The following is a 57671-nucleotide window of genomic DNA, read 5'->3' as shown; positions in this document are numbered from 1 at the left end:
TCGCCGCCGGCGCGCTGTGGATCGCCGAGACCGACGCGCACGCCGTATTGCGCTACGACCTTTCCAGCGGCGACCTGGGCCGGGTTGCGATCGACGAGTGACGGTTCCTGGCGTGGCTGGTAATTTCAATGGCAAGGAATTCGCGGCCGCGCTGAGCACGGCGCCCGGCGTGTACCGCATGTACGCCGCCGACGACAGTCTGCTTTATGTAGGCAAGGCCGGCGCGCTGCGCAAGCGCGTGTCCAGCTATTTCAGCAATACGCCCAAGAGTCCGCGCACGCACGCCATGCTGGCGCAGGTGGCGCGCATGGACGTCACCGTCACCCGTACCGAGGGCGAGGCGCTGCTGCTGGAGAACCAGCTGATCAAGTCGCTTGCGCCGCGCTACAACGTGTCCCTGCGCGACGACAAGAGCTATCCCTACGTGCTGCTCACCACCGAGCAGTGGCCGCGCATCGCCATGCACCGTGGGCCGCGGGCGGTGCCCGGGCGCTATTTCGGCCCTTATCCCGGCGTCGGCGCGGTGCGCGACACCCTCAACCTGATGCAGAAGCTGTTCAAGATCCGCAATTGCGAGGACAGCGTGTTCCGCAACCGCACCCGGCCGTGCCTGCAGCACCAGATCGGCCGTTGCAGCGCGCCCTGCGTAGGCCTGGTGGACGCGCTGGACTATTCGGAATCGGTACGCCGCGCGTCGCTGTTCCTGGACGGGCGCAGCGACGAGCTCACCAGCGAATTGAGCAATGCGATGGAAGCGGCCAGCGCGCGCCTGGAGTTCGAACAGGCCGCGCGCCTGCGCGACCTGGTCGGCTCGCTGCGCAGCATGCAATCGCGCCAGTACGTGGACGGACGGGCGGCGGATCTGGACGTGCTGGCCTGCGCCATGCAGGGCACCGGCGCATGCGTGCTGCTGCTGGCGTTCCGTGACGGCCGCAACCTGGGCACCCGGTCGTTTTTCCCGAAAACCAACGGAGAGGACAGCGCGGCCGAAGTGCTGGCCGCCTTCGTCTCCCAGTACTACGCCGAACAGACTCCGCCGCGGGAAATCGTGCTGGACCGCGAAATCCCCGACGCCGCGCTGATCGAAACCGCGCTGTCGGCCGCCGCCGAGCGCAAGGTCCAGCTGAAGTGGAACGTGCGCGGAGAACGCGCCGGCTACCTGCAGCTGGCGGTCCGCAACGCCGAGATCACCCTGGCCAGCGAGCTTTCCAGCCGCAACGCGCAGCAGGTGCGCAGCGAAGCCCTGCGCGACCTGCTCGGCCTGCCGGAGCCGGCCAAGCGCATCGAATGCTTCGACATCAGCCACACCATGGGCGAGGCCACGGTGGCTTCCTGCGTGGTGTTCGACGCCAACGGCCCTGCGCGTTCGCAATACCGCCGCTACAACATCACCGGCATCGAGCCCGGCGACGACTACGCGGCCATGCGTCAGGCCATCGAGCGCCGCTTCCGCCGCGCGGTGGAAGAGGGCGGGGTGCTGCCCGAAGTGCTGCTCATCGATGGCGGCGCGGGACAGCTGACCCAGGCGCGGGCCGCGTTGGCGGAACTGGGCGTGGACAGCGTGGTGCTGGTGGGCGTGGCCAAGGGCGAAGAGCGCCGCGCGGGCCACGAGACCCTGATCCTGGCCGATGGCCGCGAAGTCCGTCCGGGGGCCGCTTCGCCGGCGTTGCAGCTGGTTCAGCAAGTGCGCGACGAAGCGCACCGTTTCGCCATCACCGGCCATCGTGGCAAGCGCCAGAAGGCGCGCACGACCAGCAAGCTGGAGGATATCGCCGGCATCGGTCCGCGCCGCCGCGCCAGCCTGCTCAAGCATTTCGGCGGACTGGTCGGCCTGAAGGCCGCGGGTATCGACGAGATCGCCCGCGTGGAAGGCATCAACGCCGCACTGGCCGAACGAATCTACGCTAACCTGCATGGGCTGGCGCCCTCGGCGGCGCCTCCGGCTACAGGAAGCGAACAAGGCCCGTAATGAAGTTGACCCTCCCCACCTGGCTGACCCTGCTGCGGATCGTGCTGATCCCGGTGCTGGTCGCGGTGTTCTACCTTCCGTATGGCTGGACCAATTTCGCCGCAGTGGTCGTGTTCGTGCTGGCGGCGCTGACCGACTGGCTGGATGGCTGGATCGCGCGCCGCTACAACCAGTTCTCCGCTTTCGGCGCTTTCCTGGACCCGGTCGCCGACAAGCTGATGGTGGCGGTGGCGCTGTTCCTGATCGTGCAAGGCCACCCCACGCCGTGGATGGCGTTCTGGGCGGCGGTGATCGTGGGGCGCGAGATAGCGGTATCGGCCTTGCGCGAATGGATGGCCGAACTGGGCCAGCGCGCGAAAGTGAAAGTGGCTGCGCTGGGCAAGTTCAAGACCATCGTGCAGATGGTGGCTTTGGGTTGCCTGCTTTATTCGGTGACGCCGGCCAGCCAGCCGCAGGCGGACATCTGGATGGGAACGCTGGTTTTCCATATCGGGGACTGGCTGCTGGCCATCGCGGCCATCCTGACGCTGTGGTCCGGACTGCAGTATTTGCGTGCCGCATGGCCCACCTTGCGAGAGGATGAACGGGCAGCTGTTGACAGTTCGCGTAAGGACGGTAAAATTCCGCCCCTCACTACGCGGGAATAGCTCAGTTGGTAGAGCACGACCTTGCCAAGGTCGGGGTCGAGGGTTCGAGTCCCTTTTCCCGCTCCAGTTTCACGACGAAACCCCGTTCGCGGGGTTTTGTTTTGTAGGGCGCTTGAAAAGGCCCTGCGTTTGCGCCAGTCTCGGCGCGACAGTCACCGGCCTGGTGGCAGAGTGGTTATGCAGCGGCCTGCAAAGCCGCGTACGCCGGTTCAATTCCGACCCAGGCCTCCACCACCGGCACGCCGGTGGGCTCGACGAAGACGCCCGCCAACCGCGGGCGTTTTTCGTTGCCGGCCCGTATCATCACCAGGCCCGCTTTCGGCGGGCGGCTATCCCGCCCGGATGGCGAAATTGGTAGACGCATCAGACTTAAAATCTGCCGGGGGCAACCCCATGCCGGTTCGATTCCGGCTCCGGGCACCACTAGACGATCGGGCTAAGCCTAAATCCACTGAAACCCACCTTGCGGTCCTTCGTTGTTGGATAAAAAGCGGCTTCGGCCCGCTTTTTTCGTAAGGATATGTAAGCCTTGCCGGACGAAAAACGGCTGCAAGTGTTCTATCCAAGAATGGCGTGTCGCGGCCGCATACCGTGAGCCTTGGAACATTAACCGTTAATCGTTGCCTTTCGGCAATGCGCGGGATATATAGAAACGGCAGTGCCCCGCAATGAAGTGCTGAGCGGGGCGGGGGTTGTCTTAAGCCGATACAGGGGGCGCGTGTGGGCGGAGGGTCGCAAAGATTTGTTTTGCTGTTGGCGGCTTTGCTGCCGCTGTCGTTGTTGGCGCAGACAGCGGAAAAGGCGTCGTCCGGCATTCGTATGGAAGCCACGGTGGAGATCGCCGACTATCTGGCGCGCACCCGCGGATTGGATTCCGGCGACTACACCGTCGAGGCCATTCCTGAAGCCACGGGCCGGCTGGTTTTCAAGATAACGGTCAGCAACCCCGAGAAGGCGGCCGTCAATGGCGAAAGAGTCGTCGAGATATTCGTCGATTCCAAGACCTACGCTGTCGTCGGCGAGAACCAGGTCGAGTAACCGAATTCGAAGCATAGCCATAGAACGGCTCCAGGAGCCCGGGGATAAAGGATGGTTCGCGTAGCCGTAGCGGTAATGCTGTTGTTCTTTCATGTTTCTGCCAGCGCGCAGACGGCGGGGAAGTTCGCGTGGCAAGACACCGGGCAAAGGCTTAAAGCCAGCCAAGCGGTCACTCCTCTCGGCCCCGAGTTTTCCGGCGAGCAAGTAAGCCTTTCCAATGGCGCGCTTTCGTTCTCGGCAACCGACGTTAGCCTGCCCGGCAACGATTCGCTGCCGGTGGAGATATCGCGTTCTTATACGGTCAAGAACAGAAAGGACTACTACAGCGAGGAAATGTTCGCCGACTGGTCTTTGGACTTGCCGAACATCAGTGGGATTTTTACTCCCAACTGGGAGGTTTCCGGATCCGTTCCTGGTAATCGTTGCTCTACCACGACGGTTCCCGACCCACCGGGAGGCGGATACCTGTACAGCGACTACTGGCGGGGGCTGACACTCGAGTTGCCCGGCGGTGGCGGCGGCGACGTGCTGGTTGCCAAGCCGACCATCGCCAAGCCCTCGGCCGGAGGGCCTTATCCCTGGGTGACGGGGGACGGCAAGACCCATATCGCCTGCCTGTCGTCGGTGCTCAACACCACAGGCGAAGGCTTTATTGCGACTACTCCCGATGGCACCCGTTACTGGTTCAATTGGATGGCCCAGTATCGTGAGCCGAATCTCAACGCGAACAAAGTGCACATCCCCAGCGGTACGCCGGAGTACTTCTATGTGTCGCGCCGCAGAAACGTGCTGCTTGCGACCCGGGTGGAAGACAGATTCGGAAACGCAGTCACTTACACCTATACCAATGCATGGAATGCGCCGGCCAAATTGACCAGCATCCAACATGCCACCGATGGCCGGCAGATCACGCTGAACTACAGTGGGTCCCGTGTCGCGAGCATCAGCGACGGCACCCGAACCTGGTCTTATGCCTATGGCGGCACTTCTTCGGGGCGGGACACGCTCACGGGGGTGACCCTTCCCGACGCAAGTGCCTGGACGATCGGCTTTGCCGCCTTTACCAATGCCGAGATAAAGCTGAACGAGTCGCCCGGCACCGAACCCATTCGGTCGTGCACCAATCCCGAAATACCCTTGAATGCCTCCGAAGAACCGGTCGGTTCTATTACCCATCCTTCAGGCGCAACGGGTACGTTCACCGTCTATCTGCAGAAGCACGGACGGAGCAATGTCCCCGTTTCATGCGGCCATGTAAGCACTTACCCCGCTGGCTCAGCACCGGGCACCGGCAACAACACCAATGACGATGTCAACACATGGGCCAATGCGGACTATAGCTTCACCCTCAAGCAGAAACGCGTTTCCGGCCCGGGCCTGACGATAGCGGATTGGAACTACAGCTATGTGCCTGGTACCAGCAACTATCGGTATCCCGGGACGACCCTGCAGAACCCTGTCTGCAATTGGTCCTCATACAACTGTGCCGCCCCCATCTGTGTCTCCGATTCCTGTGCAGGGTCCAGCAAAACCACCGTCACCGAGCCTACCGGGGAATGGGTGCGCTATACGTACGGCAATAGTTATCTGTACAACGAGGGCAAACTGCTCAAGGTAGAAACGGGCACGGGCTCGGCTTCGCCGCTCAAGACCACCGAGAACGCCTACGACCTCACCAAGGTCAACCAGGCCTATCTTGCTTCCTATGGCACCAGCCAAAAGCCGGAAGGCGATGGATTCGTATGGGAATTCCATAGGCCACTGCTGCAGACCGTCGTGACCCAGGACGGCGCGACCTTTTCCTCGTCTGTCGATCTCTGCGGCGCCGTCCGTTGTTTCGACGCATTCGCCCAGCAAACCAGCGCGACCAAATCCAGTTCGCTGGGGTTCTCCAAGCAGGAGAGCTACGAATACGAGAACAACACGGGCAAGTGGGTGATCGGGCAGGTCAAGAAGATCACGGTCAACGGCATCGTGGCGGCCCAGGTGGGCTACGATCCGGTGACCGCCAACCAGTTGACGTACACGGCCTTCGGCAAGCTGCAGCAGACGTTGACCTACAACACCGACGGCACGGTAGCCACGGTCAAGGACGGCAACAACAACGTCACCACGCTGAGCAACTGGTACCGCAGCGTGCCGAGGACGATCCAGTATCCGGCCACGGCCGAAGCGCCATCCGGCGCCACGCAGACCGCGGTGGTCAACGACAAGGGCTGGATCACCGCGGCCACCGATGAGAACGGGTTCACCACCAACTACGGCTATGACGCCATGGGGCGCATGGCCAGCGTCGTCTATCCCACCGGCGACAGTACGGCCTGGAACACGGTGACGATGGCGTTCCAGAAGATCAACGCCGACGAGCATGGCTTGCCGGCCGGCCATTGGCGCGCGAGCCGCTACCAGGGCAACAAGCACATCAACACCTATTACGATGCGATGTGGCGTCCCATACTCGAAGAGCAGCTGGATTACGCCAATATCGCCGGCACTTTGAGCCAGACCGTAAAGCGTTACGACGCGATCGGTCGCTTGGCCTTCCAATCGTATCCGACCACCAACGTGGGCGATTTCAATTCCATTACCCAGGGCGTACGTACTACTTACGACGCGCTGGACCGGGTGACGCGGGTGGAACAGGATTCCGAACTCGGCGTATTGGCCAGCACCACTGAGTACTTGGCCGGCTTTCAGACCCGCGTCACCAACCCGAGAGGTTTTCAAACGGTAGTCCAGTACCAGGCATTCGATGTGCCTACGACCAACGCCCCTACCGGCATCACGACACTTGCCGGTACGGACACCACTGCGGTGGAGATATACCGGGACCTCTTCGGTGCTCCCACCCGCATCAAGAAGCGCAACGGCGACGGCAGCCTGCAGCAGTCGCGCTACTACGTCTACGACGCCAATCGACAGCTGTGCAAAACGATCGAGCCTGAAACCGGGGCCACCGTAATGGACTATGACGGCGCCGGCAACCTGAAATGGTCCGCTTCCGGCCATATCGATCTGCTCAGCCCTACCGACTGCAACAATGCCGAAGGCTATTGGTGGGGTCGCCGGGTGGACCGCAGTTACGACGCCCGTAATCGGCTTACGGCCCTGACTTTCCCCGATGGTCGCGGCAACCAGAGCTGGGCCTATACCCCCGATGGTCTACCGACCAGCATCACTACCTACAACGATCCCAGCAATGGTTCGCCCGTTATCAATGCTTACACCTATAACAAGCGAAGGATGCTGATCGGGGAGAGCGTCGCGCAGCCAGGGTGGTACAGCTGGGGGCTGGGCTACTCCTATGACCCCAATGGCAATATGCGGTGGCAATCCTACCCGACCGGTCTGGTGCTGGACTATGCGCCCAATGCTTTGGGCCAACCCACCCAGGTCAGTGACCAAAGCACTTATGCCTACGCCACGGGCGTGCAGTATTACCCGAATGGGGCGATCAAGCAGTTCACCTATGGCAATGGCATCGTCCACACGATGCTACAGAATACCCGCCAACTGCCGCAGCGCAGCACCGACAGCGGCGGCGCTCTGGATCTGGCCTATAGCTTCGATGCCAATGCCAATGTCAACCACATCTGGGACTATGCCCAGGATACGGGCAATGGCTTTTACGGCCGCTGGATGACCTACGACGGCCTGGACCGTCTGACTGATGCCGGTTCGTGCAGCTTCGGCGGCGATTGCTGGCATCGCTTCACCTATGACGCACTGGACAACCTGAAGTCTTGGAAGCTGCCTGGAGTGAAGGACTACGCCGAGTACGTCTATACCAATAATCGCCTGACCAACATCAAGAACACCGCCGGCGCCACGGTGGTGGGGCTGGATTACGACTTGCAAGGCAATCTGTTCAATAAGAACGGACAGGCCTACGATTTCGACTACGGCAATCGGTTGCGAAATGTGCCGGGCAAGGAGTCATATCGCTACGACGGGCTCGGCCGTCGCGTACTCAACTCGCGACCTGCCGACAATACGACGACTCTTTCGCAATACAGTCAGTCAGGTCAAGTGCTCTACAACGAGAACACCAAGACCTTGCTCAAGACCGAGCACATCTATTTGGGCGGAAGCTTGCTGGCCAACAGGGAAACCATTTGGGGCACGAGTACCGTGACAGCGAAGTACCAGCACACGGATGCGCTGGGCAGCCCGGTGGCGGTGACGAATATGGCGGGCGTGGTGATCGACCGCACCCACTACGAGCCCTATGGCGCGGCGATTAACAAGCCGGCGTACGATGGCATCGGCTACACCGGTCACGTGATGGATGGGGCCACGGGGCTGACTTATATGCAGCAGCGCTATATGGATCCCGGTATTGGACGGTTCCTGTCGGTGGATCCTGTAACGGCCGACAGTGGAACCGGAGCAAACTTTAACCGATATTGGTATGCCAATAACAATCCGTACAGTTTTACGGATCCTGATGGAAGAGTTGCAGGCAAGATTGGGAAAGCAATAGCGCTAACCGCAGCAGAGATGGCAGCAAAAAAGGCGCTGAAGGCAGCAAAAAATCGTGCAGTGAGAGCGGCTTGGAAAGAGGAGCGGCAGTTGATTGCGTCAGGCAGAAGAGGTACTAGGAACTGGACGGAATCACAAAAGAAAGAGCTGCTTGAAAGAGGTAAGGTGGATGGTTTTGAGGGGCATCATAGGAATACCGCTAACGGAAACGAAGACCTTGCCGGAAATCCGGATAACATTGAGTTCCTTTCAAAGCCAGATCACTCGGATACCCACATTGATGCCGGAGGAACTCAAGAGCCAATTTCGGGCCAGCCCCTATTTGATCGAACCGATAATGGCTCATTGCCAAGGCAGTACGATTCAAACGGTTACAAGATACAAGCTCTAAAAATAACTACATCAATCTTGGTGGGGGTGGGCACAGTGGCGGACATACTGGATAAACTCGATCCGCTTACATATGCCTTCTATATCGATGAAGTTAAATAATGCACAGGTTCTTTAGGTTGCACTGCCAATGAATGCCTCAGTTATTCGCGAAGCTTTTGCTGAATTGATCCACGCCCTTTCAAACAGCGTAGTTGAGAGTGGTGTGGTCTCATTGGCTGATGGAACGTTGCTTATGAAGGCTCCTGCCATAGTAGGGAAGAATGCACCAACTAGAGGCTATTTGCATGAGATATACGGTCCACTCGATGAGCAGGACATTGAAAGGATGCAAAACCTAATTGGTCGAGAGCTGCCGATACAATTACGGCAACTTTTTCTTGAGTGCAATGGGTTTAGTCTATTTTTTGGGTCGCTTTCAATAGGGGGGTATGTCAAGTCATTTTCACGTAGTAGTGAAAATTATTCTCCAATTAGCTTGGAGTATGGAAATACAAAAGAATTACCTGAGGAAGGGTCAGGGCTGACGGAGAGTGGTGATCAGGTTAGATTTGGTTTCTATTCGTATGGCGACGGATTCACCTTGGCGATCAATCTCCGTGGTAGTGGGGAAGTTCTTTTGACTCCCCAGCACAAGAAGGGCCCCGTGTTCTTTAGGTGGTCGTCATTGGCGGAGTTTTTACGCTTCGAAATTTCGCGAATGGTGCACTACTATTCAAAGAATGAAGAAACAATATCTCTATTCTCCTCCATTCCACCACCGCATTTATGTAATCAAGATCGCATGCTGAGTTGATGCATCCATCATGAGTTCGATAGGGCGAGTTTCAGCCCATCGCTCTTCGTTCCGACGCCACAGTACCTGACGCATGACAATGGTGAGCCAAGGCCCATCCTGCGTTGGTTTGTGTGCTGGAATGGGGCGGTGAACCCATGAGAACGTCAGCGATGAACGGTCGGAGGCGGCTCTTCCTGATGGGTTTGCTGGCGCTGGTCTGCTAGCTTCCCTGGTTCGGTGCGGGGGCGCAGACAGTGGAGTACATCCATGCCGATGCGCTGGGTACGCCGATCGCGGTAACCGATGCCAACCAGGTGGTGATCGAGCGCAGCGAGTACGAGCCCTACGGCAAGTTGTTGAACCGGCGGCTGACGGATGGGCCGGGGTTTACGGGGCATGTGCAGGATGCGGCTACTGGCATGACTTACATGCAGCAGCGCTATTACGATCCGGGCGCCGGACGGTTTTTGTCCGTGGATCCTGTTACGGCCGACAGTGGTACCGGAGCAAACTTGGGCAATCTGGCCAACAAGAACGGCCAGCTGTACAGCTTCGACTATGGCAACCGCCTACGCGAGGTGCCGGGCAAGGAGACGTACCGGTACGACGGTCTGGGCCGCCGGGTGCAGACCACCAAGATCGACGGCAGCCAGACGCTGTGGCAGTACAGCCAGTGCGGGCAGATGCTGTTTTCCTGGAACGGCCCCAGCAGCGAGAAGGCCCACGAGAACGTCTACCTGGGCGGTAGCCTGGTGGCGACCATCGACCACGACTGGCCCAGCAATGCGGTAATCGCGACCAAGTACCAGCACACCGATGCCCTGGGCACGCCTATCGCCACGACCGGCAACGCGGGCGCCTTCATCGACAAGAGCGAGTACGAGCCCTACGGACGGCTGGTCAATCGGCCGCTGACCGGTAATCCCCCCTTTTTTAGCAGTTGCCAAAAGTGGGGTAGTGGCTATGACGAGCGCTGCAAAGCGGTGGCTTCCCCGGCTGGGACCGGTTCCGCCCACCTTGGCGTGGTTATGTCGCCCCCATTGCGGTTTCGTCGCTCAGCCACACTGAAGCACGAGGACGCCGGATACCCTGCGGCATCGGGTTTCCGGCGCGGGGTCGCCCGAACCCTGTTTCCTTCCATTCCAGAAAATCGAGGCCACCGATGAGAATCCGGTTGTTCGTCGCCCTGCTGTTCATGGCACCCGCAATGGCGCAAGCCGCCGATCCCAGCGCTTTTGTGGAGTCCTACGCCAAGGAGCACCGGTTCAGCGGTTCTATCCTGGTGCAGGAAGAAGGCAAGGTCGTGTATGCGGGAAGTTTCGGCTTGGCCAGTTTGGCCTTCAACGTACCCAATACCCGCAAGACGCCTTACAAGATCGCATCAATCACCAAGGCGTTCACCGCAGTGCTGGTGCTGCAGCTGCGAGAGCAGGGAAAGCTGGACCTGCAGCGGCCCATACGGGCTTATCTGCCCGATTATGCGGGTGAGGGCGGCGACCGCATCACCGTGCATCAACTGCTCAACCATACTTCGGGGCTGCCAAACTTCGACACCGTGACCGATGCGGCCACGGCGCTGACCCAGGGACTACCGACTTACCAGACGCCCTACACCAGCGACCAGCTGCTTTCCAAATTCTGCAGCGGAAAACCAATCCACGCGCCTGGCGCGGTGTTCGAATACAACAACTGCGACTACATCGTGCTCGGCAAGATCGTCGAGCGGGTTTCCGGCATGCAATACGGGCAATTGCTCCAGGAAAGCATCCTGCGTCCCCTGGGCATGAACCATACCGGCCTGTTGCGCCAGGGCGAAATCATCGACGGCCTGGCCGAAACCTACTTCCAGCGCGATTCCAGCGGAAAACTCAGCGCCGACCTGCCGGTCTATCCGGAAAACTGGTACGCGGCGGGCGCGATGTATTCCACGGTCGACGATTTGCTGAAGTTCTCCGATGCCTTGTTCGGTTCGGGCCTGATCAGCGACGCCAGCCGTACGTCTATGATCGCGCCGGGGTTGGACGACTACGGCTACGGCGTATGGTCGTACGACACCAAGATGCAGGGACGCGAGGTGCACGCAGTCAAGCGGCCGGGACGCATCATGGGCGCGCAGACCCAGCTCTTCCATGTGCTGGAACCTGACGTCACCGTGATCCTTCTGGGCAATACCGACACGACGGACACGGACGAGTTCGTCTCGAAGATCGCCAAGCAAGTGATCGTCGGCGGGCAGTAGCGATGAATCGCATCAAAGCCCGGATATCGCGACCGGCTGGGTGGTCCTTCAGGCCACCTGGTCCCATGTGCGCGGTTGCGACTGTCGAGTAGGAGCGACCACAGGGGGTGTCGTGGACGCCAGTCGGGTCAGTACCTCTTCCGCCAGCGCATCGTTGCCGGTCTGAGAGGGGTGAAAACCGGGCTGCAGATAATCGAGCAAGTGCCTCAGCGTACGCCGGAACATGTGGTGCCTTGAACCCATGTGAGCTTCGATCTGACGCCAGGTTTCCTTGCGCCACAGGATTCCATCCTGCGCCAGCAGGTTCACGGCTTGGAAGCACATCAACGAATAGAACAAGCCAGCGGTGAGCGCGAAGCCCAGCGCCCGAAGCGCATAGTTGGGCGCAACCGCCTGCAGCAGATCGAACGCGACGCGCCGGTGCTCGATCTCCTCGGCGAAGTGCCACTCCATCAGGTCTTTTACCCGGGGATCCGCCCGCGCCAGGATTTGCTGCGACAGGAATTCGTGCCCGATATAGGCATTGATGTGCTCCACGCAGCTGACCAGCGAGACGCGCAAACCGATCGGGCCGAACTTTTCCATGACCCGGAAAACCAGCCTGTCCACATTCTTCTCGAAAGCGCGGAACCGGTAGCCCTGGGCATCCAGGTTGTCCCAATAGCGGGTATGGGCCACGCCGTGCTGCGCTTCCTGATGGATGAATTTCCTGCACCGTTCGCGCAACTGCCCGTTGCGGATCCGGGGCATGCACGCCTTCAGCGTGCGGACGTAGAACCCCTCGTTGGCCGGCACCAGGATGGTGTAAGCATTGAGGATGGAAGAAACGACTTCGTTGCCCGGCAACCAGTGCTTTGGGATGTCCGGCGAAAGTTTCGATGCGAAGCGGCGCGGGGTGATGGTTTCGCTCATTGACCAGTCAGTGTGCCAAGCGAAGCAGCACGCTGCAAATGTGAGCGACGGCTGACTTGATTGGGCAACGAAGGATAACGCGTAGGGCGGGCACTGCCCGCCGCTCTTCGTCGTGGCAAATGAAGCGGCGGGCAGTGCCCGCCCTACGCGATAACTGGGCTATCGCCTGATTCCAGCGGACTTGCATTCAATCGCCGATGCGTTCCTTTTCGGATTGCCTGGCCACCACGCTGGTAGCAGCCAGATCGGCGGTGACATTGCCCACCGTGGCGAAGACATCGGGGATGGTGTCGACGGCGAGCAACAGGCCCAGGGGCGCGATCGGCAGCCCCATCGCCTGCGTGACCGGCAAGTTGGTCGCCATGTAGCTGACTTGGCCCGGCAATCCCACCGCGCCGCAACTGATGATCACCGCAAGCGCGGCGCCGGTCGCCAACTGGGCTATGGACAGGTCGATGCCGTAGGCCCAGGCGATGAAAGCGGCGGCGCTGACGTACTGCACCGGGCTATTGATACGGAACAGCGAAACCGCCATCGGCAGGACCAGGGCGGTGACCTGCGGGGAATACCCCAGGCGCCGCTGCGCGATTTCCAGCATCGCCGGCAGCGAAGCCAGGGAAGATTGAGTGCTGGCGGCCACGACCTGGGCCGGAAGGATCGCTGCGGCGAAGCTGCGGATTTTTTCTCCGCCCCAGAAGACGGCGACCGGCAGCATCATCAGCGTGACCGACAGATAGAGCACGCATTGCAGCAGGATGTAGACCCCCAGCGCGCTGACCATGCTCAGGCCGGACTGTGCGCACACCGCCAGCACCAGCGCGAACACGCCCACCGGCGCCGCCCACAGCACCCACCTCACGATCACGATCATCGCGTCGGCGATGGCCTGGAAGAAATCAACCACCAGATCGCGACGGGTCTTTTCTATGCGGGTCAGCGCGAAGCCGAAGAACAAAGCGAAGACGACCAGCGGAAGCATCGCGCTCGCGGCAGCAGCGGCTATCGCGTTGCTGGGAATGATGGCGACCAGCGCATCGCTCCAGCCGGTGGCGGCGACTGCGGGCATCGTTCCAGCCGAACCGCTCAAGGCCTGCGCCAAGGCCGGGTCGCGCGGCACCAGCGACAGCAGCGCGGGGGCGGCGATGGCGGTGAAGAAGGAGCCGAAACTCAGCAGGATCACGAACACCAGCAGAGCGCGACGTGCGGTGCGGCCCGAGGAGGCGGTATCGCTGGCCGTCGTCACTCCTATGATGACCAGCGCCAGTACCAAGGGCACCACCGTCATCTGCAGCGCGTTCAACCATAGCTTGCCGATCGGTTGCACCAGCGCGGCCACCTTCGTAGCCAGTACGGTGTCGGACCAGGCAAGAGTCAATCCGATGATCGCGCCCAGAGCCAGGCCGAGCATGACGCGTGTGGTGGGTTTCATGGTTGGTCGTCCAGTGGGGGCAGCTTCCATTCGGCGCGAAGCTTGCGGTACTGCGCGTCCGGCATCAGCACGAAGACCGGGTGCTGGTCCGGCCGCAACCATGCGAGCAGGCGATCCATGGTCGGGTCCGCCATCGCCGTGCATCCGGCCGTGGCCTCGCCGGGCAGCTTCCACAGATGCGCGAAGATGCAGCTGCCTGCGTTGGGTCGGGCTTGCGGATTGTGTTCGATGACGAATCCAAGCCGATAGCGCTGGTCGCCAGGCTTACGAAGATCCAGGCGCATGGGTTCGGTCGAACCGGCCACCGCATCGGCGCCCACCGTATTCGCATCGACGATGCGGTTGTACAGCGGAGATCCGCTCACATCCATGCAGTAGTGCGATGCTTGCATCGCGGCGTAGGGCAGGGAAGTGCTGGCCTTTTCCGCATAACCGAAAGCCTCGCCGATGCCGAACACGCCGGCGGGACTGCGCCCGTCGCCTTCCTGCTTGGTCGGACCGGGCAGGCCGCCCGGATGCAGGCCCAAACCCCAGGCAGAGCCGTTGCGACCCACCGTGACCGACTGTGCCGTGCCGACCTCATGCCAAGCGCCGTCCTCGCGTTCGTAGGTCCGCAGCGTGCCATGGTCGGCGTTCCAGTCCGGGGTGACCACGACTACGGCCTGTCGGGCTTCTTTCCACGCCATGTCGCCCGATGGCGGCGCGCGGTGCGCGCAGCCGGCGAGCGCCAGCACGGAAAGGGCGACGATCGATATCAGCAGTTCTCCAGGAAACCGCCGAACAACCCGGATGTCATTCCGAGCGTAGCGAGGGATCTGCTGTTCTGCAGGTGAAAACAGATCCCTCGCTACGCTCGGGATGACAGGGCAAGGGTTCGCGTTCAAGCAGGCCATTCCTTCAGTCATGGTTTCAGCATCGGCTGGATCCGCTCCAGATTCGCCTGCAGTATTCCATAACGCTTCTTGCTGCCCTCGCAAATCATGACGTAGATGCCATCCAGCAGGTGCTGCAACGCCGAGTGGTACAACAGCGGCTCGATGTGCGGGCGTTCGTCGTGCGCGGAGACCAGCAACGCCAGGTCGGCGTGCGCGCGCAGGGCGTTGGAGGTATGCCGCGTCACCGTGATCACTTTGCCCTTGGCTTTGCGGAACTGTTGGCAGATCTGCGAAAGCGTGGTCTGCTTGCCGTCCTCGCAGAACACCAGCAGCGCATCGCCTGCGCTGGCCGCCGAGACGCTGGCGATCATATGGGCGGTGTCGAAGTTGTGCACAGTGAGAATGCCCAGCAGCGAAAGCCTCCAGGCGAAAGCGCGCGCGTGGATGTCGTCCTCGCCCAGGCCGATGATGAAGACCTTGCCCGCATTGCCCAGCGCGTCGGCGACCGCGCGCACCGCTTCGGGCGGGTTGATCAGGCGCGTTTCCTCCTCGGCTTCGGATTTGCGGCGCCACAACTGGCTGCCGTTGGCGCCGTTGGCGTCCTGGGTGGACGCGGCCGCCACCACGGCGTCGTCGCCGCTTTCGGCGCGCGCGACTGCTTCGCCGATCGAATACTTGAGGTCCGGGTAACCCTTGAAACCAAGTTTCTGGCTGAACTTGACCACGCTGGATTGGCTGATACGCAGGGCGGTAGCCAGTTGCTGGGAAGAATAGTCGCGGAGCAACTGCGCGTTCTCCAGGATGAAGTCGGCGATGCGGCGTTCGATCGCCGACATCTGATCGCGCTCGGAACGTATTTTCACCAGGGGCGACATGGCCACGTTACTCGATGGGCTCGAGGCCGCGGATCTCGCGGATGCCCAGGCCCGGCGCGTCGGTCACCGTGATCTCGGACTCGTTGAAGATGACGCCGCCTTCCACCGGGTTGAACAGGCACAGCGAAGGTCCGTCCAGATCCACCTTGGTGATGATGTCGGCCTTGGCCACGGCCACATGCACCGCGGCGGCGACGCTGATGCTGGTTTCCAGCATGCAGCCGATCATGCACTCGATGCCGTGCATGGCGGCGATGTCGGCGATGCGGATGGCATTGGAGATGCCGCCGGTCTTCATCAGCTTGATGTTGATGATGTCCGCCGCGCGCATGCGGATGAGCTCCACCACTTCCATGGGGCCGAACACGCTTTCGTCGGCCATGATCGGCGTGTGCACGCGCTCGGTCACGTAGCGCATGCCTTCCAGATCGTGCGCCTTCACTGGTTGTTCGACCAGTTCCAGCCGCACCCCGGCGTCCTCCAGCGTCTGCAGGGCATAGACGGCTTGTTTGGCGGTCCAGCCCTGGTTGGCGTCCAGCCGCAGCAGGGCGCGGTCTTCCACCGCCGCGTAGATCGCCTTGACCCGCTCGATGTCCACGCCGATGTCCTTGCCGACCTTGATCTTCAGCGATTCGAAGCCCCGGTCCACCGCGGCGATGGAATCGGCCACCATCTTGTCGATGTAGTCGACGCTGATGGTGATGTCGGTGGTGATGACCGGGTCGCCGCCGCCCAGCAGTTTGTACAGCGGCGCGCCGTAGAGCTGGCCGAACAGATCGTAGATCGCTATCTCCACCGCCGCCTTGGCGCTGGAGTTCTTCTCCATCGAGTTCTGGACCAGCTGGGTCAGGCGGTTGAGGTTGGCGATGTCCTCGCCGATCAGGCGCGGGGAAATGTAGTGGCGGATCGCATCGACGATGGAGCCGTGGGTGTCCCCGGTGATCACCGCGGTGGCCGGGGCCTCGCCGTAACCGATATGGCCGGTGTCGGTATGCACCATGATCACGATGTCCTCCACACGGTCCACCGTGCGCAAGGCGGTCTTGAAGGGCGTTTTCAAGGGAACCCGCAACATGCCGAATTTGATGTCAGTTATTTTCATGGTCGGTTCTTGTGCTCTGTGCCGATTTTAGGGGCTGTCTCAGGGGCGAATGCGGACGATGCTGGTGATTCGGTCTACATAAGTGGTTCTTTGATTGAACCGCAACGGCAGCAGCGGAGTGACCGAGACCGCGTTGAGATGCATGGAGCGCATGTTGCCCTCCGCATCCAGGAAGGAACCGCCGTTGGTGTCGTGGATCACGTAGGGCGCGCCGTCGACGCGGCCGATCATCATCATCACGTGCCCGGGGATGTAGATCAGATCGCCGACCTGCAACCGGTCGACAGCCGCCCGGCGAGGGCCGGGCCCGTCGTCTTTGCCGAAGGTGGTGCGGTCCAGCGCCGGGCTGATGCTCTGGTCGCTGGTGTTGCGCGGCAACTCCACGCCCATGCTGCGATAGACCTCGGAGACGAACCCGCTGCAGTCGCGACCGTTGTAGGAATGGCCCCAGCCGTAGCGTTCCCCCAGGAACTTGAACGCCTGCCGGATCAGGTTGGTGCGGGTAAGCGGCAAATAAGCGGCGGCCGTGTCCTGGTTCTTCTGCAGCAGCGCAGGCGCGAAGGCCAGCGCTCCCTGCGTGTCGCGGATCGGTAGTTCGACCACCCAGGAAGTGTAGGAATGCTGGCCGTTGATCAGCGCGTCGGAGGCGGCGCCGGCCAATGGCACCCGCACGCCCATATCCAGCTGCAGCTCCGAAAGCTGAGGTTGTTCGCGGGTGAATACGGTGGAGACTTTGGCGCCGGCGACGATGCGGTAAGGGGCTTTACCCAGGTGTCCGAACACTGCCGCCTTGGTGCCGGCCGCGATGTCCTCGGCCAGCGCCCATGCCTTGTAGTTGGGGCTTTCCACCCACAGCCATTTTCCATCGCGGCTGCGGTGGGCGATGGCCACCGGCGTTCCGGGGAACAGCGCGCTTTCCTGGAAACGGTCGATATCCGTATCGCCCTGCGAGCTGAAGACGCGCAGCTCGGTCGGGAATCTGCGCAGCGCCGTTCGCTTCAACGCCAGCCCGTATTGCGTGGGTACCGTAGCCGGAACCGCATCCAGATCCAGCGATTGCGCCAGTTGCTGCAGAGTGTCGGCGGATACCGCATTGCCTTGCACATCGTACAAAGGCCCGTCGGGCAGGGCGGACATTTCGTTGATCGAGTCGACGATCGTCTGCCGGGGCCTCGTTGCCGGCAACGCGGACAAATCGTTCATGGAAGCGTCCAGACGGAACAGCTTTTCGTTCTGCGCGGCGATGGCCTGGGCATCCATGATCACGCGGTCCGGCTGTTTGAGCCTGCCTATCCAGAAGTCCGGCGAAAGCTGCGCTTCGGTCACGCCGATTACGCCGTGCGGCGGGACGGTTCCCGGAGCCGGTGGGGGAAGTTCGCGTGCCTGTGAAGCGCCGCACAGCAGCAGCGCGGCGAGCAGGGTCGTGGGAAGGGTTCGCATGGTTTCACCTTCAGGCCGAAGCCAAATGGGGAAGAGCGGCCGTCATCGGCGTGCCGGAAGCGGTGTCGTGGATGAAGCCTGAAATGGAAAGCCCCAGCGCCGGAAATACCGACGGGCGGCAGCAGGTTCGCCAGAGTGGGCCAGAGCCGCGCGGATCATTGATTCCCCTTCCAAGCCAGTACCGGTCGATGCCCGGCGCAATTCGGAATACCTGATTCTTATAGCACATTCTCGAAGAATAAATTATTGACGTGCGGGAATCCGCATGTTAGACAGTCATCTTGCCGTCATATACCGCAGAGGCGTCGCGACCCGAATGGCCCGGTTGTCCCTCAATGCATCGATCGAACGATCCTGCTTCAGAGGCATCGCTGCGGCGTTCGCGTTCGCTTTGTTGTTGGCCGGACCGGCGTTTTCGCAAGACGCCGATGGCAAATTGGCGGAAGTGGTGACGCTGGTGGATGCGGGGCGGTTCGCCGATGCCGAATCGTCGATCGCCAAAAGCCTTGCTGCGGACAATCTTTCTTCCGGGAGCCGGTCGGCTCTGGAATTCCAGCGCGAACGCATGCGCAGGATCCTGCTGGACTTCACGCTGGACGAACAGGCCGCCAAAGCCCGCGTGCGCGAAAAAGTGCCGGACCTGCGCGACGACGAATTCGCGCGCTGGGATGCCGCCGGGCTGATCGAACACCAGGTGATCGATGGCCGCACGTTGTACTTCAACCGCGCGCCTTCCAATCTGTTCCGTGTCAGTGCGGAGGCGAGGGCACGCAGAAAGGTGCAGACGCCTTTCATCGACGGGCCGATGGAATCGGCCAACGCGCATCATCGACAGGTACGGGATGCGGCGCTGGGCAAGATCGACGCCAATGCCGGTTCGCGGCGGATCCGCGTCACCCAGTCGCTGACCGTCGATGCAGGTGCCGTACCTGCCGGCGAAACGGTGCGCGCCTGGATTCCGTATCCGCGCGCGATCCCGGGGCAGCAGGAAGACATCCGTTTCATCGAAAGCTCGCCAGTGGCGCACCGTATCGCTCCGGAGTCCGCATTGCAGCGTACGGTATATCTGGAGAAACCGGCAGTTGCGGGTTCGCCGACGGCGTTCTCCATTACCTATGAGCTGACCATCCGCGGCCAGTACCACGCCATCGATCCCGATCGGGTGGTTCCCGCGCCGCTTACCGCGGAACTGGCGCCCTTCGTGGCCGAGCGCTCTCCGCACGTGGTGTTCACCCCGGCGATCCGCGAGTTTTCGCGCAAGGTGGTCGGCGAGGAGAAGAATCCTTACCGCATCGCGCAGAAGCTTTATGCGGCCGTGGACAGGATTCCCTGGGCGGGCGCGCGCGAGTATTCCACCATCACCAACATCAGCGATTACGCGCTGCATGCCGGTCACGCCGATTGCGGGCAGCAGACCTTGTTGTTGATCACGCTGCTGCGCCTCAACGGGATCCCGGCGCGCTGGCAGTCCGGCATGGTTTATTCCGACGGCGACTACGACAACCTGCACGATTGGGGCGCGCTTTACCTTGCGCCTTACGGCTGGGTACCGATGGACGTCACCACCGGCCGTCTGGACGACGCGGACCCGCAGATCGCGGGCTTTTATCTGGGTGGGCAGGACGCGTATCGCATCGCGTTCAACGACGATTATTCGCGCGAGCTGGTTCCGGCCAAGCAGCACTTCCGGTCTGAGACGGTGGACTTGCAGCGCGGGGAAGCGGAATGGAGAGGCGGCAATCTCTATTTCGATCAATGGGATTACGGATTCGAATGGAAAATGCTGCCGTTAAAGAGCAGCGCCGAATAGCGGGGCGGGAACCCACCAACCAACTCAGCAGGAGAGATCGGGGATGAACAGCAAAGTTTTGCGTAGGGCCGCTCTGTGTATCGCATTGGGGTCGTGTCTGGCTTCCATGGCGCCGTTGGCGATGGCGCAAAGCGTGACCGGCGCAGTGGCCGGTCGTGCGAATGCCGGCGACCAGATCACGATCACCAATCCCGACACCGGCCTGAGCCGCACGGTGACGGTCGGCAAAGAAGGCACTTACCGGGTGGCGCAATTGCCGCCGGGCGATTACACCCTGGTCGCAGGTAGCGGTGCGCCGATTTCCATCAGCGTGTCGCTGGGTGGCACCACCACCGTGAATCTGACCGGTGGAGGCGCAGTGGACCTGGATACGATTCAGGTGATCGGCTCGCGCATCGTGAACCGCGTCGATGTGCGCTCCACGGAAACGGCGACCAATATCACCCGTCAGGAACTGGCCCGGCTACCGGTCGACCAGAACCTGACGTCCGTTGCGCTGTTGGCGCCGGGTGTCGTCAATTCCGGCGCCACCTTCGGCGGTCTCACCTTCGGCGGTTCGTCGGTGGCGGAGAACGCCGTCTACATCAACGGCCTGAACGTGACCGACCCTTACCTGCGCCGGGGTTTTTCTTCGGTGCCATTCGCCTTCTACGAAGAATTCCAGGTCAAGACCGGCGGCTATTCGGCGGAATTCGGTCGCAGCACCGGCGGCGTCATCAACGCCATCACGCGATCCGGCGGCAACGAATTCCATGGCGGCGTGGAAGTGACGATGGAGCCAACGGCCTGGGCGGCGTCGAAAGAGGATCACTTCCATTCCGATGGCAGCCTCGATGAGCGGGATCGCACCAGTCGCGACACCAGCCCGTTGTTCAAGACCAACGTATGGGCATCCGGTCCCATCGTGAAGGACAGGCTGTTCTTCTTCGCCATGTATGAGAATCGAGACAACGACTCGAAAGACATCGACACGAGCGACGCCTTCATCACCAAAAGCAACAATGATTTCTGGGGCGCCAAGCTCGATTGGCGCATCAACGACGATCACTCGCTGGAACTGTTGGCCTTCTCTGACAAATCCGACTCCGTCACCAGCACTTACGGCTACACCTGGGACACCTCTGAGCGGGGCGACTGGCAAGGTGACAGCAGTTCTGGCTCGGGCGGCGACAACTGGTCGGCCACCTATACGGGCCATTTCACCGATAATTTCGTGGCCAAGGCGATGTATGGCGTTAACAAGCGCAGTTCCCTCAGCGGAAGTCCATTGGACAGTGAGTGCAGCATCATCAGAGTCTCTGGCCGCCCCAGAGGGCCGGAAGGTTGCCACCCGACCAATACCAGTGCCAGCAGCCGCTATGACAAGCGCGAGGCAGCACGCCTCGATTTCGAGTGGACACTAGGCGACCACTTGCTGCGTTTCGGCCTGGACCAGGAGGTGATGGATTCCGATAGTTCAGTTATATACCCGGGCGATGGCCGAAGCTATGAGTTGCAAACCGTCGTTCCCGGCGCGTCGCTTAACGGCACCGTTGTCCCTGCCGGCGTCACTCAGATCATCGATGCGCGCCGTTACATCACGGGCTCCCCGGTCACGACCGAAGCGCAGGCGTTCTATGTGGAAGACAACTGGAGTGTCACGCCCAACCTGCTGCTGAACCTTGGCCTGCGGTTCGACAAGTTCCACAACAAGCTCGCGTCGGGCGCGAGCTTCGCCAAAGCCGACTTCAGCGACATGATGTCCCCGCGCCTCGGGTTCAGCTGGGATATGAAGGGCGACGGTACGACCAAGATATTCGGCAACGCGGGGCGCTACTACCTGCCTCTGACCAACAAGCTCGCCGACTATTTCGGTGGCGGGACCACGGACGAGCACACCTACTATGTGTTCAATGGCTGGGACGAGATGAGCCATCCGGTAACGGGCGAGCCCTATCTTGTTCCCAACCTCGGATCGCAGATCGGCCCGGTCAATACCGACGGCAACGTTCCCGCACCCGATGATATCCGTACCGAAGTTGGCCGCGATCTGAAAATGGTATTCCAGGACGAGTTCATCCTGGGCTTCCAGCAGGCGATCAACCAGGAATGGTCGTATGGCGTCAACGCCACCTACCGCAGGGTGAACCGTGCTGTGGAGGACGTGCGCATCAACCGTCTCCAGGGATGCCCCGGGTATTCAAGCTTCCCAATCATCAACCCTGGTGAAACGGCGACCTTGTGGTGCGAGAGCACGAATGACTGGGTTGAATTCGACTCCTCCGAGGAGGGATACATAGCGAGCGGCAGCGGCGCGCTGATGGGTTACAAGAAACCCAAGCGCACCTACAAGGCGGTGGAGTTCCAGCTTGACCGCGCATGGGACGACAAGTGGTTCTTCAACGCCAGCTACCTCTGGTCCAAGAGCGAGGGCAACATCGAAGGCCCGGTGAGCTCGGACACGGGCTACGCAGACACCAACCTGGTGCAGTATTACGACCACCCGGCCGTCAACGAACGCTACGGCGTCCTGTTCAACGACTTCCGCCACCAGATCAAGCTGCGTGGCGGCTACAAGCTCAACGACACGTGGAGCTTCGGCAGCACTCTCTCCGCGCGCTCCGGTGGCCCCATCACCGCCTTTGGCGTGGTCTGGCCCAACGACAACCGCGGCATGGGCCCCGGTGAATTCAGCGGCGGCGGTTCGGGCTGGTTGTGTGTGGCCAACTGTTCCGACTGGCGTACGCGGGAGCTGGTCTATACGGAACGCGGTGCGTTTGGCCGCATGCCCTGGGTCTGGGACATGGGCGTCAACGTGACCTGGACCCTCCCGGTCGAAGGCATTGACTTGAAGGCGCGCTTCTCCGTGTACAACCTGTTCAACAATCAGGCGGTAGTCAATGTGCATTCCCGCTATGAACGCCAGCCAGGTGTGCGGATGCCTTACTTCGGCCAGGGCACGGTCTGGCAATCGCCGCGCTACATGAACCTGGTGGTGACCTGGAATTTCTGATTCCAGTCGCCTGCAAGGCTGGGGTGCAGTCGCCGCAACGGCGGCTGCGCCTTCCAAATCGCTAACCAGATGTCTTGGATGAAGGCATAGGCTCGACGGATACCCGCGCAGACACAAGCGCGCATCGATCCGGGCACAGGAGGTTTACCGTCTTGGAGTGTTCTATCGACTCCGCAGGAATAGCGGCGGCACAAGCAAGCCAGCCTACCGTTGCAGAGACCGAACGGTTCGATGGCATCGACCTGCTTACGTTGGGCAACGCCATAGCTACCCCGTTCTATGCCTACTCGGCCAACGCCATCCGGCAGCGAATCGCCGATCTGCAACAGGCGTTGGCCGGCATGGATGCGGTCGTCTGCTTCGCTGTGAAAGCCAATCCCACTCTGGCCATCCTGCAGCTGATGGCCAAGGCGGGCTTAGGCGCGGACATCGTCTCATCCGGCGAATTGCGTCGCAGCTTGCGAGCCGGCATTCCGGCCTCGCGAATCGTCTTTTCCGGCGTCGGAAAATCCGACGCGGAGATCGCCGAAGCACTCGATGCCGGTGTGGGTCGTTTCAACATCGAATCGGTCGACGAACTGGCGGCGTTGCAGCGCATCGCTCACCAGCGTGGCGCGATCGCCCGTGCGGCGGTACGCATAAATCCCGACGTCGATGCACGCACCCACGGCAAGATCTCCACCGGCAAGGCCGAGAACAAATTCGGCGTCAGCATTGACGAAGCAAGGCAATGGTTCGCCGATGCGGACCGGCGCGGCAACGTGCGGCTGGACGGCCTGCACATGCATATCGGCTCGCAGATCCTGGAACTGGAACCAATGCGGCAGGCGTTGCAAAGGCTCGCCGCCTTCTGGCGCGAACTAACCAAAGATGGACACCGCATCGACAGCATCGATGTCGGCGGCGGGCTGGGAGTGGTGTATCGCAAAGAGCATGACCGCCCCATCGAACTGCAGGGCTACGTACAGGCGATGAAAGAAGCATTGGTGGGCTTCGAAGGCAGGGTGATCCTGGAGCCTGGCCGCTATCTCGTGGCCGAAGCCGGCGTGCTGCTGACCCGGGTCATCCGGACCAAGGGCAACGACGAACGGCGGTTTCTTGTCGTGGACGCGGCAATGAACGATCTGCTGCGTCCCAGCCTGTACGACGCCTGGCACGACATCGACAAAGTGGCTTCGGACGAAGGCGGAACGCGACCGCGCGTCGCCTACGATATCGTCGGCCCGGTTTGCGAAACCGGCGACACCCTGGCGACCGCACGCATGCTTCCGCCATGCGCGCCCGGCGATCTGCTGGCCGTACGTGGCGCGGGCGCTTATGGTGCGTCGATGTCATCGACCTACAATTCCAGGCCACTCATCGCCGAAGTTTTGGTCGATGATGGGTGCTATGCACTGATCCGGCGCAAGCAGTCCTTCGAGGATATGGTGGCGGGCGAACAGGCGGCTACGTCATGGAGGGCTTTGTAATGCTCGGCTCCGATAGGATCGCTTGCTGGCTTGCGTTCGTCTTGCTTCTTCCGCTGTTTGCATTGGCTGGCGAAAAATCAGCAAGTCCCATGGGCGAGCGTCCCCGCAATGCCGGACTCGATGCCATCGTCGATGCAGCGGTCGCCCGTTACCGGCTTCCCGGAATCGCCGTTGGAGTGATCGAAGACGGCAAGGTCGTCTATACCGGCACGCGTGGCGAGCTCGCAAGCGGCTCCGGCCAACCCATCACCTCCCACACCCTGTTCAAGATCGCCTCCAACAGCAAAGCGATGACCGCCAGCGTGCTAGCCCGGCTCGTCGACGCCGGCAAGCTGCGCTGGGAGGACCCGGTGATCAAGTATCTGCCGTCGTTCCGTATGTACGACCCATGGGTCACCCAGAACATGCAGGTCAAGGATCTGCTGGTGCACAACAGCGGCCTGCCGGAGGGTGGCGGCGACCTGATGCTGTGGCCGGAGCCGAACCGCTTCACCCGCGCCGACATCATCGCCGGCCTGGCGCATATCAAACCCGCCTACAGTTTCCGTTCCGGCTACGCCTACGACAACCTGTTGTACGTAGTGGCCGGCGAAGTGGCTGCGGCCGCGGGCGGCGCTTCCTATGAGGAACTGGTTCAACGGGAACTGTTCCAGCCGCTGGGATTGTCGCGTTGCCGGGCGGGCGCATGGCGGCCGGACCAGGTTGGCGATGTCGCCCAGCCCCACCACCGTGTCGATGGCCGCAACGTCGTCGTCAAGGCGGACGGGGCCACCGTGGAGCCGCTGGTTTCGGCTGCGGCCGGCGGCATCCGTTGCAGTCTCGACGACATGCTGAAGTGGGCCAGGAACTGGCTGGCGCCGGACGCCGCGCAGCAGGCCTGGCTGTCGCCCGAGCAGAGGCAGGCGGCGTGGGTTCCGCGTACGCCCATGCCCATCTCCGGGCGCCGCCGGGCCTGGGACGGCACGCGTCTGTTCGCCTACGGATACGGCTGGCGCATCGCCGACGTCGACGGGGCGTATACCGTTTCGCATACGGGCACCTTGTCGGGAATGTATTCGGTCATGACCCTGTTGCCGGACCGCAAGTCGGGCTTCGTGGTGCTGATCAACGGGGAAGCGGAGGCCGCGCGCACCGTGTTGAACGAGGTTCTGCTGAAACGATTCACCAAGCCGGCGGACGGTCGCGGCGTGGCTTATTACGCCGATGAGCTCGAACGGGAATCCGAATCCAAACGCCCTGCGACGCAGCAGCCTGTCGTCAGACGCGAAGCGCCGACGCTGAAGCAATTCGGCCAATGGTTCGGTGTTTATCGCGATCCCTGGTTCGGCGAGGCGCGCATCTGTCCCGAAGACGGGCAGGCCCGCTTCGTTTCGGGCAAGTCGCCGATGCTCTCGGGCCGCATCATGCGCAGCGGCGACCGATACGTGGTGGATTGGGACCACGACAGCGTGGATGCGGAGGCATGGCTGGATTTCCGCAGGGACAATCCTTCCGGACCGGCGCGGCTGACTCTGGCCAAGGTCGATCCGGAGGCCGATTTCAGCTACGACTACGAAGACCTGGCCTTCGAACGGGTACGCGGTTGTGAGTGAGCGGAGGCAGCGAACGGCACGCGGCGTCGCTGCGCTTCTGGCATGCCTCGCACTGACGTGCGCGGGCTGCGCGTCCGATCCAGCGCCAGCGCCTGCGGTCTCCAGTGCGCATACGTTCGAAGAGGCCGGCCTGGTCGATATCCGCACCTTGGTGCCCGACATCTCCCAGCAGATCCGTTACGCCGGGTCGGAAAATTTCGTGGGAATGCCGGTGGAAGGCTATGGCGCGGCCCGCTGCTATCTGAGCGAGCCGGCGGCGCAGGCCTTGCAACGCGTCGAGCGGTCCCTGCGGCAGCAAGGCTTCCGCCTGCGGGTGTTCGACTGCTACCGGCCGGCGCGCGCGGTTCGCCATTTCGTTCGCTGGGCCGCCGACCTGCAGGACCAGCGCACCAAGCCACGTTATTACCCGAACCTGGACAAAACCAGGTTGCTGGGCGACTACATAGCACCGGTCTCCGGCCACAGCCGCGGCGCTACCGTGGACCTCACCCTGCTGGATTGTCGCGGGCCGGACGGTCGCTGCCTACCCTTGGACATGGGTACGGAGTTCGATTTCTTCGATCCGCGCGCCAATACCGATTCGCCGCAGGCCACCCCAGCGCAGCGCGGCAACCGCCAGCGCCTGTTGCGCGCCATGGCGCAAGAGGGTTTCAAGAACTATCCGCAGGAATGGTGGCACTACACGCTTGCCACCCACGATTCCCAAGTGCTCTACGACGTTCCCATCGAATAGCCTGCCTTGCAGGTCCGCGCGGAATCCCATTCATGCGTCTGGTCCTTCTGCTCCTGCTTATGACACCTGTTTCCGCCATCGCCGCGAACGAATTCACTACTCAGGCGGTGGACGCCATGATGCAAAGCTACGCAGGCGATGCCCCCGGCGCGTCGGTCCTGGTGCTGCGCGACGGTGTCCCGCTACTGCGCAAGTCCTACGGTCTCGCGGACAGGGAAACACGCACCGCCGCCACACCGGCCACCAACTACCGGCTGGCTTCGGTGACCAAGCAGTTCACCGCCGCGGCGATCCTGTTGCTGGCGGAAGAGGGGCGCCTATCGCTGGACGACGGCGTGCGGCGGTGGCTGCCATCGCTGCCGGCTTGCGCCGATTCCATCACCGTGCGGCACCTGCTTACCCACAGCTCCGGCCTGATCGACTATGAAGACGTCATGCCGGCCGATTTCGCGGGACAGCTGCATGATGCTGATGTGCTGCGTCTGCTGGAAAGGCAGGACAAAACCCATTTCACGCCCGGCACCGGCTATCGCTACAGCAACAGCGGCTACGCGCTGCTGGCGTTGATAGTGGAACGCGCATCGGGGTGGGCTTTCGCCGACTTCCTGCGGTTGCGCATCTTCCGGCCGCTGGGCATGGCGCACACGCTGGCTTTCGTGGAGGGAGGTCCCGCCATCGCCGACCGCGCCTACGGTTATAGCGAATCGGCGGACGGCTGGAACCGCACCGATCAAAGCACGACCAGTGCGGTGCTGGGCGATGGCGGCGTCTATTCCTCCATCGACGACCTGACCAGATGGGATGCCGCGCTGTACGACGACCGTCTGCTGAGCGATGAATCGCGCAAGCTCATGTTCACGCCGCACGTGGTTACCGATGAGCCCGACATCCGCTATGGTTTCGGCTGGCGCATCACCGGCGAGACGTTATGGCATTCTGGCGAAAGCATCGGGTTCCGCAATGTGATCGTGCGTTATCCGCAGCGACGACTGACGGTGATCGTGCTCAGCAACCGGGACGATCCCGAACCTTATGCGACCGCCAGGAAGATCGCCCAGCTGGCGATCGGGCAGGAACCTTGAGCATGGCGTGCTGCGATCCAGGCCGTTTCACTGGAGAAGGTCTGGACAACCCTTGCCCTGTCATCCCGAGCCCAGCGAGGGATCTGCTTTCTACTGCAGAACAGCAGATCCCTCGCTGCGCTCGGGATGACATTCGAGTTGTTCAGACGTTCCTTGGCAAGTGGTGTTTATGGCAGAGAATGGGAGCGGCGTTACTGGCGGTGTTGCTTGCGGGCTGCGCCCACGCACCGCCGCATAACCCGCTCGCGCGCTGGGTGCCTTCGCCCAACCACAACGCACGCGAAGCCACCCTGATCGTCATCCACGCCACCACCCAGGATTCGGTGGAACAGAGCCTGGATACCTTGCGGACCCGCAACAGCGGCGGCCCGGTCAGTTCCCACTACCTGATCGGCCGCGACGGCGCGCTCTACCAGCTGGTCGCCGAAGACCGGCGCGCATGGCATGCCGGCCCGGGCAGCTGGGGCACGATCAGCGACGTCAATTCGGCCTCGATAGGCATCGAGCTGGACAACAACGGCAGCGAACCGTTTCCCGCCGAACAGATCGACAAACTACTGGTGCTGCTGGAAGACCTGTGCAAGCGCCTGGATATTCCGCGCTACCAAGTCATCGCTCACGCCGACATGGCGCCGACCCGCAAGACCGATCCGGGTCCGCTGTTTCCCTGGGCGCGGCTTGCCCAAGCAGGGTTCGGGCGTTGGCCGAGTGAACCGTTGATCGATCCGCCCGCTGATTTCGATCCCAGGTCCGCGCTCAGGATCCTTGGCTATTCGATGGACGACTATGCCGCCGCGATCCGCGCGTTCCGTTTGCATTACCGGGGAATCGATGCCGACGCCACCGAACTGGGCGTCGAAGATCTGCGCATCCTGTATGCGCTCGTGAATATCCCCGAATAGCGGGCAACTCTGGAACCTTCGATCTCTTTGGGTTCGATTTCCGCCGCTGGAGCGTTTGCCTGGTAGGGCGGGCACTGCCCGCCGCGCGTTTGATTCGCGGAAAGCGGCGGGCAGTGCCCGCCCTACAGCGGCTTATCGCGGGGTTTATTCGACCTGCTGCGGAAGCACCACCAGCTTGCCGACCGCCTTGCGGGCGAGCAGAGCGTCGAGCGCATCCGATGCCTGCGAAAGCGGGTAGCGCCGGGAGATCAGCGGATGGATCCTGCGTTCGCGCAGCCAGGAAAACAGCAAGCCCATGTTTTCCGCATTCAAGGCAGGTTCGCGGCGCACGAACTCGCCCCAGAACACGCCCACCAGCGAACTGCCTTTCAGCAGCAACAGGTTCGCAGGAATTTTCGGGATATCTCCGGCCGCAAAACCAACTACCAGATAACGGCCGCGCCAGCCCACGCTGCGCAAGGCCGGCTCGGCCAGATCGCCTCCGACCGGATCGTAGACCACATCCACGCCGCGTCCGCCGGTCAGGACCTTGATGCGTTCCCGCAAATCTTCGCTGGCGTAGTCGATGGCTTCGTCGGCGCCGCGTTCGCGTGCGGCCGCCAGTTTTTCCGCCGAGGAGGCAGCCGCGATGACGCGCATGCCCAGCAGTTTTCCTATTTCCACAGCGGCCAGACCCACACCGCCGCCGGCGCCCAGCACCAGCAGCGTTTCGCCGGCCTTCGCCTGCGCGCGGTCCTTCAATGCGTGCAGCGAGGTGCCGTAGGTCAGCACGAAGCTACCAGCCAGTTCCAGATCCTCGTCGCCGATCTCATCGGGCAGCGGAAGAATATTGCTCGCGTCGACCACTACTTCCTGCGCATAGGCTCCGAACAGGGTGATGCCGACCACCTTGTTTCCGACCGCAAGCCGCTTGACCTCGCTACCGACGGCGATGATCTCGCCGGATAGTTCACCGCCCGGCGAGAAGGGAAGTCCGGGTTTGAACTGGTACTTGCCCGCAACCATCAAGGCGTCGGGAAAATTCACCGCCGCCACCCGCGTCCGCACCAGCACCTGCGCAGGACCGGGAATGGGCGAGGGCAGGTCACGCAACTGCAGCGAGGAGGGAGGTCCCCAGCTTTCGCAGACGATGGCTTTCATGTGATTCCTGTTATCGATGCGGAGGATTGTCGGTGTGGAACGAATGGTTGCTTGAAGCATTACAAAACTAGGCTCAGCTAAATCGTGATGACGTCATCCCCGCGAAGGCGGGGACCCAGTGACTTTAGTTTTTTCGGGAGAAGCAAAGGCACTGGGTTCCCGCCTTCGCGGGAATGACGGCCTTGGGAATCAAGGGGACGACGGTTCAGCAATAGACGCGATATCCACCCTCTGTGCAGGCCCCGCTCAATGCTCGGCGCGAATGGCATGCTTGGCCAATTCCAGCCGCGCGATGGTGCCGCGGTGCACTTCGTCGGGACCATCGGCGATGCGCAGCGTGCGGATGCCCGCATACAGGCCGGCGAGCGGGAAGTCCTCGGTCACCCCGGCGCCGCCATGGGCCTGGATGGCCCAGTCGATGATCCGGCAGGCCATGTTGGGCGCGACCACCTTGATCATCGCGATCTCCGCGCGCGCCACCTTGTTGCCTACCGTATCCATCATGTACGCCGCTTTCAGCGTGAGCAGGCGCGCCTGTTCGATCATGCAGCGGGCTTCGGCGATGCGTTCGTGCCATACCGAGTGGTCGCCGATGCGCTTGCCGAAGGCCACGCGCGCCTGCACGCGCTTGCACAGCAATTCCAGCGCACGCTCCGCCACGCCTATGGTGCGCATGCAGTGATGGATGCGGCCGGGACCCAGGCGTCCCTGCGCGATTTCGAAGCCGCGGCCTTCGCCCAGCAGCAGATTGCCGGCGGGCACGCGCACGCCGCGCAGTTCTATTTCCATGTGACCGTGCGGTGCGTCGTCGTAGCCGAATACCGGCAGTGGGCGGATCACCTCGATGCCGGGCGTGTTGGCGGGTACCAGCACCATCGATTGCTGTTGATGGGCCGGCGCGGCCGGGTCGGTCTTGCCCATGACGATGTAGAGCGCGCAGCGCGGATCTCCCGCGCCGGAGGCGAACCACTTGCGCCCATCGATCACGTACTCGTCGCCATCGCGGCGGATCGAGCACTGGATGTTGGTGGCATCGGAAGAGGCCACCGCCGGTTCGGTCATCAGGAACGCGGAACGGATCTCGCCGGCCAGCAACGGCTCCAGCCAGCGGTCCTTCTGCGCGTCGCTGCCGTAGCGCTCCAGGGTTTCCATGTTGCCGGTGTCGGGCGCCGAGCAGTTGAACACTTCCGGCGCCCACATGACCCGCCCCATGATCTCGCACAGCGGCGCGTATTCCAGGTTGGACAAATCCTGCAGTGCGCGCGATGACTTGGGAAGAAAGAGATTCCACAGGCCGCGCTCGCGCGCCAACGGCTTCAGCTGCTCGATGACCGGTACCGGCAGCCAGGCGTTGCCGGCGGCGCGATGGCGCCCGACTTGCTCCAGGTACACCGCTTCGTTGGGATAAATGGAGGTGTCGAAGAAGCGCATCAGCTCGGCGCGCAGATTTTCGACCTTGGGGCTGTAAGAGAAATCCACGCGACCTCCAATAATTTTGGTTCATGAGTTCCACATAATGGAACTATGTTCTATGCGGAGTTCTGCATCGTAAGAGTGCTGACGTGTAAGTAGCAAGCCTGTTTCTGCGACTTGTCGAAGCAACATGGGGTCAGTACGATGAATCACTCGTCCGCAATTAGTTCTGTTGTACGGAACTTAGAGAATCCCCGATGCCCAAGCTGCATGTGCTGTTCAAGAAGGAGGATCTGGATCAAAGCCGCCTTCAGGACAAAGTGGTGATCGTGCTGGACGTGCTGTTCGCCACGTCCACCATCGTGCACGCCTTCGCCCAGGGCATCGAACGCATCTGGCCGGCACGCGATGCCGACGACGCATTGCGCATCGCTGCGAACCTGGAGTCGCCGATGCTGGCCGGCGAATACCTGGCCGAAGGGTTGCCGGGCTTCGGGCCTTCCACGCCTCTGGCGCTTGCCGGCACCGGCATCCACGGCTCCACCCTGGTCTATGCCACCACCAACGGCACCGTGGCTTTGAACAGCGCTGCCGCTGCCGCCCACGTCTATGTCGGCGCGCTGTTGAATGGCGCGGCATTGGCCGCTTACGTCGCACGCAGGCATCCGCAGGCGCAGGTGCTGCTGTTGTGTTCGGGTTCGGTCGACAGTTTCAACCTGGAAGACTTCTACGGCGCCGGGCACATCGCTGCGCACTTCGAGCGCATCGGTGGCTACTCGCTGACCGACGCGGCGCTTGCGGCGATACTGCTTTGCCGCAACTGCGATGCGCCGACCACGCTGCGCGCCTCGCGGGTGGGGCGGATCATGCAGGCGCATGGATTGCAGCACGAAGTGGATTGCGCAGCGCAGTTCGACACGCACGACGTGGTGCCGGAACTCAACGACGGCTGCCTGCGGTTGGCGGCGGCATGAGTGTTCCGAGCCAACACGCCGTGGTCACCTACCGCGACGATCATCGATCGCATCGCCGCGGTCACTCACCGGGCACGGGAAGCAGATATGTCAGTCAAGTATGAAACCCGCAGTGGCGTTGCGATCCTCACCCTGGACAACCCGCCGGTCAACGGCCTGGGCCTGGGTACGCGTCGTGGCCTGATCGAATCGCTGGCGCAGGCGCTGGACGACGCCTCGGTGAAAGCCATCGTGGTGACTGGCGGCGCGCGCGCGTTCTCGGGCGGCGCCGACATCCGCGAATTCGACAAACCCGAAGCGGGCATGGAGCCCACGCTGCCTACCGTGATCTCGGCTTTCGAGAGCAGCGCCAAGCCGGTGGTGGCGGCCATCGAAGGTCTCGCTCTGGGCGGCGGACTGGAGCTGGCGTTGGGCATGCACTATCGCGTCGCCGACAAGCGCGCGCAGATCGGCCTGCCTGAGGTGAAACTGGGTTTGCTGCCGGGCGCGGGCGGCACCCAGCGCTTGCCGCGAGCGGTTGGGCTTGAGGCAGCGGTGGACATGATCGTTTCCGGCACGCCGGTCGCGGCGGGCAAGCTGGCGACGACCAGACTGTTCGACCGCGTGGTGGAAAGCGATGTCCTGCAGGCCGCCATCGATGTGGCGAACGAAGCCGCCGCCTCGGGTGCGTTGCCGAAGGTGCGCGACTGGAAGATCGAGCATCCCGACGCGGAAGGCTTCCTCGGTTCCTCGCGCGCCGCTGTCGCTGCGGCATCGGCCCACTATCCCGCACCGCTCAAATGCCTGGATGCGATCGAGGCAGCGGTGAAACAACCTTTCGACAAGGGCATCGAAGTAGAGCGCGAGGCCTTCGCCGCGCTGATCCGGAGCACCGAATCCAAGGCGCTGCGCCACGGCTTCTTCGGCGAGCGCGCCGCCGGCAAGATCGCCGATATCGGGCCGGAGATCGCACTGCGCGAGGTAAAGCAGGTCGGCGTGATCGGCGCAGGAACCATGGGCGGCGGCATCACCATGAACTTCCTCAATGCCGGCATTCCGGTGACGCTGCTGGAAACCAGCCAGGACGCACTGGATCGCGGCCTGGCCACCATCCGCAAGAATTACGAAAACAGCGCGAAGAAAGGCAAGCTGACCGCCGAGCAAGTGGAGCAGCGCATGGGTCTGATCGCGCCGACCCTGGACTATACCGGCCTCAAAGAGGCCGATCTGATAGTCGAAGCGGTGTTCGAGGAGTACTCCGTCAAGCAATCGGTCTTCACCCAACTCGATGCGGTGGCCAAGCCCGGCGCCATCCTGGCCAGCAACACTTCCACCTTGGACGTGGACCGCATCGCGGCTTTCACCGGCCGTCCGCAAGACGTGCTGGGCATGCATTTCTTCAGTCCCGCCAACGTGATGAAACTGCTGGAAGTGGTGCGCGGCAAGGCCACGGCCAAGGACGTGCTGGCCACGGTCATGGCGCTGGCCAGGAAGATCGGCAAGACCGCAGTGGTGTCGGGCGTCTGCGACGGCTTCATCGGCAACCGCATGATCGAGCAGTACAGCCGCCAGGCCGGATTCCTGCTGGACGAAGGCGCGTTGCCGCAGCAGGTGGACAAGGCCATGGAGAAATTCGGCTTCGCCATGGGTCCGTTCCGCATGGGCGATCTGGCCGGCAACGATATCGGCTGGGCGATCCGCAAGCGGCGTTACGTGGAAAAGCCGCATATTACCTACTCGAAAACGGCGGACCTGGTGTGCGAACTGGGCCGTTACGGACAGAAGACCGGCGCCGGCTGGTACGACTACAAGCCGGGCGACCGCACCGCGTATCCCTCCCAGGTGGTCGACGAACTGATAGAGAAGCATTCGAAGTATCTTGGAATCGCGCGCCGTGCCATCGGCGACGAAGAAATCATCGAGCGCCTGGTCTACGCGCTGGTCAACGAAGGCGCGCACATCCTGGAGGAGGGCATCGCCGCCAAAGCCTCGGACATCGACATCGTGTACCTGGCCGGCTACGGCTTCCCGATCTGGCGCGGCGGCCCGATGTTCTACGCCGACACAGTCGGCCTCGGCAACGTGCTGGCCGCCATGCGGCGCTACGCCAAGGGGCATGAAGGAGCGGCCTGGGAACCGGCGCCGCTGCTGGTGCGGCTTGCCGAAGCCGGGCAATCGTTCAATCCATGACCGCCTGACCGGAGCCGGCCGATGCGCGTACTCGAAAACCTGGATGCATTGCCGGCGTGGATAGGGCGGGAAGTCGCCTGCAGCGACTGGCTGGCGGTGGACCAATCGCGCATCCAGCGTTTCGCCGATGCCAGCGGCGACCAGCAATGGATCCACACCGACCCGGAACGCGCGCTGCGCGAATCGCCTTACAAGTCGACGATCGCCCACGGTTACCTGACCCTGTCGCTGTTGCCGCATCTGCTGGAAAGCTGCCTGCGCATCGACGGTGTCGGCATGGCGATCAATTATGGCCTGGACCGCGTGCGCTTTCCGGCACCGCTGCTGGTTGGCCAGCGTGTGCGGGCCCGGTTGGCGCTGGAGCGCCTGGAATCGGTCGCCGGCGGCATGCAGGCGCATTGGGCCGCGACCGTCGAACTCGAACATGGCGACAAACCCGCCTGCGTCGCGCAGATGCTGGTGCGCTACTACCCCCTTTCCGTTACCTGATCCGACAACGGAGTCCGCATGGATCTCGATTTCAACCTGGAAGAGCAAGCGTTCCGCGACGAGGTGCGGCAGTTCCTCGCCACCGAGCTGCCCGCCGACATCCGCGACCGCATGCGTCGCGACGATGCCAGCCGGATCCGCGACGACATCGTACGCTGGCAGAAGATCCTGCATGCGAAAGGATGGGGCGCGCCCGCGTGGCCGGTGGAATTCGGCGGCACCGGCTGGAGCAAGACCAGGCAGTACATCTTCGAGAACGAATGCGCCATGGCCGACGCGCCGGCGCAACTGGCTTTCGGTATCAAGATGGTCGCGCCGGTGATCATGCGCTACGGCAGTCCCGAGCAGCAGCAGCGCTTCCTGCCGCGCATCCTGGCGGCCGAGGACTGGTGGTGCCAGGGTTATTCGGAAACCGGCTCCGGTTCGGACCTGGCCTCGTTGAAGATGAAGGCCGAGCGCGACGGCGACGAGTATGTGCTCAACGGCCAGAAAGTCTGGAACACGCTGGGGCAGTTCGCCGACTGGATCTTCTGCCTGGTGCGCACCGACCCGTCCGCCAAGCCGCAGAAAGGCATTTCCTTCGTGCTGATCGACATGAAGACGCCCGGCATCAGCGTGCGCCCGACACGGCTGTTGGACGGGACCTACGAAGTCAACGAAATACGCTTCGACAATGTGCGGGTACCGGTATCCAACCGCGTCGGCGAAGAAAACCAGGGTTGGACCTACGCCAAGTTCCTGCTCGGCCACGAACGCACCAACATCGCCGGTATCGGTTTCTGCAAGCGCGAGCTGTTGCGCCTGAAGCAGGATGCGGCCGGCACGATCAAGGACGGACGCAGCCTGCTGGAGGATCCCGCATTCGGCAACAAGGTCGCCCAGGTCGAGATCGAACTCACGGCGCTGGAAGTCACCAACATGCGGGTGATCTTCGCCGAAGCCGCCAACCACGCACCGGGTCCGGAAGCGTCGATGCTGAAGATACGCGGCACCGAGATCATGCAGCGCATCTCCGAACTGCAAGTGGAACTGCTGGGTCCGGCCGCGTTGGCCTACCGGCCCGACCACGACGGCTCACGCGCCACCGCCGCTTATCTGAACTTGCGCAAGCTGAGCATCTTCGGCGGATCCAACGAGATCCAGCGCAACATCATCGCCCACATGATTCTCGGACTGTAGGAACCCGGTATGGACTTCTCGTTCACCGACGAACAACAGATGCTGCTGGACACCACGCGCCGCTTCATCGCCGAGCGTTACGGTTTCGAACACCGTAACCAGGTGCGCGCCTCGGCCGACGGCTGGTCGCGCGAGGTGTGGGCGCAACTGGCCGAACTCGGCCTGCTGGCCATCAACATTCCCGAGGAAGAGGGCGGCATCGGCGCCGGGCCGGTCGGCAACCTGCTGGTCGGCAACGCGATAGGCGAGGGCATGCTGCTGGAGCCGTTCTGGTCCAGCGCGGTGGTAGCAACCCATGCCATCGTCGCTCTTGGCTCGGCCGAACAGAAATCGAAGTGGCTGCCTGCGCTAGCCGGCGGCGAAACCATCGCGGTGTTGGCGCACGAGGAAGCGTCCACGCGCTTCGATGCGATGAATGTCGAAACCCGGGCGACGCCCAGCGGCGATGGCTGGGAACTGAGTGGCCGCAAATCAGCGGTCTACCATGCGCCGGCGGCCAACCTGCTGCTGGTATCGGCACGGGCCGGCGACGAGTGGGGAGTGTTCGCGGTTCCTGCCGATGCGACGGGCGTCCGCTCGTCGCCTTACGCCACGGTAGACGAGCAGCGCGCTGCCGATCTGGTTTTCGAAAAGGTGGCGTTGGCCGCCGATGCGCGTCTGGGCGGCGATGCGCGCCAATCCCTGCAGGCGGTGCTGGATTACGGATTGGCCGCCTTGTGCGCCGAAGCTTTCGGCGCGATGGACCGCATTCTGGCCGCCACCCTTTCCTACAGCCGTTCGCGCGTGCAGTTCGGCGCGCCCATCGGCAGTTTCCAGGCGCTGCAGCACCGCATGGCGGAAATGCTGATGCACCTGGAGCAGGCGCGCTCGATGTCGTACCTGGCGGCTTCGCGCTGCACGGATCCCGATCCGGCCGCGCGCGGCGCCGCGCTGTCGGCGGCCAAGGCGTTGATGGGGCAGGCGGCCCGCTATATCGGCCAGCAGGCGGTGCAGCTGCACGGCGGCATGGGCATGACCGACGAGCTCGACGTGAGCCATTATTTCAAACGTCTGCTGGCGTTCGAGTTGCGTTGCGGTACCACCGATCAGCATCTTGAGAACTACCGGCGGCAGTTGCGCGTTGCTTAGAAGAAAGCGCAAAAAAATCCGTTCGTTGTGAGCCTGTCGAACCACGCTCTATGCGCACTGCATCAGTGCGCGATATGGCCGCTTTCTGCTCGAAAAGCGTGGTTCGACAGGCTCACCACGAACGGAAAAAAACGCGAAATCCATTTTTTCTCTAGGCGTTAACCCATTTCTTGCTGAAGCGAGCGGATCACCACGTCCAGCGGCTCGGGCCTCGCGATGAAATACCCCTGCAGATGCTCGCAACCGTTCTGCTTGAGCCACAGGTACTGCTCCTGGTTTTCCACTCCTTCTGCTATGACCGACAGGCCCAGGGTATGGGCCAGGGTCAACAGCGCGCGGCATATCGCGGCGCTGCCGGGGTTGGAATGGACATCGGCCACGAAGGACTGGTCGATCTTGAGAAAGTCGAGTGGAAGGTGCTTGAGGTAGGACAGGCTGGAGAAGCCCGTGCCGAAATCGTCGATCGAAGTGCGCACGCCCGCGGCCTGCAGGCGGCGCATCGCCTCTATCGCCCGCCCGGGTTCGCTCATGATGATGCTTTCGGTCAGCTCGACGTGCAGCGCGCCGCGGCGAATCCCGTGTTCCGAAATCGCAGCGGAAACGGAGCGGTAGAAATCGGTGTCGAGGAACTGTTGGGCAGAGACGTTCACTGCTATGGGGATGTGGCCGAATCCAGCCAGTTCCAGCAGCCTGTGACTCGAGGCGGCCCGGTCCAGTACGTATTGGCCCAGTTGATTGATCAAACCGTAGCTTTCGGCCAGCGGAATGAATTCGGAAGGAGGAATGAACGTCCCGTCCGGCTGCGGCCAGCGCACCAGCGCTTCCAGGGCGCTGGCCTTGAGGCTTCCGGTATCGGCGATGGTCTGGAAATGCAGCACCAGCTCGCCGGCATTGATGGCCTGCCTTATGCGCAAGACCAGTTCCTGCTGCTCTATCGCAGCGACGCTCATCGCAGGAACGTAGGGCGTCGAGAGGACTTTCCTGGCCTGGGCCACATGGGCGGCCAGGGCAGCGTTCCTCACGATCTCCGCGGCGTCGCCTCCGTCCGCGGGAAATTCGGCGGAACCCACCCATGCCTCCAGGTGGTGGATACGGCCCTGCGATTCGATCGGCTGCAGGATGGCGCCGGTCAGCGCTTCGTTGACCGCTTGTGCCGAGTCGCCATGCCGTATGGCCAGCACGAAGGTATCGGAGGGAAGGTGGGCCGCCAGATCCTCTTCGCCGACGAGCGCCGTGAGCCGTTGGCTTATCGCCCTCAGAAGCGCTTCGCTCGACGCCCGCCCTTGCGTGTCGGCGACAAGGTCCAGCCCTTTTATCTGCAGGTAGGCCACGTGGAACGGAAGTCCGTCGTTCACGTCGGATTCCAGCCGCCTGGTCAGTTCGTCGATATTGAGCAGGCCGGTGGTCAGGTCCCGGGACGCGCGGAAGGCGAGTTGCTGTTCGTATTCGATGCTGGCGCTGATGTCCTCGGCCAGGATGAGCCGTGCCGGTTTTCCGCCGAACTCCAGATTCGCGGTATGGATATTGACCTCGAACAGCGATCCGTCCTTGCGCCGGTGGGTCCATACCTGCGGAAGATGGAAGCCCTCGCGGCCCGCCGACACGTCGGCCAGAAGTTTGTCTTTGTCTTCGTCTGGCCGTATGTCGAGTATCGACATGCCCAGGAACTCGTCCCGCGAATAACCGTATTGCGCCACCGCTGCGGAATTGACTTCAAGGAATTTCAGCGTCGCAGCGTCGAACACCCAGAACGGCAACGGGTTCTCGTTGAATATCAGCCTGAATTGCCGTTCCGCATCGGTGATCCGCTTCTGGGCCTCCACGCGCGGCGTCACGTCGGCTATCGTTCCGGTTATCTTCAATCGCGAATCATGGTCGCGAACGGACGCGCCTTGCAGTGAAATCCACTTCACGGAGCCGTCCTTGGCGACTATCCGGTATTCGGTCTCGAACTTTTCATGCGCAACCAGCGCGTTCGCTATGACGGCCGCCAGTGCGGCCCGGTCGTCGGGATGCACCAGCGTATAGAAATCTTCGGGCGAAGCCGAAGAGTGCCCGGCGGAGATGCCGAGCATCTGGTTCACGTTGTCCGACCACTGCAGACGCCTGGAGTCTTTCCACATCATCCACGTGCCCACGCCTCCCACCTGTTGGGCCATGCTGAGGTTGGAGGCGCCTTCCCGGATTTCGGCCAGCAGTTTTTCTTGCGCGGCGCCGGTTTTCTTCAGGACGACCAGCAGGTAGACATAAACCATCAGGTACGCCAGATAAACCGCAATGGCGGTCGCCAGCAGCAGGTACCACGGCTTCAGGACATCGCCGGCCGCTATGCCCGCGGCAAGGCGAACCGAATATTCCGGCAGATCGGAAGTAGCGACGAGGCGGGGCACGCCATCGATTTCGCTGGCCTGCGGAACGTTCGGCTGCGCAGACGCGCGCGGTATGGGAAAAGTCTTGCCGACCAGCCGCACCGCTTCGGGGTTGTGGGCCAGCAAGGTGCCGTCCCGGTCGATGATGGCGACGGTACCGTTCTTGCCCGTGTCCAGACCGGCGACGATGCTGCGCAGTTCGTAGATTCTGAAACGCGCCAGAACGTATCCGTCGTCTTTCAGCGGCACCGCTATCGGCAGCAGCCAGCGGCCGCGCGGCGACTTGTACATATGGCCGATCCGCAGCGCGCTGCCCGGGCCCGGCGTGCGGTCGGCGATCCAGCGCGGCAGGGTGGGGTCTCCTTGCCCGCCGATCATCGCGTTGCCTTGAGGGTCGACCAGGACGATGCCTTCCAGCTCGCGCTGTCTGCTGGCCACGCCGGCGATGTTCTCCAGCAGTATGGCCGGGTCCGCGCCTGCCTTGCCGTTCGACAGCAGCTCGGCGTCGCCGGCTACGCCCAGCAGCGCCCGCTCCAGGTTCCGGAATTCGTAGGTCAGCAGGCGCGCCGCACCGGAGGCGAGCGCGGAACTTTGCCTTTGCGCGCCCTCCAGCCTCACGGCGCGGTCGTTGGCCACCACGTAGGCGAGTCCGAGTCCCAGCAACAGCGCCAGTATCAATCCCGAGATCGCAAAAACGCGGGTCGAATCGGTGGGCCTTGATGACGCGCTGCCGGAGTTCCTGCTTTCTTCCAATTGATCGCCCCCAAGACGAACAAAGATCGCAATGCATCATGAAAAAAACGATCGCTTCGTTTCCGATCGCAAGTAGCATGCCCTAATCGTCGCTGCATCGGTGTCAGAACGGCGTTCACACCACGCTCGTTCATTCGTTTTCGGAGCGATGAACATGGACTTCCATCACGGTTTAGAGCGAAAATCGGTAACGCCGGCATTCGGCTGGAACGGATGAGCCAGGAACCTGGAATGCTTTCGGCAAGTGGGTGGAGCGCGGAATCGGATGCGGAGTCGGCGAGAAAAATTTCGTGTGGAACTGCTGGCGGCCTTCGCCGCTCGCCGGTGCGGACCCGCTGGAATAGAGTTGTCGCCGTGAGCCGCTTTCGCTGGCAACCAAGCGCAGGCAAACGTTTTAACAGTACGCGGGGAGCGCGATGAGTCGTTATCTGGCCTATGGATCGAGCATCGCGCTGGCTTTGCTGTGCTTGTCGCTTGCGCTGCATTCGCCCGGCTGGTGGTGGGGCGTGGGCGGGTTCGGCGCGCTGGCGTTGCTGGGCACCTGGGACGTTCTGCAGAAGCGCAGCACGCTGCGGCGCAACTATCCCCTCCTGGCGCACTTCCGCTACGGGCTGGAATCGGTGGGCCCGGAGATGCGCCAGTATTTCATCGAAGGCGACACCGCCGAGGTGCCGTTCTCGCGCCAGCAGCGTGCGCTGGTGTACCAGCGCTCCAAGGGCGTGATGGACGTGGTGCCGTTCGGCAGCCAGCAGGGCGTGTACAGCGTCGATTACGAATGGCTCAACCATTCGATGGCGCCGGTGGAAATCCCTTCCCACGATTTCCGCATCGTCATCGGCGGCGAATCCGCGCAGCCGTACAGCGCCAGCGTGTTCAATATTTCGGCGATGAGTTTCGGTGCGTTGTCGGCCAACGCCATCCGCGCGCTCAACGAGGGCGCCAAGCGCGGGCATTTCTATCACGACACCGGGGAGGGCTCCATTTCGCCTTACCACCGCGAGCCCGGTGGCGATCTGGTCTGGGAAATCGGCTCGGGCTATTTCGGCTGCCGCGCCGACGACGGGACTTTCAGCGAGGAGCGCTTCGTCGCCAACGCGCGCGCGCCGCAGGTGAAGATGATCGAGGTCAAGCTGTCGCAGGGGGCCAAGCCCGGCCATGGCGGGGTGCTGCCGGCGGCCAAGGTCAGCGCGGAGATTTCGGCCACGCGCGGGGTGCCGATGGGAGTGGACTGCGTGTCGCCGGCCAGGCATTCGGCGTTCTCCACGCCCAAAGGTCTGTTGGAATTCGTGGCGCGGCTGCGGGAGCTGTCGGGCGGCAAGCCGGCCGGGTTCAAGTTGGCCATCGGGCATCCGTGGGAGTGGTTCGGTATCGCCAAGGCCATGCAGGAAACCGGATTGCTGCCGGACTACATCGTGGTGGACGGGGCCGAGGGCGGTACGGGCGCGGCGCCGGCCGAGTTCATCGACCACGTGGGCGTGCCCATGCACGAGGCGCTGATGCTGGTGCACAACACGCTGGTGGGCCTGGGCCTGCGCGACCGGATCCGTATCGGGGCGGCGGGGCGCATCACCAGCGCGTTCGATCTGGCGCGGACCATGGCGATGGGGGCGGACTGGTGCAATTCGGCGCGGGGTTTCATGTTCGCGCTGGGCTGTATCCAGTCGCAGAGTTGCCATAACGACAAGTGCCCGACGGGGGTGGCGACGCAGAATCCGAACCGCTGGCGGCATCTGGACGTGGCGGACAAGGCGATCCGGGTGCAGCAGTACCAGGCCAATACGCTGAAGGCGTTGCGGGATCTGCTGGGGGCGGCGGGGCTGAGCCATCCGGAGCAGTTGGGGCCGGAGCACATTCTGCGGCGCGTTTCGCCGGTGGAGATCCGGTCGCTGGCGGCGTTGTACCGGTTCCTGGAGCCGGGGGAGTTGTTGAGCAAGGTGCCGGAGCACGCGGTTTTCCGGGATTTCTGGGCCGACGCCCGCAGCGATTCGTTCGCCCCGCCGGCCCGGATCAGTGGGTTGTGGGCTTCGAAGTCGCGCTAGGGCGGGGCTGCTCCAGGGCCTTCCCCGCAAACCGTTAGCCTCTCGGGTAATCGCTAGCCTCCTGGATAGCCGATAACCCATAGCCGGTAACCCCGATAAACCGTTCGTGGTGAGCCTGTCGAACCACGCTCTTGGCGCAGTGGCCCAGGCATACGGCAACCCGCTTTCCACCGCGAAAAGCGTGGTTCGACAGGCTCACCACGAACGGAATTCAAGGTTCTCCCGGAGAGGAGGGCCTTTGCCCGGCAGGCCGACAGGCCCGCCAGCCCTACGCCGGTTTGACCAAAACGGCGGCGACCTTTAACATCTGCGGCCCGATTCGCACCCATTCGGGCGGTTAGCTCAGCGGTAGAGCATTGCCTTCACACGGCAAGGGTCGCAGGTTCGAACCCTGCACCGCCCACCAGTGATATCAAGCACTTAGGCCACCTTAGCGGGTGGCCTTTTTGCTGGTACGGAATGAGGTACGGAAATCTGTTCTGGCTTTTTTGCAGCCTCTTTGCTCAGCCCACTCAGGGCTGAAGCGCAGACAGCGCCGCCAACAACGAACATGACGAAAGACAGGAAGACGCCGCCAATTGCGACGCCGCGCCATTTAACGCCTGCCTTGTTGTTCCAGGCGGCAAATTCCTTTCCGAATGCCGCCTGTGAAACGTATGTCGCTCCCGTTGCGAGCGCAGCTAAGAAGACGCCGGCGGCAAAGAAGCCAAGCGCAAGTGAGAACGAAAGCAGCAATCCGGCATTACCAGCCGTAGCTTGCACCTGGCCCGTAAATGCCAGCAAGGCAACAGCTGCGCCGCCGTTTATCAGGGTCGAAGCCTTCAGCGCATTTGCACCCGTATTGATGGTGTGATTCGTCATGTCGCGCTGACTTTCCCGCCGGTTGTTGTACTTCCCAGTGATATTCGCGAGACGGTATCGATAAGATTCAAGAGCGACCTCATATCGGCCTAAATCATCAGGGGTGTCTTTCGCGATTTCCCTAGCTCTGAAAATAACTTCCTCAAGAGTAGCGAGCGAAAGCGACTCAAGCCCCATGTCCTTGGCTTCTAGAAAGCTGGTTTCTAGCATGTCTATTACATCATTCGCTTTCATAAAGGCGCCCGGGTCGTTTTGCGGACTTTCAAATTCGGACCAGGAGAAACCTGGCCCGGAACAAAGCTAGCAGCTTCAGCTATGGCGCACGGTAGATGTGACCATCGAAATTTGAAATCTCATCGTCGGTAGTTGCAAGTCCACCAGGGTCGCGCTCGGAGAATGAGTAAGACGCCGGCCAGCGCATCGATGGGTCTTCGTCATCCTCGACAAGCGCCCAAAGGATAACTGGCGATTCGTTTGTTGTTCCGTCTTCTTCCTTGAAAACGGAATACCAACCGGGAAGCGCAGGGGTGATGCTTAGAACTTTCGGCATATCTAGTCTCCTGGCAGCGGAATTGCTGCTTGCGAGATACGTTGCCTTAATTCGAACGAATCGTCAATAAAAAACATAATAAAAACAATAAGATGCGTGTACATCCCTGATGTCCCTGTCATCCTTGCGCGGCTTAAGCGGCGGCAAGAATACGGCTAACGGTTCGCTCCGTAATTCCAAAACGCACCGCCACGATAGCGCGCCGATATTGTTTTGACTGTTCAACTACGCCCGCATTTCGTCGCCATAGTGTGGCTTCGCCAATGCCGTTAAATTCCAGCAGGCGCCCAGGGAATACTTCTATCAACTTCTTAGAGCCCGTAGGGTGGGCTTCAAGCCCATAGGGTGGACTCTAGCCCACCGTCTTTCCGAAATCACTGCAGCTGGACTCGTGGCAATGGTGGGCCAAGGCCCATCCTGCAAGCTCTTGTGCGGATATTTGTTTGGGTATTCAGATTCGGCGGGGTAAGGATTTTCCTTCGGCATGTATCAGCTTGTGAGATTGACTGCCCTTAGGATGAGCTTGTTATTCAGGTGGATAGCCCACGAATCTTGAACCCGAGGAAACAAAATGAAAGCAGGCGATATTGTGTGTTTGAAAAGTGGGGGCCCGAACATGACGATAAGGTGGGTCTCGGGGCAAGAAGTTTGGTGCGATTGGTTTGACAAAACCGAGCTTAAAGGCGCCAAGCTCTTGCTTTCGAGTCTAGAACTCGTCTAAGGCTCATAGGGTGGGCTTCAACCAGCCGTTGTTTCCGAAGTCATTGCTACTGAATGCACGGCAAGGATGGGCCAAGGCCCACCTACGGGTGCTATGGGTTCCTTTCTCCTCTCCTCTTGTGGGAGAGGATGCCCGGAGGGCAGGAGAGGGGGCGCGAGCGTAGCGATGCGTGCTTTGGATTTTTCTCACTCGTGCTCTTTCTGGCTATTTATTGCTGAAGGCTCCGGCGCACCCTCTCCCGGCCTTCGGCCACCCTCTCCCATCAAGGGAGAGGGGGTTCAGCGTCGAGATCCGTAGGATGGGCTTTAGCCCATAGCTTTCTTTGAAGTCATCGCAATGCTTGCGATGATGTCTGCAGACCAAGAGCAGATCCCATGCAGTAGCATGAATCGCCAAACGCCAGTTCTGGAGCTCCTCCTTGTCGTCGTTCTCCGATCCCCAATCCATCGCCACCTACGCCGAGCGTCCCGCCAAGCAGGTTCCAGGCTTCCACGCCCTTCAACGGATGACGGCGCTGCTGCTCGCCGAGACCGTTCCCCATGACGGCCATGTACTCGTCCTCGGCGCCGGAGGCGGCCTGGAGTTGAAAGTCTTCGCCGAAGCGCAGCCGGAATGGAACCTGGTGGGCGTGGACCCGTCGGCCGAGATGCTGAAGCTGGCAAGCGCCACCCTGGGCCCGCTGGCATCGCGCGCCGAACTGCATGAAGGCTACATCGACACCGCGCCGGAAGGACCCTTCGACGGCGCCACCTGCCTGCTGACCCTGCATTTCCTTACTGCCGAAGAACGCCTGCATACGCTCACCGAACTGAGGCAGCGACTGAAGCCCGGCGCGCCGCTCATCGTCGCCCATCACAGCGTTCCCCAGGCCGAAGACCAGAAGATGCGCTGGCTGAATCGCTACGTGGCATTCGCGGCAGCCTCCGGCGTGCCCCCGCAGGACGCGAAGAACGCCGCCGCCGCGATCAACGACCGGCTGCCCTTGCTCTCGCCCGAACAGGAAGTAGCCTTGCTGCAGGAAGCGGGATTCGGCAACGTCGAACTGTTCTACGCCGGCTTCACCTTCAAGGGCTGGATCGCCTACAACCCGTCCTAGCCGCACCGTCTCCCCGCAGGGCAGGGTTTCTCCGAAGCGGCTTGTCGATCCGCATGCGAATCGTTCGTCGTATCCATAGGGCCGCTCGGGTCCGCCGACTCGGAGAACAGCATGCGCAAACTCACCGTCGCCGAACACATCAGCCTGGATGGCGTCATCCAAGGTCCCGGCGGACCTGAAGAAGATCCCAGCGGCGAATTCCCGCTGGGCGGCTGGACAGTGCCCTATGCCGACGAAGCCATCGGCCAGGACTTGCAGGATATGTTCTCGCAGCCGTTCGAGCTGCTGTTGGGGCGCCGCACCTACGACATATGGGCGGCCTACTGGCCGCACGTAAAGGCCGGCAACGCCATCGCCGACCAGTTCAACAGCGTGCCCAAGCACGTGGCCACCCATCGGCCCGATACGCTCGGCTGGCACAACAGCCATGCGCTGCAAGGCGACCTTGCCGATGCGGTACGCGCGCTCAAGCGGCAGGACGGCGCCGACCTGTTGACGTGGGGCAGCAGCGACCTGGTGCGCCAACTGCTTGCCGTCGGACTGGTGGACGAGTTCCGGCTGATGATTTACCCCGTCGTGATCGGACGCGGCAAGCGCTTGTTCGGCGACAACGCACAACCGTCGTCCTTCACCATGACGCGCTCGGCCCGCACGGCCAGCGGCGTGCTGCTCGGCCGCTATACGCGCAGCGGCGAGGTGCGCACGGGAACGTTCGAAGAGGTTTGACGATCGGTGCAGTAATGGCATGCATCGGTTAGGCGAAGGCTCCGTCTTTTCTTCTCTTCCCTTGTGGGGGAGGGAGATCGTGCTCCTTGCGAAAGTAGAGACATGAGTTATGAGCCGTGTTGGTTCCAATGCGGCGTTTCCGCAGGAGCCCGTTATTTTTGCCGCTTGTACATGCGTTGGCGGTAAATTGGCGGGCATCTGGCGTCACCGACAGATCGCGATCCGGTCTACTTTACCGGGCCAAGTGACTGGAGACCGGCATGTCCTTTAGATCGTGGAGAGAACGGAAACTGCTTTCGCAGGAGCGGGTCGCCGAAATGAGCGGCCTGAGCCTGAGGACGGTCCAGCGTCTGGAGGCCGGGCACAGAGTCAGCTATGCCTCGCTGCGGGCCCTGGCCGCTGCCTTCGAAACAGATGTCGATTTGCTGGAGCGGGAGCTGTACGCCATGAACGAGCCGACGGACGATTTCGTGGAGATTCCCAGATGGGTAAGGCTCATGAACGACGGGCTCTGGTTCGGCGGCCCGCGCCTCAGCCGGCGGGATATGCGCATGATCGAGGTGCTATGCGTAGGCTGCGCCGTAATCGTATTCGCAGCGTCTTTCCTGGTCGCCTCGGACATGACAGCGAACCTAGTCCGCATGGGTGCCGTCGTCGCGCTTGTGGCCGGCTACGTGGTGTCCGCATTCCTCCGCATCCACGACAGATACAAACTATGGCCAGGCTCTGGAAGCGCTGCGTCCGAACCACGGCCGCGCACCTGGCGAAGCGTGGCGGCGGAGTACGCCTTGTTCCTTGTGGCGGGAATCCTGGGCGTCGCAATGATGGGCTGGCTGGTTCTCTGATTAGTCCGGCGCGCCTTCTTTATACGAAACAGGATAGGGCGTGCCGGAGAATCGGCGGGAACTGGAACCTGATTCTCGCAGGTCCCGGTTGCGGCTACGGTAACGTGCGCTACCCGCACATCCACCGTCGAACGTCTGCCATCGAAGGATCGAACCCATGACTGCTCTGCTGCCCGCCGAACTCGCCTGGTACGCCACCGGCCGCTTCTACCGCACCAACGACGGCGCACTGGCCGATTACGGCTATTTCCTGCACCTGCCCATGTTCGACGTGCCGCTGTTCGACGGCGACCCCGGGGAGACGACCGCGCATTTCACCTTCGCCGCCACGCCGTTCAAGTCGCAAAGCATGGACAACGGCGCGCTGTCGCTCGGGGTCGATCCGGTCGGCGAGTTCTCGCTGTACCTGCAGCGGCGGCCGGCGGGCAACTTCGACGATCCGGCATCGTTCGCGCAGGGCGAACGCATCGCCACTTTCCGCCGCGCCAGCCTGGTCGTGGGTACGACTGTCGCCGCCACCATCGGTACCACGGCGGAACCGCTGATGAGCGACAACGTGTTCTCCGCGCGCCTGATCGCCAGCACGCCATTCGAATTCGGCGGCGGCCACCACGATCTGGCTCGCGGCATCGGACAGGGCGTCACCCAGTTCGGCACCGCCGCGGTCACCCCCGTCGTTCCGCCGCCATCGGGATATGACCTGGTGCTGCCGTTCACCGGCTCGGCCATCGCCCTGGGGCGAGTGGGGTAGGCCGGCCTACAATCACGGCCAGCCCCCATCCATGCCGGCGGCGCTTGCGGTGGCTTGATACAAGCGCCCGGCATCACCAAGGATCCTCTGCATGCGAAGTCTCCTGCTGTCGCTCCTGTTGGCGCCGCTTGGCGCCTTTGCCGCTGAAAACACCCCCGAGCAAACCGTGTCCACGCTATGGAGCGCTTTGTCCAACGACCCTGGGGCCACTGCGGATCTCGCCGCACTCAAGCGGATCTTCCATGAGGACGCCGTGGTCTTCGGCGGGCGGTACAAGGAAGGCGTTCCTCTCGTACAGCGCTCGATGGCCGAAGATTTCCTCAAATCCTACGAGCGTCCCGGGCAGAAAGGATTCCATGAATGCGAAGTCTCGCGGGTCGTGCAGACCTACGACCGCTTTGCGGTGGCGTACAGCGTTGTGGAGTCGAGGACCGACAAGACTGCGGCGGCGCCGGACTTCGTCGGCGTCAATAGCGTCCAGCTGTACAAGATGGGTTCGCAATGGAAGATCTTGTCGTTGTACTACCACGTGGAGAAGCAGGGTCTGCCCATTCCTCTTGGCGACGGACGCCCGGGCAAGTGCATCGCTTGATGAGTTTGGGCTGACCGCATTTTTTTTTTCGTTGCGCTCCGTGGCGCAAAAAAAAAGGGAGGCGCCGCGCGCCTCCCACCATGAATTTATACAACGCATGGGGGCTTGCGGCAAGACCGCCTGCGTGATGCAGCATCGGCGCCTGTCGAAACGACAGGAAACCGGAGTGGCGCGATGACCGATACGCAAACGTATTACCACGGCACCAAGGCCGATCTGCAGGTGGGCGACCTGATCGGGCCGGGCTATGCCTCCAACTATGGAAAAAGAAAACAGGCGGCTTTCGTTTATCTGACCGCCACCCTGGATGCGGCCATCTGGGGCGCCGAACTGGCCGTCGGCGCAGGGCAGGGCAGGATCTACATCGTGGAACCGACAGGACCCATCGAAGACGACCCGAACCTGACGGACAAGAGGTTTCCCGGAAATCCTACGAAGTCATACCGTTCCCGGAATCCATTCCGCATCCTCGGCGAGGTTACGGATTGGAAAGGCCACTCGCCCGATCAGCTCAAGGAAATGCACGACCATCTTGAGGATCTCAAGCGGCGCGGCATCGAGGCGATCGAAGAATGAGGGCCGTAGGCTGGGTCGTCCCCATGGATCGCTTTTATGCCTGCGTCCCGCACAGCTAACGGACGTCCCGGTACTGCGGCAGCGGCATTGAAAATGCCGCGTTGGGACATATAAGTGGAATACGATGTTTCTACACGACTCGCTGAGGAAGCCGATATGAGCGAACAAGAAAACGCCACCAGCAAATCAGGTTCCAACGGGCAGGGCACGGAGATCGCCACCCTTGCCGGCGGCTGCTTCTGGGGCGTGGAGGAAATCCTGCGCGCGGTGCCCGGGGTGATCGATACCGACGTGGGCTATACCGGCGGCTGGCTGGAGAACCCGACCTACGACGACACCCACGACAGCAAGTCTGGCCATGCCGAGGCGATCCGGGTAACGTTCGATCCGTCGGTGCTCAGCTACGAAGACCTGCTGGAAAAGTGGTTCTTCAAACTGCACGATCCCACCACGCTCAACCGCCAGGGCAACGACGTGGGAACCCAATACCGGTCGGCGTTGTTTCCGCACACGCCCGAGCAGAAGGCGACGGCCGAGCGGGTGATAGAGCGCGTGAACGCTTCCGGCAAATGGAAGCAGCCGGTCACCACTTCCATCGAGCCGGCCGCCACCTGGTATAGCGCCGAGGCCTACCACCAGGATTACCTGCGCAAGCATCCCGGTGGGTACAGCTGCCACTTCATGCGGGACTAGGGCATCGGAACTGAGACTGTACGATCTCAAGCGATCGACGAAGAAGCGGACTCGCATCGTTCGTCTTTCCGGGCGGCTCCAAGCGCTCATGAGTCTCTGAACAACTCGAACGCCCCTCGAATGTCATCCCGGGCGTAGCGAGAGATCTGCTATTGCGAGCGGTGAAGCAGATCCCTCGCTACGCTCGGGATGACAGGGCAAAGGGTTGTTCAGAGCTTCCCCCAACAGGCCTGGCCGGCCCCATTCCACCTGACGAATAGACCGTGCACCTTGCGCCGCCAGCGCAATGAGGCAGCGGTCTGCCGGCTGAGCGCTGAACCTCGCCGCCGCGGGCTCTTGTGCGGAATCGGTTATATGGTATAAAAGGTATAAATAATTTACAGAATTCCGTGCAATGAAGGCGAACCAGTCGAAGAGTGGCAGCCGCAAAGCGCCAGCCGCTGCAGCCAAGGCGGCGAAGCCGGCCGCGCCGGAGAAGCGGAAATCCGCCTTGGTGGCGGCTCCGGCCCAGCCGCTGAAGAAAGACAAACTGATCCGCGACAGCTTCACCTTGCCGCGCGAGGACTTCGAGCTGATCGCGACGCTCAAGGATAGGGCGCTGGATTTCAAGCGGCCGACCAAGAAAAGCGAACTGCTGCGGGCCGGTCTGCAAGTGCTGGCAAGTCTGGACCAGACCAAGTTGCGCACGGCGCTGGAAGCGTTGCGCCCGCTCAAGGCCGGGCGTCCCAAGAACAAACCCTGACTGCGGACACGCCGCAAGACCGTTGCCGGTCGACCCGGCGCGACAGCCGTGCTGCGCCGCCCCATCCCATACGACTCTCCGACCCATGAAGCTCAAACACCTTTCACTTCTTTCCTTGTTCCGCCGTCCGACACGCTTGCGCATTGGCGCGCTGGTGCTCGTGGGAGCCGTGCTGGCATCCATGTCCGCTTGGCTGAGCGCGAGCGTGGATTCTGCTGCTGCTGTCTCCTCGCACGCGGTTTCGGCTACTGCCGGCCAAGAGCGTTTCACCGTCACCGACCTGGAGTGGACCGATACGGCCCGCGCGCGACGCGTGCCGGCGCGCCTGTTCTGGCCGGATTCGGCCGACCGCGGGAAAGTCCCGTTGATCGTTTTTTCGCATGGTATCGGCAGTTCGCGCGATGGGTATAGCTACCTGGGGCGGTACTGGGCCAGCCACGGCATCGCCAGCCTGCATTTGCAGCACGTGGGAAGCGATCGCGCCCTGTGGCAGGGCAATGTGTTTTCGCTGGTTTCCCGTTTCCAGCGCGCTGCCGGCGATCAGGAAGCGATCGCCCGCGTGCACGACCTGAGTTTCGCCCTGGACCGTTTGCTGCAAAGCGGGCGCGGTACGCACATCGCCCGCGACCGTATCGTCGCCGCTGGCCACTCCTACGGCGCCAACACCACGCTGCTGGCCGCGGGCGCCAAAGTCCTGCGTAACGGCCACCTGCTGCAGTTCCGCGATCCGCGCCTGCGCGCCGCCATCCTGATTTCGGCGCCGCCTTTTTACGGCGAAAAGGATTTCGCGCCGATCCTTTCCGGAATCGGCATTCCCACCTTGCATGTCACCACCACCGACGACGTCATCCGCATCCCGGGCTTCGGTTCCGGGCTGGAGGACCGGCTGAAGATATTCGACGCCACCGGCGGCCCGTTCAAGGCGTTGGCCGTCTACAAGCAGGGCAGCCACAACGTATTCACCGAGCGGCGCTACTTCGACTCGCTGGAAGTGGCGACCGAGGTCAAGACCGCGACGGAGGGATTGTCGCTGGCCTTCCTGGATCAGGTGTTCGGACAGGCCGACACTCTGGAGCTTTGGGAACGCAAGCATCGGGCGTTGTTTTCCGAGTACGTGGAGCGCCGCTAGCCGGTCGTTCGCGGGACGATGTCAGCTCTACGGGCCGAGCCGTAGTTGAAGTATGCTGGCCCGCTCGCGGCCTGCCATGCCTGTCATGAACGCTCGTTCGGAAGATGCGTCGTCGGATCTGGGCGTCGCTTTGCACGGTATCGCGGACGATCAGTTGTCGCGCGCGAACCATTACCTGGGATGGCAGGGCGGTCACCGGCACAAGGGCGTGCACCAGGCGCGCAAATCCATCCGGCGGGTGCGTTCGATTCTGGCGCTGGCGCGCACTGCGTTGGGGCCCGGCGCGGAGGCGCTCACTTATCTTCTTTCCGAAATAAACCAGGGACTTTCCCGCACGCGTGATGCGCAGGCGCTGGTGGAGGCGATCGATCACCTCTCGGCCCAGACCCATGACCGGAAATGGCTGGCGATACTGGGCAGGGCGCGACGCAATGCGGTCACGGCCCGGCACGACGTGCTGCGCGAAGCGCTGGCCGCGGATCCGGATCTGCTTCAAGCCCGCGGCATGCTGATGCAGACCAAAGCTGCGCTGGAGGATTTGCCGTGGGATGCGGTGACCAGGCAGGAGCTGGAAGCGGCGTTTTCCCTGAGCAGGGAAAAAACCAGGAGAGCCGCGAAAAAAGCCGGCAAAACAGGCGACGACGAAGATTGGCACCGCTGGCGGCGCAAGGCCCGGCGGCAATCGCAACAGCAACGCATTCTGGCCGAGGCGGGAATCGAATCCTCCGTCAAGTACGACGACAAGGACATCGCCACGCTGCTGGGAAAGCAACAGGATTGCTCGCTGTTGCTGGAATTCTGCCAATCAGGACATTCGCCGATCCGTTGGACGGACCGCAACCAGCTCAATCATTACGTCGAGAAGAAGCTGGCGCTGCTGCGCAAGGAACTCGCCAAGCATTCGGTCAATGCCTAGGGAAGGTTCGAACGACCCTTGCACTGTCATCCCGAGCGTAGCGAGGGATCTGTTTTCCCTGCAAAAATAGCAGATCCCTCGCTACGCTCGGGATGACGTCCGAATTGTTCAGAGGTTTCCTGGAGGCGGACGTCAGTCGCCGATTCCGCGCGGCAAGGCCAGGCCCGAGGCGCCTGCCGCCACCTTGCGCACGCTGGAGATCGCGGCCGCCGACAGCGAGCGGCGCGCCAGGGCGGCGGGAACCCGGCCGCCGACATCGGTCAGGGAGGCATAGGTCAGCCTGGTCCCGGTGCCGGTTGGGGTCAGCACCCATTCGCCCCGCGAGCGCAGCGCGATGCAATCGGGCTTCGGTTTCTTGCCCATATAGTCGAGCGATACGAACCGTACCCGGATCTCGCCGTTGGCATGGGTGTGTTTTTCGAAGCGCATGGAATAGCAGCGCTCGCTGATCAGCGGCGTGCTGAGCACGTCCGACCAGATCGTCAACTCCCGCTCGCGCTTGATGAAGGTACGGCTGATGTTCTTGTTCTTTTCGTCCAGGTATTTTCCGAACAGATAGTCCGCGACGGTTTGCGGAGAAACCCTCAGCGACGTGCTGACGCGCAGTTCGTCGAAACGTTCGCCCGCAAGCGGCCGCGTCTCCATCCGTATGCCGTCTTTTTCGCTGGCGATGCGCCACTGCTGGGCCCGCAAAGGGCCGGACGCAGCCAGTGCGGCGGGAAGCAGCAGGCAAACCAGATATCTGGCGGCCGTTGTCCGCTGCGCCACTGAGTTGCGGAATAAAGCCATGTCGCCCCTCTCTCCGGTGCCGGACAGCTCCGGGGAATTGGATGCCGCTGCGATGACAGCATCAAGACAGAATCGCTCTGCCGGATTATCCGGAGGGGAGCGGTCGAAGAGGGTGTGTCGCTATGCTCCCGGGAGCAGTACATAGCCGATGCCACGCACGGCGTTCAAAGGCAGCTGCTCGCTGGTGGCCGACAGGACTTTGCGACGCAATCGGTGCACCAGCATCTCCAATCGGTGCGGATCGAAATCATGGATGTCCCGCGCCAATTTGGAAATGATGGTGTCGCGCGGCACGGTTTCGCCAGGAGAGGCCGCCAACACATCGATCAGCAGGCGCTCGGCATGGGTGAGGCGAACTTTCGTCCCTTGAGGTGAAGCCAGGTTCCAGTCTTGCACCTCAAAACGCCAGCTAGGCGGAGGCCTGTCCACGGTGCGTAAGGCGTTGAGCTGATCCAGGCGCCTAAGCAGACTGCGGACCGTAGCTGTCAGCATGCCGATGTCGATCGGCTTGGTGATGTAGACATCGGCGCCTTCGTCCAGGCCGGATATGTGATCGGATTCGCGCTTATGCCCAGTCAGGATAATCCCGGCCTCGGTCACGGTTCGCAGGTGCTTGGCGATAGCCAGGCCGTTTTCACCCGGCAAGTCGACATCTAGCACGAATAGAGAAAAATGCTGCGTGAGCATGCAGCAGTAAGCCTCGGCAGCGCTACCGGCCCCCACTACTTTGAAGCCGATATCTTTCAGGCCTGGTACCAGGACGCCTTCGCGCATTCCAATGTCGTCTTCCACCACAAGAATGCAGTGTTCCGTACTGCCCGCCATACAACCCCCTGTTGCATATGCCAGCGTCCCGCGCAGTGCGCGGGAATAGAAATTGATTGTTTTCCCCGGCAAGCCCTGTACGAGCCGAAAGTGCAACCCGCATCACAAAAAACTGCGGGTCCGCACGAAGCGTCCAAGCAGAAATGCAGATTACGGTGAGTTTTAGCAGGTTTTCGTGCGTGATGTCTACCGCTGCACTTGATTAAAGTGCGCGTGGGGAAGGCCTCCGCAATGCAGGCCGTCATCGATTGCTGTGAAGAGAACATTCCGTTCTGCCTTCCCTGTGGGAGCGCGGCGTATCGGCCGTGATCTGACCAGTCGCGTATGCGTTGGCCGAGGGCCAAGGAAGCGGGGAATGAAGCAATCAAGTTATGGCGTCTCGATTCCATGCGTGCGGCGGTTAGTTAGGGTCTTCCGCCGGTTCGCTTTCGCTCCGCTCATTCTGTTGCTCGCCGGCCAGTCCGCTTTCGCGCAGACCTCGGTCGACAACGTGGCGCGCATCGTCAATCCCACCGGACTGACCTGTTCCGACGTTGCCACCAATCCGAACTGCGAGCAGGCCGACAACGCTCTCGTCAGCGTCACGCCGGCCGTCACGGATTACGACTTCTGTCCTGTCGGCGTGGACAAGCCGGTCTTCAGCATCGTCAATGGCGTGCGTATCTCGCGCTACGATCCGGGCGCAGGCAACGACGCTTTCGTCACCGATCTCGACTTCACGGTGGCCGGCAACCTCAACGGTCTGATGGTCGACCCGGTCCGCAACCGGTTGCTGTTCATTTCACGCTCGGGATCCAACTCGATCCTTTGGGCCTATGACTCCGCCAACGGTGGCTGGTACCAGGCTACGGCGCCGTTCGCATCGCCCGATTTCGCGCGTGCGGGCATGGCCCCCGACGGCACCGGATATCTGATCGCGGGCGGCGTTGCCACGCCCGAAGTGTGGGAAGTGAACGCGGATCCGACGCCCGGCAGCTTCGGCTATACGGTCCAGAGCATCGGAACCTTGTCGTACGATATCGCGCCCACCGACTTCGGTTCCGGCGATATCGCCGTCGATAGCGCAGGTGCGGGCTGGTTGTCCGCGGGTCAGGACCTCTATCGGATCGACTTCAGCGCCGGGCTGCAGGCGGTGCGCCAGACCCGGCCGCTGCTCAATGGGTCGCCGACCACGATCAATTGGGCAGGTGTCGCGTTCACCGACGACGGCAGGCTTTACGTTGCGGACAATACCGCCAGCAGCCGGTACTACATCTACGATCCGGCCACCGGTACGCTGACGCCGGGGGTATCGACCACGGCGGCCGCCTCGCGCGACCTGGCGTCTTGCGCGTTCCCCACCATCGCCCCGCCGGATCTTTCGGTGGTCAAGACGCTCGCACAGATCAACGGCGCTCCGGCCGGTGCCGGCGCCACGGTCGCCGCGGGCGATACCTTGACCTATGCGATCCAGATCGCCAACACGGGCGGTTCGGTCGCGACCCTGTTCCCGGGCGAAGTGGTGGAAACGCTGCCCGCCAATACCACGGTGGTAACGGCCGGCAACGACTTCACCTGCGCTGGCAGCAGCTGCCCCAACACGGCGACGGCCAATGTCGCGGCCGGCAACAGCATTACGCTCGGCTTCGTCGTACGGGTCGACGATCCGTTGCCTGCGAACGTCACGGCCATCGACAACACGGTCGCCGTAACGGGAGTGAATTGCGCCAGCGCCGGCAACGATTGTGCAGAGACGACGCTGTTGAGTCCGATAGTGACGGTCGATAAGACCGTCAATCCGGGCAGCGGTACGGCGGTGGCTGTCGGCGATACCCTGACGTACACGCTTACGGTCACCGTAGCCAACGGCGTTACGACCACGGCGGAAGTACTGACCGATACCCTGGGTGCCGGCCTGACCGTCGGCACCTTGCCGGCCGGCTGCACGTCTTCGGGACAGGTCGTCACTTGCACGCTGGCGGCGGGCGCGGCCATCGGCACGCATACCTTTACCTACACCGCCACCGTCGACGCCGCAGCGACTACGTCGGTCAGCAACAGCGTGGTGCCCAGCACCGGCAGTTGCTCGACCTGTACCACGACCAACCCGGTCGATTCGACGGTGACGGTCAGCAAGGCGGTGAATCCGGGCAGCGGCACGGCGGTGTCGGTCGGCGATACGCTGACCTACACGTTGACGGTGAATGTCGCCAACGCGGCCACGACCGCTGCGGAAGTGCTGACCGATACGCTGGGTACAGGGTTGACGGTCGGCACCTTGCCGGCCGGCTGCACCTCTTCGGGTCAAGTGATCACCTGCACGTTGGCGGCGGGTGCGGCCATCGGCACGCATACCTTTACCTACACCGCGACCGTGGACGCCACGGCGACCACCTCGGTCAGCAACAGTGTGGTCCCCAGCACCGGCACCTGCTCGACGTGCACGACCACCAACCCGGTCAACCCGACGGTGACAGTCAGCAAGTCCGTGAATCCGGGCAGTGGTACCGCGGTGTCGGTCGGTAGTGCATTGACCTATACGCTGACGGTGAACGTGGCCAACGCGGCGACCACCGCTGCCGAAGTACTGACCGATACGCTCGGCGCCGGTCTTACCGTAGGCACGTTGCCGGCGGGCTGCACGTCTTCGGGCCAAGTGATTACCTGCACCCTGGCCGCTGGCAGCGCCATCGGCAGCTACACCTTCGTCTACACGGCGACGGTGGCTGCCACGGCGACCACCTCCGTCAGCAACAGTGTGGTCCCCAGCACCGGGACCTGCTCGACGTGCACGACCACCAACCCGGTCAATCCGACCCTGACGGTCGACAAATCCGTGAACCCAGGTAGCGGCACCGCGGTGTCGGTCGGCGATACGTTGACCTACACGCTGACGGTCAACGTCGCCAACGCAGCGACGACCGCTACCGAAGTGCTGACCGATACGCTCGGCGCCGGGTTGACCCTCGGTACGCTGCCGGCAGGCTGCACGTCTTCGGGACAGGTCGTTACCTGCACGTTGGCGGCGGGTGCGGCCATCGGCACGCATACCTTTACCTACACCGCGACCGTGGACGCCACGGCGACCACCTCGGTCAGCAACAGTGTGGTCCCCAGCATCGGCACTTGCTCGACGTGCACGACCACCAACCCGGTCAATCCGACGGTGACGGTCGGCAAGGCGGTGAATCCGGGCAGCGGCACCGCGGTGTCGGTCGGCGATACGCTGACCTATACGCTGACGGTGAACGTGGCCAACGCGGCGACCACCGCTGCCGAAGTACTGACCGATACGCTCGGCGCCGGTCTTACCGTAGGCACGTTGCCGGCGGGCTGCACCTCTTCGGGCCAAGTGATTACCTGCACCCTGGCCGCTGGCAGCGCCATCGGCAGCTACACCTTCGTCTACACGGCGACGGTGGCTGCCACGGCGACCACCTCCGTCAGCAACAGTGTGGTCCCCAGCACCGG

At 62.3% G+C, this 57671-nt stretch carries 46 protein-coding genes and 4 tRNA genes (1 of these 50 running past the window's edge); 37 read left to right on the top strand and 13 right to left on the bottom strand.

Features of this window, described 5'->3' with window-relative positions; all coding sequences use genetic code 11:
- The 11 genes from CSC73_RS10800 to CSC73_RS10750 form a co-directional block, all read left to right on the top strand.
- Positions 1-101 carry the 3' portion of a redoxin domain-containing protein gene (locus CSC73_RS10800; RefSeq protein WP_163840443.1) on the top strand. It extends 1321 nt beyond the left edge of the window, so 101 of the gene's 1422 nt are visible here — the last part of the coding sequence; its start codon lies off the left edge, out of view; it ends in the stop codon at positions 99-101.
- An 11-nt stretch (positions 102-112) separates the two neighbouring features.
- The gene (gene uvrC / locus CSC73_RS10795; protein ID WP_163840442.1) at positions 113-1969 is read left to right on the top strand and encodes an excinuclease ABC subunit UvrC; all 1857 of its coding nucleotides are present in this window, start codon (positions 113-115) and stop codon (positions 1967-1969) included.
- Positions 1969-2616: a CDP-diacylglycerol--glycerol-3-phosphate 3-phosphatidyltransferase gene (pgsA, locus tag CSC73_RS10790; RefSeq protein WP_163840441.1), complete on the top strand. Its 648-nt coding sequence runs from the start codon at positions 1969-1971 to the stop codon at positions 2614-2616. The genes uvrC and pgsA overlap by 1 nt, the downstream gene beginning before the upstream one ends.
- Positions 2607-2682: transfer RNA gene (locus CSC73_RS10785), tRNA-Gly, on the top strand. Before pgsA ends, CSC73_RS10785 begins: the two co-directional genes overlap by 10 nt.
- A 91-nt stretch (positions 2683-2773) precedes the next feature.
- Positions 2774-2847 (top strand) — tRNA-Cys (locus CSC73_RS10780).
- 105 nt (positions 2848-2952) lie between these two features.
- Positions 2953-3039 (top strand) — tRNA-Leu (locus CSC73_RS10775).
- A gap of 330 nt (positions 3040-3369) precedes the next feature.
- Complete coding sequence (locus CSC73_RS10770) at positions 3370-3654, top strand: hypothetical protein (protein ID WP_163840440.1); 285 nt, start codon at positions 3370-3372, stop codon at positions 3652-3654.
- A gap of 51 nt (positions 3655-3705) precedes the next feature.
- Positions 3706-8628, top strand: coding sequence for an RHS repeat-associated core domain-containing protein (locus CSC73_RS10765; protein WP_163840439.1), 4923 nt, complete (start codon positions 3706-3708; stop codon positions 8626-8628).
- 28 nt (positions 8629-8656) lie between these two features.
- Positions 8657-9322 (top strand): SMI1/KNR4 family protein, encoded by a 666-nt coding sequence (locus CSC73_RS10760; protein ID WP_163840438.1) that lies wholly within the window; start codon positions 8657-8659, stop codon positions 9320-9322.
- 236 nt (positions 9323-9558) lie between these two features.
- Entirely contained in the window at positions 9559-10470 is a 912-nt protein-coding gene (locus CSC73_RS18475; RefSeq protein WP_246197492.1) for an RHS repeat domain-containing protein, read from the top strand.
- Positions 10467-11543 carry a serine hydrolase domain-containing protein gene (locus CSC73_RS10750; RefSeq protein ID WP_163840437.1) on the top strand — a complete coding sequence of 359 codons (1077 nt, stop codon included), beginning with the start codon at positions 10467-10469 and terminating at the stop codon, positions 11541-11543. The genes CSC73_RS18475 and CSC73_RS10750 overlap by 4 nt, the downstream gene beginning before the upstream one ends.
- Positions 11544-11591: 48 nt before the next feature.
- Here the strand turns inward: CSC73_RS10750 and CSC73_RS10745 are convergent, their stop codons facing one another.
- The 6 genes from CSC73_RS10745 to CSC73_RS10720 all read right to left on the bottom strand — a co-directional run bounded on the left by CSC73_RS10745 (position 11592) and on the right by CSC73_RS10720 (position 18176).
- Positions 11592-12455: a metal-dependent hydrolase gene (locus CSC73_RS10745; protein ID WP_163840436.1), complete on the bottom strand. Its 864-nt coding sequence runs from the start codon at positions 12453-12455 to the stop codon at positions 11592-11594.
- A gap of 187 nt (positions 12456-12642) precedes the next feature.
- Complete coding sequence (locus CSC73_RS10740) at positions 12643-13884, bottom strand: dicarboxylate/amino acid:cation symporter (RefSeq protein ID WP_163840435.1); 1242 nt, start codon at positions 13882-13884, stop codon at positions 12643-12645.
- Positions 13881-14570: a L,D-transpeptidase family protein gene (locus CSC73_RS10735; RefSeq protein WP_246197498.1), complete on the bottom strand. Its 690-nt coding sequence runs from the start codon at positions 14568-14570 to the stop codon at positions 13881-13883. The genes CSC73_RS10740 and CSC73_RS10735 overlap by 4 nt, the downstream gene beginning before the upstream one ends.
- 215 nt (positions 14571-14785) lie before the next feature.
- Complete coding sequence (locus tag CSC73_RS10730; protein ID WP_163840434.1) at positions 14786-15634, bottom strand: MurR/RpiR family transcriptional regulator; 849 nt, start codon at positions 15632-15634, stop codon at positions 14786-14788.
- Between the two features lie 7 nt (positions 15635-15641).
- Complete coding sequence (locus CSC73_RS10725) at positions 15642-16736, bottom strand: dipeptide epimerase (protein ID WP_163840433.1); 1095 nt, start codon at positions 16734-16736, stop codon at positions 15642-15644.
- A 39-nt stretch (positions 16737-16775) separates the two neighbouring features.
- A complete protein-coding gene (locus tag CSC73_RS10720; protein ID WP_163840432.1) occupies positions 16776-18176 on the bottom strand; it encodes a C40 family peptidase in 1401 nt (466 codons plus the stop codon).
- A 316-nt stretch (positions 18177-18492) separates the two neighbouring features.
- Between CSC73_RS10720 and CSC73_RS10715 the strand changes: the two genes are divergently transcribed.
- The 7 genes from CSC73_RS10715 to CSC73_RS10685 all read left to right on the top strand — a co-directional run bounded on the left by CSC73_RS10715 (position 18493) and on the right by CSC73_RS10685 (position 28756).
- Positions 18493-19986: a transglutaminase-like domain-containing protein gene (locus CSC73_RS10715; protein ID WP_163840431.1), complete on the top strand. Its 1494-nt coding sequence runs from the start codon at positions 18493-18495 to the stop codon at positions 19984-19986.
- Positions 19987-20029: 43 nt separating this feature from the next.
- A complete protein-coding gene (locus tag CSC73_RS10710; RefSeq protein ID WP_163840430.1) occupies positions 20030-22978 on the top strand; it encodes a TonB-dependent receptor in 2949 nt (982 codons plus the stop codon).
- A gap of 152 nt (positions 22979-23130) precedes the next feature.
- Positions 23131-24447 (top strand): diaminopimelate decarboxylase, encoded by a 1317-nt coding sequence (gene lysA, locus CSC73_RS10705; RefSeq protein ID WP_343042719.1) that lies wholly within the window; start codon positions 23131-23133, stop codon positions 24445-24447.
- Between the two features lie 89 nt (positions 24448-24536).
- Complete coding sequence (locus CSC73_RS10700) at positions 24537-26039, top strand: serine hydrolase (protein WP_163840429.1); 1503 nt, start codon at positions 24537-24539, stop codon at positions 26037-26039.
- A complete protein-coding gene (locus CSC73_RS10695; protein ID WP_425502307.1) occupies positions 26032-26772 on the top strand; it encodes a M15 family metallopeptidase in 741 nt (246 codons plus the stop codon). The genes CSC73_RS10700 and CSC73_RS10695 overlap by 8 nt, the downstream gene beginning before the upstream one ends.
- Positions 26773-26804: 32 nt before the next feature.
- Positions 26805-27854 carry a serine hydrolase domain-containing protein gene (locus CSC73_RS10690; RefSeq protein ID WP_163840428.1) on the top strand — a complete coding sequence of 350 codons (1050 nt, stop codon included), beginning with the start codon at positions 26805-26807 and terminating at the stop codon, positions 27852-27854.
- Between the two features lie 179 nt (positions 27855-28033).
- Positions 28034-28756: an N-acetylmuramoyl-L-alanine amidase gene (locus CSC73_RS10685; protein WP_163840427.1), complete on the top strand. Its 723-nt coding sequence runs from the start codon at positions 28034-28036 to the stop codon at positions 28754-28756.
- A gap of 144 nt (positions 28757-28900) precedes the next feature.
- Here the strand turns inward: CSC73_RS10685 and CSC73_RS10680 are convergent, their stop codons facing one another.
- Together CSC73_RS10680 and CSC73_RS10675 are read right to left on the bottom strand one after the other, a co-directional pair.
- Positions 28901-29896, bottom strand: a complete 996-nt coding sequence (locus tag CSC73_RS10680; protein WP_163840426.1) for an NADPH:quinone oxidoreductase family protein — start codon at positions 29894-29896, stop codon at positions 28901-28903.
- Between the two features lie 246 nt (positions 29897-30142).
- The gene (locus CSC73_RS10675; protein WP_163840425.1) at positions 30143-31375 is read right to left on the bottom strand and encodes an acyl-CoA dehydrogenase family protein; all 1233 of its coding nucleotides are present in this window, start codon (positions 31373-31375) and stop codon (positions 30143-30145) included.
- 191 nt (positions 31376-31566) lie between these two features.
- On the opposite strand from CSC73_RS10675, the gene CSC73_RS10670 reads away from it, so the two are divergent.
- From CSC73_RS10670 to CSC73_RS10650, 5 genes are all read left to right on the top strand, one after another.
- Positions 31567-32283: a 2-phosphosulfolactate phosphatase gene (locus CSC73_RS10670; protein ID WP_163840424.1), complete on the top strand. Its 717-nt coding sequence runs from the start codon at positions 31567-31569 to the stop codon at positions 32281-32283.
- An 87-nt stretch (positions 32284-32370) separates the two neighbouring features.
- Entirely contained in the window at positions 32371-34452 is a 2082-nt protein-coding gene (locus tag CSC73_RS10665) for a 3-hydroxyacyl-CoA dehydrogenase NAD-binding domain-containing protein (RefSeq protein WP_163840423.1), read from the top strand.
- A 21-nt stretch (positions 34453-34473) separates the two neighbouring features.
- The gene (locus CSC73_RS10660) at positions 34474-34941 is read left to right on the top strand and encodes a MaoC family dehydratase (protein ID WP_163840422.1); all 468 of its coding nucleotides are present in this window, start codon (positions 34474-34476) and stop codon (positions 34939-34941) included.
- An 18-nt stretch (positions 34942-34959) separates the two neighbouring features.
- Positions 34960-36120, top strand: a complete 1161-nt coding sequence (locus tag CSC73_RS10655) for an acyl-CoA dehydrogenase family protein (RefSeq protein WP_163840421.1) — start codon at positions 34960-34962, stop codon at positions 36118-36120.
- A 9-nt stretch (positions 36121-36129) separates the two neighbouring features.
- A complete protein-coding gene (locus CSC73_RS10650) occupies positions 36130-37248 on the top strand; it encodes an acyl-CoA dehydrogenase family protein (RefSeq protein ID WP_163840420.1) in 1119 nt (372 codons plus the stop codon).
- Between the two features lie 158 nt (positions 37249-37406).
- On the opposite strand, the gene CSC73_RS10645 is transcribed toward CSC73_RS10650, so the two are convergent.
- Positions 37407-40370: an EAL domain-containing protein gene (locus tag CSC73_RS10645; RefSeq protein WP_163840419.1), complete on the bottom strand. Its 2964-nt coding sequence runs from the start codon at positions 40368-40370 to the stop codon at positions 37407-37409.
- Positions 40371-40786: 416 nt separating this feature from the next.
- On the opposite strand from CSC73_RS10645, the gene CSC73_RS10640 reads away from it, so the two are divergent.
- Positions 40787-42409 (top strand): FMN-binding glutamate synthase family protein, encoded by a 1623-nt coding sequence (locus CSC73_RS10640; protein ID WP_163840418.1) that lies wholly within the window; start codon positions 40787-40789, stop codon positions 42407-42409.
- A gap of 331 nt (positions 42410-42740) precedes the next feature.
- Positions 42741-42815: transfer RNA gene (locus tag CSC73_RS10635), tRNA-Val, on the top strand.
- 14 nt (positions 42816-42829) lie between these two features.
- On the opposite strand, the gene CSC73_RS10630 is transcribed toward CSC73_RS10635, so the two are convergent.
- Complete coding sequence (locus tag CSC73_RS10630) at positions 42830-43504, bottom strand: hypothetical protein (protein ID WP_163840417.1); 675 nt, start codon at positions 43502-43504, stop codon at positions 42830-42832.
- 79 nt (positions 43505-43583) lie between these two features.
- A complete protein-coding gene (locus CSC73_RS10625; RefSeq protein ID WP_163840416.1) occupies positions 43584-43820 on the bottom strand; it encodes a hypothetical protein in 237 nt (78 codons plus the stop codon).
- Positions 43821-44391: 571 nt separating this feature from the next.
- Here CSC73_RS10625 and CSC73_RS18675 point away from each other — a divergent pair.
- From CSC73_RS18675 to CSC73_RS10570, 11 genes are all read left to right on the top strand, one after another.
- Positions 44392-44541 (top strand): YodC family protein, encoded by a 150-nt coding sequence (locus tag CSC73_RS18675; RefSeq protein WP_163840415.1) that lies wholly within the window; start codon positions 44392-44394, stop codon positions 44539-44541.
- Between the two features lie 418 nt (positions 44542-44959).
- Positions 44960-45637, top strand: a complete 678-nt coding sequence (locus CSC73_RS10615) for a class I SAM-dependent methyltransferase (RefSeq protein WP_163840414.1) — start codon at positions 44960-44962, stop codon at positions 45635-45637.
- A gap of 111 nt (positions 45638-45748) precedes the next feature.
- Positions 45749-46363: a dihydrofolate reductase family protein gene (locus CSC73_RS10610; protein ID WP_163840413.1), complete on the top strand. Its 615-nt coding sequence runs from the start codon at positions 45749-45751 to the stop codon at positions 46361-46363.
- A gap of 260 nt (positions 46364-46623) precedes the next feature.
- Entirely contained in the window at positions 46624-47208 is a 585-nt protein-coding gene (locus tag CSC73_RS10605; protein ID WP_163840412.1) for a helix-turn-helix domain-containing protein, read from the top strand.
- 157 nt (positions 47209-47365) lie between these two features.
- A complete protein-coding gene (locus tag CSC73_RS10600; RefSeq protein WP_163840411.1) occupies positions 47366-47959 on the top strand; it encodes a hypothetical protein in 594 nt (197 codons plus the stop codon).
- A 91-nt stretch (positions 47960-48050) separates the two neighbouring features.
- Positions 48051-48551, top strand: coding sequence for a nuclear transport factor 2 family protein (locus tag CSC73_RS10595; RefSeq protein WP_163840410.1), 501 nt, complete (start codon positions 48051-48053; stop codon positions 48549-48551).
- 174 nt (positions 48552-48725) lie between these two features.
- The gene (gene arr / locus CSC73_RS10590; protein ID WP_163840409.1) at positions 48726-49127 is read left to right on the top strand and encodes an NAD(+)--rifampin ADP-ribosyltransferase; all 402 of its coding nucleotides are present in this window, start codon (positions 48726-48728) and stop codon (positions 49125-49127) included.
- Positions 49128-49283: 156 nt separating this feature from the next.
- Entirely contained in the window at positions 49284-49820 is a 537-nt protein-coding gene (gene msrA / locus CSC73_RS10585; protein ID WP_163840408.1) for a peptide-methionine (S)-S-oxide reductase MsrA, read from the top strand.
- Positions 49821-50214: 394 nt separating this feature from the next.
- A complete protein-coding gene (locus CSC73_RS10580) occupies positions 50215-50562 on the top strand; it encodes a hypothetical protein (RefSeq protein WP_163840407.1) in 348 nt (115 codons plus the stop codon).
- A gap of 181 nt (positions 50563-50743) precedes the next feature.
- A complete protein-coding gene (locus CSC73_RS10575; RefSeq protein ID WP_163840406.1) occupies positions 50744-51691 on the top strand; it encodes an alpha/beta hydrolase family protein in 948 nt (315 codons plus the stop codon).
- Between the two features lie 85 nt (positions 51692-51776).
- Positions 51777-52607, top strand: a complete 831-nt coding sequence (locus CSC73_RS10570; protein ID WP_163840405.1) for a CHAD domain-containing protein — start codon at positions 51777-51779, stop codon at positions 52605-52607.
- A 132-nt stretch (positions 52608-52739) separates the two neighbouring features.
- Here the strand turns inward: CSC73_RS10570 and CSC73_RS10565 are convergent, their stop codons facing one another.
- Both CSC73_RS10565 and CSC73_RS10560 read right to left on the bottom strand, forming a co-directional pair.
- Entirely contained in the window at positions 52740-53396 is a 657-nt protein-coding gene (locus CSC73_RS10565; protein WP_163840404.1) for an SRPBCC family protein, read from the bottom strand.
- Positions 53397-53516: 120 nt separating this feature from the next.
- Complete coding sequence (locus CSC73_RS10560; RefSeq protein WP_163840403.1) at positions 53517-54221, bottom strand: response regulator transcription factor; 705 nt, start codon at positions 54219-54221, stop codon at positions 53517-53519.
- A gap of 391 nt (positions 54222-54612) precedes the next feature.
- Between CSC73_RS10560 and CSC73_RS10555 the strand changes: the two genes are divergently transcribed.
- The coding region (locus tag CSC73_RS10555) for an isopeptide-forming domain-containing fimbrial protein (RefSeq protein ID WP_163840402.1) at positions 54613-57671 on the top strand (3059 nt) is incomplete at its 3' end.

Origin of the sequence: Pseudoxanthomonas sacheonensis (assembly GCF_010093305.1) — a bacterium.
Lineage (GTDB): Bacteria > Pseudomonadota > Gammaproteobacteria > Xanthomonadales > Xanthomonadaceae > Pseudoxanthomonas_A > Pseudoxanthomonas_A sacheonensis.
This window is presented reverse-complemented; position numbering and strand designations above follow the sequence as displayed.

What these genes read in the sequence shown, in the direction of transcription:
- arr (WP_163840409.1), top strand. Translation starts at nt 48,726, where the DNA reads ATGACCGATACGCAAACGTATTACCACGGCACCAAGGCCGATCTGCAG.
- CSC73_RS18675 (WP_163840415.1), top strand. Translation starts at nt 44,392, where the DNA reads ATGAAAGCAGGCGATATTGTGTGTTTGAAAAGTGGGGGCCCGAACATG.
- CSC73_RS10565 (WP_163840404.1), bottom strand. Translation starts at nt 53,396, where the DNA reads ATGGCTTTATTCCGCAACTCAGTGGCGCAGCGGACAACGGCCGCCAGA.
- CSC73_RS10680 (WP_163840426.1), bottom strand. Translation starts at nt 29,896, where the DNA reads ATGAAAGCCATCGTCTGCGAAAGCTGGGGACCTCCCTCCTCGCTGCAG.
- CSC73_RS10720 (WP_163840432.1), bottom strand. Translation starts at nt 18,176, where the DNA reads ATGCGAACCCTTCCCACGACCCTGCTCGCCGCGCTGCTGCTGTGCGGC.
- CSC73_RS10655 (WP_163840421.1), top strand. Translation starts at nt 34,960, where the DNA reads ATGGATCTCGATTTCAACCTGGAAGAGCAAGCGTTCCGCGACGAGGTG.
- CSC73_RS10625 (WP_163840416.1), bottom strand. Translation starts at nt 43,820, where the DNA reads ATGCCGAAAGTTCTAAGCATCACCCCTGCGCTTCCCGGTTGGTATTCC.
- CSC73_RS10765 (WP_163840439.1), top strand. Translation starts at nt 3,706, where the DNA reads ATGGTTCGCGTAGCCGTAGCGGTAATGCTGTTGTTCTTTCATGTTTCT.
- CSC73_RS10630 (WP_163840417.1), bottom strand. Translation starts at nt 43,504, where the DNA reads ATGAAAGCGAATGATGTAATAGACATGCTAGAAACCAGCTTTCTAGAA.
- CSC73_RS10580 (WP_163840407.1), top strand. Translation starts at nt 50,215, where the DNA reads ATGAAGGCGAACCAGTCGAAGAGTGGCAGCCGCAAAGCGCCAGCCGCT.
- CSC73_RS10735 (WP_246197498.1), bottom strand. Translation starts at nt 14,570, where the DNA reads ATGGCGTGGAAAGAAGCCCGACAGGCCGTAGTCGTGGTCACCCCGGAC.
- CSC73_RS10730 (WP_163840434.1), bottom strand. Translation starts at nt 15,634, where the DNA reads ATGTCGCCCCTGGTGAAAATACGTTCCGAGCGCGATCAGATGTCGGCG.
- CSC73_RS10690 (WP_163840428.1), top strand. Translation starts at nt 26,805, where the DNA reads ATGCGTCTGGTCCTTCTGCTCCTGCTTATGACACCTGTTTCCGCCATC.
- CSC73_RS10725 (WP_163840433.1), bottom strand. Translation starts at nt 16,736, where the DNA reads ATGAAAATAACTGACATCAAATTCGGCATGTTGCGGGTTCCCTTGAAA.
- CSC73_RS10710 (WP_163840430.1), top strand. Translation starts at nt 20,030, where the DNA reads ATGAACAGCAAAGTTTTGCGTAGGGCCGCTCTGTGTATCGCATTGGGG.
- CSC73_RS10575 (WP_163840406.1), top strand. Translation starts at nt 50,744, where the DNA reads ATGTCCGCTTGGCTGAGCGCGAGCGTGGATTCTGCTGCTGCTGTCTCC.
- CSC73_RS10665 (WP_163840423.1), top strand. Translation starts at nt 32,371, where the DNA reads ATGTCAGTCAAGTATGAAACCCGCAGTGGCGTTGCGATCCTCACCCTG.
- CSC73_RS10760 (WP_163840438.1), top strand. Translation starts at nt 8,657, where the DNA reads ATGAATGCCTCAGTTATTCGCGAAGCTTTTGCTGAATTGATCCACGCC.
- CSC73_RS10610 (WP_163840413.1), top strand. Translation starts at nt 45,749, where the DNA reads ATGCGCAAACTCACCGTCGCCGAACACATCAGCCTGGATGGCGTCATC.
- msrA (WP_163840408.1), top strand. Translation starts at nt 49,284, where the DNA reads ATGAGCGAACAAGAAAACGCCACCAGCAAATCAGGTTCCAACGGGCAG.
- CSC73_RS10715 (WP_163840431.1), top strand. Translation starts at nt 18,493, where the DNA reads ATGGCCCGGTTGTCCCTCAATGCATCGATCGAACGATCCTGCTTCAGA.
- CSC73_RS10750 (WP_163840437.1), top strand. Translation starts at nt 10,467, where the DNA reads ATGAGAATCCGGTTGTTCGTCGCCCTGCTGTTCATGGCACCCGCAATG.
- CSC73_RS10605 (WP_163840412.1), top strand. Translation starts at nt 46,624, where the DNA reads ATGTCCTTTAGATCGTGGAGAGAACGGAAACTGCTTTCGCAGGAGCGG.
- CSC73_RS10660 (WP_163840422.1), top strand. Translation starts at nt 34,474, where the DNA reads ATGCGCGTACTCGAAAACCTGGATGCATTGCCGGCGTGGATAGGGCGG.
- CSC73_RS10600 (WP_163840411.1), top strand. Translation starts at nt 47,366, where the DNA reads ATGACTGCTCTGCTGCCCGCCGAACTCGCCTGGTACGCCACCGGCCGC.
- pgsA (WP_163840441.1), top strand. Translation starts at nt 1,969, where the DNA reads ATGAAGTTGACCCTCCCCACCTGGCTGACCCTGCTGCGGATCGTGCTG.
- CSC73_RS10685 (WP_163840427.1), top strand. Translation starts at nt 28,034, where the DNA reads ATGGGAGCGGCGTTACTGGCGGTGTTGCTTGCGGGCTGCGCCCACGCA.
- CSC73_RS10640 (WP_163840418.1), top strand. Translation starts at nt 40,787, where the DNA reads ATGAGTCGTTATCTGGCCTATGGATCGAGCATCGCGCTGGCTTTGCTG.
- CSC73_RS10650 (WP_163840420.1), top strand. Translation starts at nt 36,130, where the DNA reads ATGGACTTCTCGTTCACCGACGAACAACAGATGCTGCTGGACACCACG.
- CSC73_RS10595 (WP_163840410.1), top strand. Translation starts at nt 48,051, where the DNA reads ATGCGAAGTCTCCTGCTGTCGCTCCTGTTGGCGCCGCTTGGCGCCTTT.
- CSC73_RS10700 (WP_163840429.1), top strand. Translation starts at nt 24,537, where the DNA reads ATGGGCGAGCGTCCCCGCAATGCCGGACTCGATGCCATCGTCGATGCA.
- CSC73_RS10670 (WP_163840424.1), top strand. Translation starts at nt 31,567, where the DNA reads ATGCCCAAGCTGCATGTGCTGTTCAAGAAGGAGGATCTGGATCAAAGC.
- CSC73_RS10570 (WP_163840405.1), top strand. Translation starts at nt 51,777, where the DNA reads ATGAACGCTCGTTCGGAAGATGCGTCGTCGGATCTGGGCGTCGCTTTG.
- CSC73_RS10745 (WP_163840436.1), bottom strand. Translation starts at nt 12,455, where the DNA reads ATGAGCGAAACCATCACCCCGCGCCGCTTCGCATCGAAACTTTCGCCG.
- CSC73_RS10560 (WP_163840403.1), bottom strand. Translation starts at nt 54,221, where the DNA reads ATGGCGGGCAGTACGGAACACTGCATTCTTGTGGTGGAAGACGACATT.
- CSC73_RS10740 (WP_163840435.1), bottom strand. Translation starts at nt 13,884, where the DNA reads ATGAAACCCACCACACGCGTCATGCTCGGCCTGGCTCTGGGCGCGATC.